64 protein-coding genes (2 of these 64 cut by a window edge) are annotated in these 56,920 nt (G+C 41.6%); 57 read left to right on the top strand and 7 right to left on the bottom strand.

Going from position 1 to position 56,920, the window contains the following annotated elements; genetic code table 11:
• Positions 1-712 carry the 5' portion of a glycosyltransferase family 2 protein gene (locus VSQ61_RS04015; protein WP_334343151.1) on the bottom strand. It extends 248 nt beyond the left edge of the window, so the window shows 712 of its 960 coding nt (coding positions 1-712); its start codon is at positions 710-712; its stop codon lies off the left edge, out of view.
• A 195-nt stretch (positions 713-907) separates the two neighbouring features.
• Between VSQ61_RS04015 and VSQ61_RS04010 the strand changes: the two genes are divergently transcribed.
• The 15 genes from VSQ61_RS04010 (at position 908) to VSQ61_RS03940 (ending at position 17,889) form a co-directional block, all read left to right on the top strand.
• Entirely contained in the window at positions 908-1,309 is a 402-nt protein-coding gene (locus VSQ61_RS04010) for a GtrA family protein (RefSeq protein ID WP_334343150.1), read from the top strand.
• Between the two features lie 62 nt (positions 1,310-1,371).
• A complete protein-coding gene (locus tag VSQ61_RS04005; protein WP_334343149.1) occupies positions 1,372-2,958 on the top strand; it encodes a CotH kinase family protein in 1,587 nt (528 codons plus the stop codon).
• Complete coding sequence (locus VSQ61_RS04000; protein ID WP_334343148.1) at positions 2,955-4,622, top strand: CotH kinase family protein; 1,668 nt, start codon at positions 2,955-2,957, stop codon at positions 4,620-4,622. The genes VSQ61_RS04005 and VSQ61_RS04000 overlap by 4 nt, the downstream gene beginning before the upstream one ends.
• A gap of 83 nt (positions 4,623-4,705) precedes the next feature.
• Complete coding sequence (locus tag VSQ61_RS03995) at positions 4,706-5,398, top strand: polyphosphate polymerase domain-containing protein (RefSeq protein WP_334343147.1); 693 nt, start codon at positions 4,706-4,708, stop codon at positions 5,396-5,398.
• 72 nt (positions 5,399-5,470) lie between these two features.
• A complete protein-coding gene (locus tag VSQ61_RS03990) occupies positions 5,471-6,145 on the top strand; it encodes a DUF4956 domain-containing protein (RefSeq protein ID WP_334343146.1) in 675 nt (224 codons plus the stop codon).
• Between the two features lie 34 nt (positions 6,146-6,179).
• Positions 6,180-7,637, top strand: coding sequence for a glycosyltransferase family 2 protein (locus VSQ61_RS03985; RefSeq protein ID WP_334343145.1), 1,458 nt, complete (start codon positions 6,180-6,182; stop codon positions 7,635-7,637).
• Positions 7,624-8,583 (top strand): glycosyltransferase family 2 protein, encoded by a 960-nt coding sequence (locus tag VSQ61_RS03980; protein ID WP_334343144.1) that lies wholly within the window; start codon positions 7,624-7,626, stop codon positions 8,581-8,583. The genes VSQ61_RS03985 and VSQ61_RS03980 overlap by 14 nt, the downstream gene beginning before the upstream one ends.
• A gap of 6 nt (positions 8,584-8,589) precedes the next feature.
• A complete protein-coding gene (locus VSQ61_RS03975; RefSeq protein ID WP_334343143.1) occupies positions 8,590-9,999 on the top strand; it encodes an undecaprenyl-phosphate glucose phosphotransferase in 1,410 nt (469 codons plus the stop codon).
• A complete protein-coding gene (locus VSQ61_RS03970; protein WP_334343142.1) occupies positions 9,999-11,135 on the top strand; it encodes an LCP family protein in 1,137 nt (378 codons plus the stop codon). The genes VSQ61_RS03975 and VSQ61_RS03970 overlap by 1 nt, the downstream gene beginning before the upstream one ends.
• A 71-nt stretch (positions 11,136-11,206) precedes the next feature.
• The gene (locus VSQ61_RS03965; RefSeq protein ID WP_334343141.1) at positions 11,207-12,121 is read left to right on the top strand and encodes a glycosyltransferase family 2 protein; all 915 of its coding nucleotides are present in this window, start codon (positions 11,207-11,209) and stop codon (positions 12,119-12,121) included.
• A gap of 118 nt (positions 12,122-12,239) precedes the next feature.
• On the top strand, positions 12,240-14,066 hold the full coding sequence (gene glmS, locus VSQ61_RS03960) for a glutamine--fructose-6-phosphate transaminase (isomerizing) (protein ID WP_334343140.1): 1,827 nt from the start codon (positions 12,240-12,242) through the stop codon (positions 14,064-14,066).
• A 40-nt stretch (positions 14,067-14,106) separates the two neighbouring features.
• The gene (gene pyrF / locus VSQ61_RS03955; RefSeq protein ID WP_334343139.1) at positions 14,107-15,033 is read left to right on the top strand and encodes an orotidine-5'-phosphate decarboxylase; all 927 of its coding nucleotides are present in this window, start codon (positions 14,107-14,109) and stop codon (positions 15,031-15,033) included.
• 23 nt (positions 15,034-15,056) lie between these two features.
• On the top strand, positions 15,057-15,827 hold the full coding sequence (locus VSQ61_RS03950) for a dihydroorotate dehydrogenase electron transfer subunit (RefSeq protein WP_334343138.1): 771 nt from the start codon (positions 15,057-15,059) through the stop codon (positions 15,825-15,827).
• 28 nt (positions 15,828-15,855) lie between these two features.
• Positions 15,856-16,764 (top strand): dihydroorotate dehydrogenase, encoded by a 909-nt coding sequence (locus tag VSQ61_RS03945; protein WP_334343137.1) that lies wholly within the window; start codon positions 15,856-15,858, stop codon positions 16,762-16,764.
• Between the two features lie 246 nt (positions 16,765-17,010).
• Positions 17,011-17,889, top strand: a complete 879-nt coding sequence (locus tag VSQ61_RS03940; protein WP_334343136.1) for an N-acetylmuramoyl-L-alanine amidase — start codon at positions 17,011-17,013, stop codon at positions 17,887-17,889.
• A 143-nt stretch (positions 17,890-18,032) separates the two neighbouring features.
• Here VSQ61_RS03940 and VSQ61_RS03935 read toward each other — a convergent pair whose 3' ends face one another.
• The gene (locus VSQ61_RS03935) at positions 18,033-18,857 is read right to left on the bottom strand and encodes a Cof-type HAD-IIB family hydrolase (RefSeq protein ID WP_334343135.1); all 825 of its coding nucleotides are present in this window, start codon (positions 18,855-18,857) and stop codon (positions 18,033-18,035) included.
• Positions 18,858-19,187: 330 nt separating this feature from the next.
• Here VSQ61_RS03935 and VSQ61_RS03930 point away from each other — a divergent pair, with 330 nt between their 5' ends.
• The 4 genes from VSQ61_RS03930 (at position 19,188) to VSQ61_RS03915 (ending at position 23,931) form a co-directional block, all read left to right on the top strand.
• On the top strand, positions 19,188-20,153 hold the full coding sequence (locus VSQ61_RS03930; RefSeq protein WP_334343134.1) for a leucine-rich repeat protein: 966 nt from the start codon (positions 19,188-19,190) through the stop codon (positions 20,151-20,153).
• Between the two features lie 50 nt (positions 20,154-20,203).
• On the top strand, positions 20,204-21,511 hold the full coding sequence (locus tag VSQ61_RS03925; RefSeq protein ID WP_334343133.1) for a vWA domain-containing protein: 1,308 nt from the start codon (positions 20,204-20,206) through the stop codon (positions 21,509-21,511).
• A gap of 89 nt (positions 21,512-21,600) precedes the next feature.
• Positions 21,601-23,118: an ATP-binding protein gene (locus VSQ61_RS03920; protein ID WP_334343132.1), complete on the top strand. Its 1,518-nt coding sequence runs from the start codon at positions 21,601-21,603 to the stop codon at positions 23,116-23,118.
• A gap of 9 nt (positions 23,119-23,127) precedes the next feature.
• The gene (locus VSQ61_RS03915; RefSeq protein WP_334343131.1) at positions 23,128-23,931 is read left to right on the top strand and encodes an MBL fold metallo-hydrolase; all 804 of its coding nucleotides are present in this window, start codon (positions 23,128-23,130) and stop codon (positions 23,929-23,931) included.
• A gap of 82 nt (positions 23,932-24,013) precedes the next feature.
• Here VSQ61_RS03915 and VSQ61_RS03910 read toward each other — a convergent pair whose 3' ends face one another.
• Entirely contained in the window at positions 24,014-24,865 is an 852-nt protein-coding gene (locus VSQ61_RS03910) for a MurR/RpiR family transcriptional regulator (RefSeq protein WP_334343130.1), read from the bottom strand.
• A gap of 172 nt (positions 24,866-25,037) precedes the next feature.
• Between VSQ61_RS03910 and VSQ61_RS03905 the strand changes: the two genes are divergently transcribed.
• The 22 genes from VSQ61_RS03905 (at position 25,038) to VSQ61_RS03800 (ending at position 44,053) form a co-directional block, all read left to right on the top strand.
• Positions 25,038-25,439, top strand: a complete 402-nt coding sequence (locus VSQ61_RS03905) for a PTS sugar transporter subunit IIA (RefSeq protein ID WP_334343129.1) — start codon at positions 25,038-25,040, stop codon at positions 25,437-25,439.
• A gap of 56 nt (positions 25,440-25,495) precedes the next feature.
• Positions 25,496-25,882: a PTS sugar transporter subunit IIB gene (locus VSQ61_RS03900; protein ID WP_334343128.1), complete on the top strand. Its 387-nt coding sequence runs from the start codon at positions 25,496-25,498 to the stop codon at positions 25,880-25,882.
• Between the two features lie 127 nt (positions 25,883-26,009).
• On the top strand, positions 26,010-26,765 hold the full coding sequence (locus VSQ61_RS03895) for a PTS mannose/fructose/sorbose/N-acetylgalactosamine transporter subunit IIC (protein ID WP_334343127.1): 756 nt from the start codon (positions 26,010-26,012) through the stop codon (positions 26,763-26,765).
• Positions 26,765-27,619 (top strand): PTS system mannose/fructose/sorbose family transporter subunit IID, encoded by an 855-nt coding sequence (locus tag VSQ61_RS03890; protein WP_334343126.1) that lies wholly within the window; start codon positions 26,765-26,767, stop codon positions 27,617-27,619. The genes VSQ61_RS03895 and VSQ61_RS03890 overlap by 1 nt, the downstream gene beginning before the upstream one ends.
• A gap of 10 nt (positions 27,620-27,629) precedes the next feature.
• Positions 27,630-28,823 carry a M20 family metallopeptidase gene (locus VSQ61_RS03885; protein WP_334343125.1) on the top strand — a complete coding sequence of 398 codons (1,194 nt, stop codon included), beginning with the start codon at positions 27,630-27,632 and terminating at the stop codon, positions 28,821-28,823.
• A gap of 2 nt (positions 28,824-28,825) precedes the next feature.
• Positions 28,826-29,707, top strand: a complete 882-nt coding sequence (locus VSQ61_RS03880; RefSeq protein ID WP_334343124.1) for a DMT family transporter — start codon at positions 28,826-28,828, stop codon at positions 29,705-29,707.
• Complete coding sequence (locus tag VSQ61_RS03875; protein WP_334343122.1) at positions 29,704-29,943, top strand: HAD-IA family hydrolase; 240 nt, start codon at positions 29,704-29,706, stop codon at positions 29,941-29,943. The genes VSQ61_RS03880 and VSQ61_RS03875 overlap by 4 nt, the downstream gene beginning before the upstream one ends.
• Before the next feature lie 2 nt (positions 29,944-29,945).
• Entirely contained in the window at positions 29,946-31,397 is a 1,452-nt protein-coding gene (gene gnd, locus VSQ61_RS03870; protein WP_334343241.1) for a decarboxylating NADP(+)-dependent phosphogluconate dehydrogenase, read from the top strand.
• A 151-nt stretch (positions 31,398-31,548) separates the two neighbouring features.
• Positions 31,549-32,727: an iron-containing alcohol dehydrogenase gene (locus VSQ61_RS03865; RefSeq protein WP_334343121.1), complete on the top strand. Its 1,179-nt coding sequence runs from the start codon at positions 31,549-31,551 to the stop codon at positions 32,725-32,727.
• 114 nt (positions 32,728-32,841) lie between these two features.
• A complete protein-coding gene (locus VSQ61_RS03860; protein ID WP_334343120.1) occupies positions 32,842-34,209 on the top strand; it encodes an MATE family efflux transporter in 1,368 nt (455 codons plus the stop codon).
• Positions 34,210-34,280: 71 nt separating this feature from the next.
• Positions 34,281-35,330, top strand: coding sequence for an L-threonylcarbamoyladenylate synthase (locus tag VSQ61_RS03855; protein ID WP_334343119.1), 1,050 nt, complete (start codon positions 34,281-34,283; stop codon positions 35,328-35,330).
• Positions 35,331-36,330: 1,000 nt separating this feature from the next.
• Positions 36,331-36,672 (top strand): HU family DNA-binding protein, encoded by a 342-nt coding sequence (locus VSQ61_RS03850; protein WP_334343118.1) that lies wholly within the window; start codon positions 36,331-36,333, stop codon positions 36,670-36,672.
• A complete protein-coding gene (locus tag VSQ61_RS03845) occupies positions 36,665-37,084 on the top strand; it encodes an HU family DNA-binding protein (RefSeq protein ID WP_334343117.1) in 420 nt (139 codons plus the stop codon). Before VSQ61_RS03850 ends, VSQ61_RS03845 begins: the two co-directional genes overlap by 8 nt.
• 4 nt (positions 37,085-37,088) lie before the next feature.
• The gene (locus VSQ61_RS03840; RefSeq protein WP_334343116.1) at positions 37,089-37,331 is read left to right on the top strand and encodes a cold-shock protein; all 243 of its coding nucleotides are present in this window, start codon (positions 37,089-37,091) and stop codon (positions 37,329-37,331) included.
• Positions 37,303-37,740: a YomN family phage-derived protein gene (locus tag VSQ61_RS03835; RefSeq protein ID WP_334343115.1), complete on the top strand. Its 438-nt coding sequence runs from the start codon at positions 37,303-37,305 to the stop codon at positions 37,738-37,740. Before VSQ61_RS03840 ends, VSQ61_RS03835 begins: the two co-directional genes overlap by 29 nt.
• A gap of 15 nt (positions 37,741-37,755) precedes the next feature.
• Positions 37,756-38,097: a hypothetical protein gene (locus VSQ61_RS03830; protein ID WP_334343114.1), complete on the top strand. Its 342-nt coding sequence runs from the start codon at positions 37,756-37,758 to the stop codon at positions 38,095-38,097.
• 15 nt (positions 38,098-38,112) lie between these two features.
• Entirely contained in the window at positions 38,113-38,418 is a 306-nt protein-coding gene (locus VSQ61_RS03825; protein ID WP_334343113.1) for a hypothetical protein, read from the top strand.
• 494 nt (positions 38,419-38,912) lie between these two features.
• Positions 38,913-39,113 (top strand): hypothetical protein, encoded by a 201-nt coding sequence (locus VSQ61_RS03820; RefSeq protein ID WP_334343112.1) that lies wholly within the window; start codon positions 38,913-38,915, stop codon positions 39,111-39,113.
• Between the two features lie 263 nt (positions 39,114-39,376).
• Entirely contained in the window at positions 39,377-40,750 is a 1,374-nt protein-coding gene (locus VSQ61_RS03815) for a hypothetical protein (protein WP_334343111.1), read from the top strand.
• A 121-nt stretch (positions 40,751-40,871) separates the two neighbouring features.
• Positions 40,872-41,114 carry a type II toxin-antitoxin system Phd/YefM family antitoxin gene (locus VSQ61_RS03810; protein ID WP_334343110.1) on the top strand — a complete coding sequence of 81 codons (243 nt, stop codon included), beginning with the start codon at positions 40,872-40,874 and terminating at the stop codon, positions 41,112-41,114.
• Positions 41,111-41,488: a type II toxin-antitoxin system death-on-curing family toxin gene (locus VSQ61_RS03805; protein ID WP_334343109.1), complete on the top strand. Its 378-nt coding sequence runs from the start codon at positions 41,111-41,113 to the stop codon at positions 41,486-41,488. Before VSQ61_RS03810 ends, VSQ61_RS03805 begins: the two co-directional genes overlap by 4 nt.
• A gap of 1,275 nt (positions 41,489-42,763) precedes the next feature.
• Complete coding sequence (locus VSQ61_RS03800; RefSeq protein WP_334343108.1) at positions 42,764-44,053, top strand: hypothetical protein; 1,290 nt, start codon at positions 42,764-42,766, stop codon at positions 44,051-44,053.
• Between the two features lie 72 nt (positions 44,054-44,125).
• On the opposite strand, the gene VSQ61_RS03795 is transcribed toward VSQ61_RS03800, so the two are convergent.
• On the bottom strand, positions 44,126-44,905 hold the full coding sequence (locus VSQ61_RS03795; RefSeq protein ID WP_334343107.1) for a hypothetical protein: 780 nt from the start codon (positions 44,903-44,905) through the stop codon (positions 44,126-44,128).
• A gap of 302 nt (positions 44,906-45,207) precedes the next feature.
• Between VSQ61_RS03795 and VSQ61_RS03790 the strand changes: the two genes are divergently transcribed.
• Positions 45,208-45,948: a hypothetical protein gene (locus VSQ61_RS03790; protein ID WP_334343106.1), complete on the top strand. Its 741-nt coding sequence runs from the start codon at positions 45,208-45,210 to the stop codon at positions 45,946-45,948.
• 374 nt (positions 45,949-46,322) lie between these two features.
• On the opposite strand, the gene VSQ61_RS03785 is transcribed toward VSQ61_RS03790, so the two are convergent.
• On the bottom strand, positions 46,323-46,508 hold the full coding sequence (locus tag VSQ61_RS03785; protein ID WP_334343105.1) for a hypothetical protein: 186 nt from the start codon (positions 46,506-46,508) through the stop codon (positions 46,323-46,325).
• Between the two features lie 74 nt (positions 46,509-46,582).
• Entirely contained in the window at positions 46,583-47,434 is an 852-nt protein-coding gene (locus VSQ61_RS03780; RefSeq protein WP_334343104.1) for an ArdC family protein, read from the bottom strand.
• A 380-nt stretch (positions 47,435-47,814) separates the two neighbouring features.
• On the opposite strand from VSQ61_RS03780, the gene VSQ61_RS03775 reads away from it, so the two are divergent.
• From VSQ61_RS03775 to VSQ61_RS03735, 9 genes are all read left to right on the top strand, one after another.
• The gene (locus VSQ61_RS03775; RefSeq protein ID WP_334343103.1) at positions 47,815-48,144 is read left to right on the top strand and encodes a hypothetical protein; all 330 of its coding nucleotides are present in this window, start codon (positions 47,815-47,817) and stop codon (positions 48,142-48,144) included.
• 96 nt (positions 48,145-48,240) lie between these two features.
• A complete protein-coding gene (locus VSQ61_RS03770) occupies positions 48,241-48,408 on the top strand; it encodes a hypothetical protein (protein WP_334343102.1) in 168 nt (55 codons plus the stop codon).
• Positions 48,409-48,703: 295 nt separating this feature from the next.
• Complete coding sequence (locus VSQ61_RS03765) at positions 48,704-49,291, top strand: RNA polymerase sigma factor (RefSeq protein WP_334343101.1); 588 nt, start codon at positions 48,704-48,706, stop codon at positions 49,289-49,291.
• Positions 49,292-49,303: 12 nt separating this feature from the next.
• Positions 49,304-50,395 carry a DUF262 domain-containing protein gene (locus VSQ61_RS03760; protein WP_334343100.1) on the top strand — a complete coding sequence of 364 codons (1,092 nt, stop codon included), beginning with the start codon at positions 49,304-49,306 and terminating at the stop codon, positions 50,393-50,395.
• A gap of 54 nt (positions 50,396-50,449) precedes the next feature.
• Positions 50,450-50,812: a hypothetical protein gene (locus VSQ61_RS03755; RefSeq protein WP_334343099.1), complete on the top strand. Its 363-nt coding sequence runs from the start codon at positions 50,450-50,452 to the stop codon at positions 50,810-50,812.
• Between the two features lie 168 nt (positions 50,813-50,980).
• Positions 50,981-51,262, top strand: coding sequence for a DUF6471 domain-containing protein (locus tag VSQ61_RS03750; protein ID WP_334343098.1), 282 nt, complete (start codon positions 50,981-50,983; stop codon positions 51,260-51,262).
• A 27-nt stretch (positions 51,263-51,289) separates the two neighbouring features.
• Positions 51,290-51,439 carry a hypothetical protein gene (locus tag VSQ61_RS03745; RefSeq protein WP_334343097.1) on the top strand — a complete coding sequence of 50 codons (150 nt, stop codon included), beginning with the start codon at positions 51,290-51,292 and terminating at the stop codon, positions 51,437-51,439.
• 43 nt (positions 51,440-51,482) lie between these two features.
• Positions 51,483-51,959: a type II toxin-antitoxin system VapC family toxin gene (locus tag VSQ61_RS03740; RefSeq protein ID WP_334343096.1), complete on the top strand. Its 477-nt coding sequence runs from the start codon at positions 51,483-51,485 to the stop codon at positions 51,957-51,959.
• A 2-nt stretch (positions 51,960-51,961) separates the two neighbouring features.
• Positions 51,962-52,153, top strand: a complete 192-nt coding sequence (locus VSQ61_RS03735; protein ID WP_334343095.1) for a hypothetical protein — start codon at positions 51,962-51,964, stop codon at positions 52,151-52,153.
• A gap of 80 nt (positions 52,154-52,233) precedes the next feature.
• Here the strand turns inward: VSQ61_RS03735 and VSQ61_RS03730 are convergent, their stop codons facing one another.
• Positions 52,234-52,521: a hypothetical protein gene (locus tag VSQ61_RS03730; RefSeq protein ID WP_334343094.1), complete on the bottom strand. Its 288-nt coding sequence runs from the start codon at positions 52,519-52,521 to the stop codon at positions 52,234-52,236.
• Between the two features lie 250 nt (positions 52,522-52,771).
• Here VSQ61_RS03730 and VSQ61_RS03725 point away from each other — a divergent pair, with 250 nt between their 5' ends.
• From VSQ61_RS03725 to VSQ61_RS03700, 6 genes are all read left to right on the top strand, one after another.
• Positions 52,772-53,365, top strand: coding sequence for a recombinase family protein (locus tag VSQ61_RS03725; protein ID WP_334343093.1), 594 nt, complete (start codon positions 52,772-52,774; stop codon positions 53,363-53,365).
• Between the two features lie 176 nt (positions 53,366-53,541).
• Complete coding sequence (locus VSQ61_RS03720) at positions 53,542-53,724, top strand: hypothetical protein (protein ID WP_334343092.1); 183 nt, start codon at positions 53,542-53,544, stop codon at positions 53,722-53,724.
• Positions 53,725-53,751: 27 nt separating this feature from the next.
• Positions 53,752-53,961, top strand: a complete 210-nt coding sequence (locus VSQ61_RS03715) for a hypothetical protein (protein WP_334343091.1) — start codon at positions 53,752-53,754, stop codon at positions 53,959-53,961.
• Between the two features lie 25 nt (positions 53,962-53,986).
• A complete protein-coding gene (recA, locus tag VSQ61_RS03710; RefSeq protein ID WP_334343090.1) occupies positions 53,987-54,967 on the top strand; it encodes a recombinase RecA in 981 nt (326 codons plus the stop codon).
• Between the two features lie 39 nt (positions 54,968-55,006).
• The gene (locus VSQ61_RS03705) at positions 55,007-55,348 is read left to right on the top strand and encodes a DUF6809 family protein (RefSeq protein WP_334343089.1); all 342 of its coding nucleotides are present in this window, start codon (positions 55,007-55,009) and stop codon (positions 55,346-55,348) included.
• Positions 55,349-55,523: 175 nt separating this feature from the next.
• Positions 55,524-56,920, top strand: the 5' portion of a protein-coding gene (locus VSQ61_RS03700) for an ATP-dependent DNA helicase (protein WP_334343087.1). Its footprint extends 643 nt past the window's final position; 1,397 of the gene's 2,040 nt are visible here — the first part of the coding sequence; the start codon lies at positions 55,524-55,526; its stop codon lies off the right edge, out of view.

Below are 56,920 nucleotides of genomic sequence, written 5' to 3'. Positions count from 1 at the left end.
CAGAAGCTGTTCCGCAGACAGTGGCTATCCGAAGAGGCTTGACGGAGAAAGCGGTAAAACCATTGAACCACAGAGCTAAAAGCTTTGTGAGAGTATAGCCGGATTCGCCTACCATACGCTCATGGTGAGTTACAGGCACATTGGTGATGCGCATGGTGGCCCGAAAGATTAAGCCTTCAATGTAAGGGTAGGAATTTTGATAGCGTGTAATTTCTTCTGCAATGAAGCGTTGCATGACAAAATAGCTGGTGACCCTAAGGCCCTTTGGCTTATCAAGGAGACTTTCAGTCATTCTTTCATTCATCCAGGTTCCGAAATTGCGGAAGGCGCTGTGCATTTTGTGCTCATAGGAGGCATAAACCACATCCCAGCCTTCCTGAATCTTGTCTACCAGGGTGAATAGTTCTTTGGCCGGGGTCTGGCCGTCATCATCCAAAGAGATAATTAAGTCACCAGTACACATGCGATAACCGGCCATCAGAGCGGAGGGCTGGCCGAAATTTTTTGCCAGATTAATTCCGGTAATGCGATGATTATTAAGGGCAAGCACTCGGATATGCTCCCAGACATTGTCAGGCGAGCAGTCGTTGACAAGTATAATCTCATAATCATACTCTGGGCGCTGCTTAAGGGTTTCTATAATTTCAGCCACAACGATTTCTATGGTGGCTTCTGAACCGTAACAGGGAATCACAAAGGACAGCTTATTCATAAAAATGCAGTTCCTTTCCTGAAAAATATATTGAATGATAGGGCGAAGGTTACTCATCCCAGGGATGTACATTTGTCATTCAGTATACAAGTTTTTTCAAGATTGATCAATCATAGTTTTACAATTTTGGGAAAAGCGTGTATAATAATAAAATTAGCTGCAGAGAGTAATTTTGGAAAGTATGGAGAAACGTATATGAAAAAACTAATGACTCAGATTATGAGGTTTGGAATAGTAGGCTTCCTGTGTTTTTTTATTGATTACGGCATTATGGTAGCCCTGGTAGAGCTGGCAGGCTTTCAGGATCTCTGGGCCAGCGCCTGTTCTTTTACGGTATCAGTGGTTGTGAACTATATTTTAAGCATTACAGTGGTATTTGACACAGACAAGAATGCAAATAAAGGAAAGCAGTTTGCAGTATTTGTGATTTTAAGCTTGATTGGTCTGGGAATTAACCAGTTGATTATGTGGGCAGGGGTGGCTTGGCTTGGACAGTATATGGATCGGGCTTATATGGTAGTGAAGATCTTTGCTACAGGCGTGGTTATGGTATACAATTTTATCAGCCGCAAGATATTTATTGAGAAGAAAGCCTAGAAGGAGAGAATAGCAGAAATCGGAAAGGTTGATTGATCCAACAGACTTTTTGGAGGAAAGCTATGAAAGAAAAAAGAAAGACACTTGGTATCAGTCTGCTGCTGCTTGCTTTGACATGTATTTCGGCTTTGTTTTTTCCTGTGAGAGAGCCGGCTCTGGATGCAGGGTTTTTGACAGACGAGAAGCAGGAGGAATGGTTGGAAACCCTGGAAGCTGCGGATGAGGATTTTCTTACGGAGTTGATATTTGCTGGAGAGTCCTTACCCTGTGACCGTGAAAGCGGAACTTTTTACCTTCCGGTAAATATGGATACAACAGAATGGGAGAGGGGACGTTTTTCCTCCGGACAGAGGGATATTAAGGTTTACCTGCTGGACAATCCCCTGGAGGATGAGAAACAAAAGTCGGTTCGGGAAGGAAAGCGTTATCGGCTTCTGGCAGTTCAGGATGAGGTCTGCCGGGAATATGGAGTGATTTTTACCGGTCTTCCGATCATCAGCATAGAGACAGAGGAAGAGATTCGTTATGATGAAGTTTATGGAAGGATGTCCCTTCTGATGGCAGATACGAAGGAGGATTGGGGCTTTGAAAGTCTTATGAGCGGACATATCCGGGGCGGAAGCAGCCGGCTTAATCCCAAAAAATCTTACAAAATGACCCTTTACAGGCAGAATCAGGTGGGAAGCGGAAGCTATAGGGATAATCAGGTATCCCTTTTGAATATGCGCAGGGATGATGAGTGGATTCTGTATTCCATTTACAGTGAGGATACAAAGCTGCGGGATAAGCTGTCATTGGATATTTGGAACGATTCAGGAGCTTTGACCATTGAATCAAACGGTCATTTTGGGTATCATATGGAATATATAGAGCTGTTTCAAAACGGGAAATATTGGGGATTGTACGGCCTGATGGAACCAGTAGATTATAAGCAGCTGGATCTGACAAAAGAAGGAGAGCCGCAGCCGGAAGATTTTTTATACAAGCAAAAGGATGCAGATGTATTTGAACTGAAAGGAAATCATGCCGTTCAGGATGAGGCTCACATGGAGGTGTTGAATCGGTATCTGGAGCTTCTGAATGCAGATGATGAGGTTTTTGCAAAAGAGATTCCAAAGCTGATTGATGTGGACAGCGCACTGGAAGTGTGGCTTTACCTGCAGGCAGTTTTGGGAATGGATAACATAGAAAGGAACATTTTCTACCCGGCACGCTATGAGAATGGGCAGTATCGCTTATATTTCATGCCATGGGACATGGATTACAGCTGGGGAAATGTTCATGATTTCGATGCATTAAACAGAAGCCGGTTTTCAGAAGAAATCTGGACTATGCGCATCGCCTGGCGTCTGGGAGATCGCCTTATCCGACTGGATGTTGAGGGTGCCAGGGAGAAGGTACGTGAACGTTGGAAACGCTTAAGGGAGCATGTATATTCCGATGCCTATTTAAGAGAGCATATTCAGTCAAATGTTCATTGTATCATTGATTCCGGAGCATTTTGGAGGGATGAAGCCCTCTGGTATGACAGCCGGCACAGTGAGGATTTTGAAGAACTTGAGAGGCGTGCCTGTGAGCGGATGAAGTTCTTGGATACATGGCTTTCGGATCCCCTGCTGTATCTTGAGCTTAAGGAGTATAGAGAGTGAAAAAGCAAATAACTCTTGTGACAAACTGCATACTGCTGGGGGCTGTTTTGGCCTTTCTTTTTCTTAAACCGTTTTTTTTTGGACCAGTTCGATATGAGCGGCTTAGCAGCAGTGAAGCGGTTCAGATAAAAGAGAATTATACAAAAGCAGCGGAACCTTTTTTCACAGAACTGCTTTTTTCCGGAGAGAAGCTTCCATTTGACAGGCTTACCTCGACCTTTTATCTTCCCCTTGATATAGAGACGGAGCAGTGGGAGACGGGAGAGCTTTCCAGCGGTTCTGGGGATATTCGCCTGCTTTTTGAGGAGGATTTTACAAAGGAATCCAAGCAGAAGGCGATTCGGGAGGGAAAAGCATTCCGTTTTTATGCCCTTTGCGGGATGGAGTATCAGGAATGTTATCTGGTTGCAACAGGACTCCCAGTACTTTCTATAGAGACGGCAGAGACGGCGGATACAGGCGTTTTTGGAGGCATGCTCTATTACTGGGATGCGAAAAGCAAGCAGAATTGGACAGGAAAAAATATTCTGGAAGCACAGATACGCGGCAATACCAGCCGTACCTATCCAAAAAAGGGCTATAAGCTGACGCTGAAATATCAAAATAAAAAGGGTGAAGTAGTTCCGGATAAAAAATCTCTTTTTGGCCTGCGCACAGATGATGAGTGGATTTTAAATGCTATGTACAGTGACTCTTCCAAAATCCGTGACAAGCTTTCTGTAGATTTGTGGAATAGCTTTGGTGCCAGAACAGCTGAATTCCCAGAGGCGAAGTTTGGATCGGATCTGGTGTATGTAGAGGTTTTCTTTAATCAGGAATACTGGGGCCTGTATGGGCTTATGGAGCCAGTGGATTCCAAGCAGCTTGATCTGACAAAGGATGAAGAGCCAGGTATGACGGAATATTCTTATAAAGCTGTGGGGTTTCAGGGAGGCGATGATGGATGGCTTAAGGATGCAACGCCCTTTGAGAGAAGCCTTAAAGCTTTTGAACTGAAAGGAAATCACGACAGCGAAGATACATCTGCCTGGGAACCGCTTTTTTCATACCTTATTTTTCGGGATCAGGAGGATGATGGGGCTTTTTCCCGAGAGGCGCCCCTTTTGATGGATATGGATGGAGCATTAAACGTCTGGATTTATTTTCAGGCAGTCCTTGGAATTGACAATCGGGCAAAAAACATGTATTATGTCGCAAAGAGCAGTAATCAGTCATATCGTATCTATTTTGCGCCCTGGGATATGGATCTTACCTGGGGAGATGCTTTGAGTGTGAGAGATGAGGCAGGGCTAAAGGGAGAGACTGGGGGGCCTGTCTGGAATGTGGGATTGAATACAAATCTTTATTCCGAACGCATCAACTGGGAACCAGGTGATCGCCTGGTTGTACTGGATGTGGAAGACGCAAGGGAACAGATAAGGGAAAAATGGCTGATGCTGCGGGAGGGATTGTTTTCTGATGAGAATCTCACGGAGCATGTGGATAATCTGGTTCATGATCTGCAGGATTCCGGAGCCCTTGCCCGTGATGCCGCACGCTGGCCGGAAAGCAACTTTGGAGAGGACTATGAGCAGTTTAAGCGTATGGCTCTTTACCGTATGAAGTTTCTCGACTATTACTTTGACGGGAGGCTGGAGAGCTATATGGGACTGGGATATGAATAGAGAGAACTGGAATAAACAGTAGAATCCGGACAGCGTACAGAAGGATACTACGGAACTGGATATAGAAAGGAATTGGGCAGGCAATGGATTACAGGCATGAATTAAAGTATATGGTGACAGCTGAAGATATGGCGCTTTTGGAAGGCCGTATCCGCAGACTGGTACCCTTGGATGCTCATGCAGGGGAAGCAGGCATGTACCAAATCCGGAGTCTATACTTTGATGATTATCATAACAGCTATTACTTGGAAAATGAGATAGGAACGGATCCCAGAGAAAAGTTCCGAATCCGCATTTACAATGGCGACAGCGGGCGGATCAGCCTGGAACTAAAGCGAAAGGAACATGGAATGACCCAGAAGCTGTCTTGTCTTCTTGAGGAAGAACAATGCAGAACACTGATGGAAGGGAGGCTGCTCCCTGTGAATGGGAATGATCCCCCAGTGCTTAAGAAGCTGAATCTTCTCATGCGGACAAGGCTTTTGAGGCCAAAGGTGATTGTGGAATATGACAGGGTTCCCTTTGCAGATAAATTGGGTAATACCCGGATTACTCTGGATCGGAATATGGCATCATCCGATGAAATCGGGCGCTTTTTGGAGCCAAAGCTTCGAAGGCGTCCCATTATGGCAGCAGGCCGGCATATTCTGGAGGTGAAATATGATGAGTTTCTTCCGGACTATATCTATCGGAACCTGCAGCTTTCAAAATTAAGGCAGACAGCATTTTCCAAATATTATTTATGCAGGAGATATGCATTGAAGGAAAATCTGTAATAATACAAAATTAATAAATGCAGAAGGCATTGTATAAAATACTGCAGAACTAAAATTAGGAGGAAGTAAACAATGGGATTTCAAGATGTATTTAAAAAATCATTTCTTGAAGGATTTACAAGTATGGATATTTCGGCCGGGCGGATAATGGCTACCTTTTTGGTAACCTGTATACTTGCCTGCTATATATTTGTGATTTATCGGCTGATGACACGGAAGTCTTTTTATTCAAAAGGCTTTAATGTGTCTCTTGCGGCTCTTTCCGTAATTACGGCAGCAATAATTCTGGCTATGCAGTCCAATTTGGTAATTTCGCTAGGTATGGTGGGTGCATTGTCTATTGTGCGTTTCCGTACAGCTATTAAAGATCCTATGGATCTGGTATTTCTGTTCTGGTCCATCAGTGTGGGAATTATCTGTGGGGCCGGTCTTTTTGAGGTAGCCCTTTTGACCTGTCTGGTTGTAACCGTATTAGTACTTGTTTTGGAGAATCTTCCTGTTTCCAGAGCGCCTATGATGCTGGTAGTAAACTTGACTGACACGGATAGTGAAGACCAGGTTCTGGACGTAGTGAAGAAGTTCAGCCGATTCCATAAGGTGAAGTCCAGAAATATCTCCCAGGGAAATATGGATATGGTCATAGAGGTCCGGGTGAAAGAGGAAGGGGCTTTTGTAAAAGAGGTATCAGGCCTTGCCAAAGTTCGGTCGGTGTCACTTATTTCTCATGATGGTGAAGTCACTTTTTAATGCTGTGGAATTTTATCCCCTGCAGGAGCTTTATATGAATCAGTTATTTAAGCTGTGCGGGCGCGGACTGCGTTATGTCAGGCAGTACGGGCCCGCACAATTATATTATAAAATAAAAGAACGTAGGGAGCGGAATCAGGCAGAAGCAGGCTACGAGGCATGGCTTAAGGAACGTCTGGAGGAGGAAAAGGCAACTGTGAAGGAGGCAGAAGAACTGTCGAAAAAAGGCCCCCTTATCAGTGTGCTGGTGCCAGCCTATGAGACACCGCCCCTTTTTCTGCGTCAGATGATTGAATCCGTGCTGGAGCAGAGCTATGGAAATCTGGAGCTTTGTATTGCTGACGGCAGTCCGTCTGACCAGGTGAGGCAGATTGCAGAGGAATATGCAGGGAAGGATTCACGGCTGCACTATGAAAAACTGAATCAGAACCTTGGGATTTCCGAGAATACCAATGTAGCTCTTTCTATGGCAAAGGGGGACTATATAGGCCTCCTTGATCATGATGATCTGCTCCTGCCCGGAGCTCTTTATGAAGTGGCAGGGATCCTTTATAAAGCAGGGGGCGCTGATGCAGTTTATACAGACGAGGATAAGGTAAATATGGATCTTACCCATCATTTCCAACCTCATTTTAAGCCTGATTTTAACTCGGAATATTTGCTTAGCAACAATTATATCTGCCATTTTTTCGTGGTGAAACGAGAACTGGCCCAAAGGGTCGGAGGGTTTAGGGAAGCGTTTGACGGGGCTCAGGATTATGATTTTATCCTGCGCTGTACAGAACGGGCAGAGAGAGTTCTGCATATTCCCAAGGTGCTCTATTCATGGCGCTGCCATGAGGCTTCCACAGCGGCCAATCCGGAGAGCAAGCTCTATGCCTATGAAGCAGGAAAACAGGCGGTTGCGGCCCATCTGAAACGTATGGGAATTCGGGGAGAAGTACTGAGTACATCCAATTATGGATTCCATCGGATCCGCTTTCACTGGGAAGATCCGAAAATCTTAATAAAATCTTTTGCAAATTTAAATGGACAAATGGGTGTAAAAGTTGTATATTATGATAAAGCATGTAACAATTCTGTAACAATTCCTCAGAATAGTGATTATGTGCTTTTTGCGCATGTCCGGAATGCAGGACTGTCGGAAGGGTTTCTGGAAGAGCTTTGCGCCTGCTGTGAACGCCCGAAGGTCGGCATTGCCTGTGCAAGGGTGTATGACAAAAAGAAACGGCTTACTTCGGATATTTGTATGGAGGGTGTTAAGGATTCCTTTGGAGGAAGTATGCAGGGGCTTAAAGAGGGCTGTACCGGATATTTTCATCGGGCAGTGCTGCATCAGGAGCTGGTATCTCCCACAGACTGTTTTCTGGTGAAAGGGAAGCTTTTGAGGGGAGTGGATCACCTTACTGTGGAGGAGCTCTGTACACACATTACAAAACAAGGGTATCGGATTGTCTACAATCCGTGGGCGGTAGTTTATGAAAGCAGATAGCAGGGTATCTGTGGTGGTGCCTAATTATAATGGAATAGCATTTGTGGAAAACTGTTTGAAGGCGCTTATTCAGGATGCGCCGAAGGCAGAGATTCTGGTGGTTGACAATGGCTCCACCGATGGAAGCCGGGAGCTGGTCATAGAGAAGTTTCCCCAGGTACGAGTGATTGCGTTAGGGGAAAATTTTGGCTTTTGCAAGGCATCCAATGTAGGAATGCAGAAAGCTTCATCTCCCTATGTGATTCTTTTGAACAATGATACAGAGGTGCTGCCGGGCTTTACTGAGGCCATGGTGTCAGCTTTACAGTTGGAATCCCGGGCTTTTTCTGCCGGAGCAAAAATGATTCAGCTTCACCATCCGGAAAAAATTGACGATGCTGGTAATTTTTACTGTGCTCTTGGCTGGGCTTTTGCGAGAGGAAAAGACAAGCCTGTGGAATACTATGAAAAGCCGGATGAGATCTTTGCAGCCTGCGGCGGTGCAGCGATCTACCGCAAGGCTTTGCTGGAACGGATAGGATATCTGGACGAGTCTCACTTTGCTTACCTGGAGGATATCGATCTGGGATGGAGAGCTAAAATTGCAGGATGGAAGAATATCTATGAGCCGAGGGCAAAGGTTCTCCATGTGGGAAGCGGAACCAGCGGTTCCAGATATAATGAGTTCAAGGTACATTTAAGCTCCAGAAACAGCATTTATCTGGTCTATAAGAACATGCCGGCTCTTCAGCTTTTTTTGAATTTTCCTTTTATGCTGGCTGGCTTTGGGGTAAAATATCTGTTTTTTGTAAAAAAAGGTCTTGGAAAAACTTATCGAAAAGGCTTGAAAGAAGGGCTTTCCATGTGCCACAGGGAGAAGAAAGTAAAGTTTTGTTGGAAAAATCTTCCCCACTATGGTAAAATCCAGATAGAACTATGGATAAATATTGGGAAGAGATTTAGGTGAGAGAGATTGATAAAGGATAACCAGCAGCACTTTAACCGGCTGCATGTGCTGATAGATGCCCTTGTGATTATAGCATCTTATTTTCTGGCATGGGTGATACAGTTTCCGATTTTGCATAACACCACAGGACTTTTGTTCGGCCAGTATATGATTGTACTGTTCTTTCTGGTTCCTGTTTATCTGCTGCTGTATATGGCATTCAGCCTGTATACCACCAAGAGTGTCCGCAGAAAAAGGGTAGAGCTGGGCAAGATCGTAGAGGCCAATACCATAGGCCTGGTTCTGTTTTTAGCATTGATGTATCTCCTGCGAAGCGCTTCGGATGTTACGGATTACTATTCCAGAATGATGCTACTTTATTTTTATGTAATCAACATTCTTCTGGAGGGGCTGGTTCGCACTCTTATCCGACTTGTCCTTCAGCGGCTGCGCCGAAAAGGTTTCAATCAGAAGCATATGGTGCTGGTAGGTTACAGCCGGGCAACAGAAGAATATATTGATCGAATCAAGGCTAATCCGGAATGGGGCTATGAGATTATGGGTATTCTGGATGACAATGTAGAATGCGGCATGCGCTATCGAGGGGTTCAGGTATTTGGAAGGACGGAGGAGATAGAAGAACTGCTTTCCCGGACATCCCCTGATGAGATTGCGATCACTCTGGGACTAAGTGAGTATTCTAAGCTGGAGCATATTGTGGCGGTTTGTGAGAAATCCGGTGTGCATACAAAATTTGTTCCGGATTATAATAATATTATACCTACACGGCCTTACACAGAGGATTTGATGGGGCTGCCCGTGATTAATATCCGGCATGTTCCTTTAACCAACACCTTTAATGCAGTGGTGAAACGGACCATGGATATTGTGGGAGGTTTAGGGGCGATTATACTTTTTTCGCCTGTGATGCTGATAACAGCAATTGCAATTAAGGCTACTTCTCCAGGGCCGCTTATTTATGCCCAGGAAAGAGTCGGGCTTCATAATAAGACTTTTCGTATGTATAAGTTCCGCTCCATGGATGTCCAATCTCCAAAGAAGGAAAGGGGAGCATGGACAGTGCCGGATGATCCAAGAGTTACCGCAGTTGGAAAGGTGATTCGAAAGACAAGTATTGACGAGCTTCCGCAGCTTTTCAATATTTTGAAAGGTGATATGAGTCTGGTAGGGCCTCGGCCGGAACGCCCCTTTTTTGTGGAAAAGTTCCGGGAAGAGATTCCTAGATATATGATTAAACACCAGGTACGCCCGGGAATGACCGGGTGGGCTCAGGTCAATGGCTATCGGGGAAATACCTCGATTCGGAAGCGCATTGAGTTCGATTTATATTATATCGAAAACTGGACGCCTGGGTTTGATATAAAAATTTTGTTTCTGACAATCTTTAAGGGCTTTGTGAATGAAAATGCCTATTAATGTCAGAAAGCAGAAAGGGTTATGATATGGCAGCCGATACAAAAGCAAGAAATAGGAGAGGGAGACAGGGGCATAAGCTGAGTAAAAAGCAGAAGAAGATTAGGAGAAGAAGAAAACTGATCGGAATACTGGCGGCGGAGTTGGTGCTTCTTTTGCTTTTGGGCGTGGGCGTCTGGGGACTTGGAAAGCTGGATAAGTTTCAGGACTTGGGCGTGGATGCGGACAAAGTAGAGATGAATGATATGGAGGACGCTACAGAAGAGGTATTGAAGGGTTATACCAATATTGCACTTTTTGGAATTGATACCCGAACTATGGGCGATCTGGGTGCCGGGAACCGGAGCGATACCATCATTATTGCCAGTATCAATAATGAGACCAAGGAGGTAAGACTGGCCTCTATATTCCGGGATACTTATCTGAACCGGGCCGATGATACTTATGGAAAATGCAATGCTGCTTATAAAGCAGGAGGCCCTAATCAGGCTATGGCTATGCTGAATACCAATCTGGATCTGAATATTAAATATTTTGTCAGTGTGGATTTCCTGGCTTTGATCAAGACCATTGATTTACTGGGCGGCGTTGATATAGACGTGCAGGATAATGAGTGGGAATGGATCAACAACTATATGTATGAGACTACAGCAGTGACAGGAGAATTTGGTGTCTTTGTAGAAGGGCCGGGGCTTCAGACCCTGAGCGGCCTTCAGGCTACTTCTTATTGCCGAATCCGTGCGGTGGGAAATGACTTTGGCCGGACGGAACGCCAGCGGACGGTTATTACAGAGATTGCACGGAAGGCTAAGTCCGCAAGTCTTGGAACCATCAACCAGATTATTGACGAGGTATTTCCGCTGATTGCCACCAACATTCCCAAGGCGGAGATGATAAAGATGGCAGCCAGCATGATGTCTTATGAAATTGGAGAGACAGGAGGCTTCCCCACTCTGCGAGAGAATGTGAAGATCAACGGTGCTGACATTGTGGCGCCTGCGGATTTGGAAGCGAATGTCAGAGAACTGCATAAGTTTCTCTTTAACGAGGAGGACTATTATCCCTCCCCGACAGTAATCCAGTTTAATGATGAGATATCCAGTCAAACAGGCGTGTACGCCAAGGAAAGCGGCACGTAAAGCAGAAACCGAATGGACGGGGAAGTCAAAGCCTCGTCCATTTTTCAGGAATGCTTTGGAGAGAACAGTACATGAGGATAGATGTGATTATACCAACCTTTCATCCGGGGAAGGAGTTTTTAGAGCTTTTGAAAAGGCTGGAATCCCAGACACAGAACATTCATAAAATAGTGGTTATGAATACCAGAACAGGAGCCTTCCCGGAGGGGCTGACAGAGTATTATGACAATGTGGAGGTTTATCATCTGGACCGGTCGGAGTTTGATCATGGAGGCACGCGAAATGCCGGTGTGGGGCATACAGATGCGGAATATCTTCTGTTTATGACCCAGGATGCTATGCCGGCAGATGAATATTTGGTAGAACGGCTGGCAGAGATGTTTGCAAATCCACAAGTAAAGGCCGCCTATGCCAGACAGCTTCCAAGGAAGGAATGCAGGGAGCTGGAACGGTATACGCGCAGCTTTAATTATCCGGAGGAAAGCCGGATTCAGACAAAGTCAGATCTGAAAACACTTGGAATCAAGACCTTTTTCTGCTCCAATGTATGTGCGATGTATGAACGGGAGACTTTTTTAAAGCAAGGAGGCTTTATAAATCATACGATCTTTAATGAGGATATGATTTATGCAGGGGGACTTATAAAAAACGATTATGGGATTGCGTACGTTGCGGAGGCAAGGGTGATTCATTCTCATAATTACAGCGGGATCAAGCAATTTAAGCGGAACTTTGATCTGGCTGTCTCTCAAACGGAGCATCCGGAGGTGTTTGGGGGGGTTGTTTCGGAACAAGAAGGGATTCGGCTGGTGAAGCAGACAGCAGTCCATTGCTTGAAGATTAGAAAGCCCTGGCTGATATTTAGTCTTGTGTTTTTCAGCGGATGCAAGTATATTGGTTATAAGCTGGGAAGAAATTATCAAAGGCTTCCCGGATGGCTGGTACAGCGGTGTACGATGAACAGGGAGTATTGGAACTTGAAATAGCAGTACTTTGACAGTGCACAGAAGAATTTCCAGGCACATGTTTTTGTGACAGGAAGTTCTTCTAATAGAGGGTGTGCTGTAAAAGTACTGCGGAACTTGAAATAGGAGGATTTTATCTATGTGTGGAATTGTTGGTTACATTGGAAGTGAACAGGCGGCACCTATTTTGCTGGATGGATTGTCCAAGCTGGAATATCGCGGCTATGATTCGGCAGGGGTTGCCATCTATAATGGAGATGAGATCAAGGTAGTTAAGGCCAAGGGACGTCTGAAAGTTTTAAGCGAAATGACTCATGATGGTACTGCTTTGCCCGGAATTGCCGGAATCGGTCATACCCGGTGGGCAACTCATGGCGCTCCCTCGGATACCAACGCCCATCCTCATTACAATCAGGATGAATCCATAGTGGTGGTACATAATGGAATTATAGAGAATTATTTAAAGCTGAAAAAAAAGCTGGAAAGCCGGGGGTATACGTTCCGCTCCGATACAGACACAGAGGTAGTTGCCCATCTTCTGGATTACTATTACAATGGAGATCCTCTGGAAGCAATCGGAAAGCTGATGCATCGGGTGGAAGGCTCCTATGCTTTTGGCATTCTTTTTGCAGATCATCCGGGAGAAATCTATGCAGCCCGTAAGGACAGTCCGCTGATTGTAGGCTCTTCCGAAAGCGGAAATCTCATTGCTTCGGATGTTCCGGCGGTTCTGCGCTACACAAGAAGCGTTTATTATATTCAAAATCAGGAGATTGCTAAGCTGACTGCGGATTCCATGACCTTTTATAATATTGACGAGGAAGAGATAGAGAAGGAGCCTGTGACCATTGAATGGGATATCAATGCGGCAGAAAAGGGCGGCTATGAGCATTTCATGCTGAAGGAGATCTACGAACAGCCGGGGGCTGTGCGTGATACCTTCAGTCCCCGTCTAAAGGATGGAAAGATTGTGATCGAAGAATTGGGTATGACGGACGAAGAGCTTCAGGCAGTAAAAAAACTCTGTATTGTAGCCTGCGGCTCTGCCTACCATACAGGCATGACCTGTAAATATGTCTTTGAAGGTCTGGCCCGGATTCCTGTAGAAGTAGATTTGGCCAGTGAGTTTCGTTACCGCAACCCTATTTTGGAGGAAGGAACGCTGGTAGTGATTATCAGCCAATCAGGAGAAACAGCAGACTCTCTGGCAGCGCTTCGGGAGGCAAAGGCCAAAGGAAGACCGGTGCTTGCCATTGTAAATGTGGTGGGAAGTTCTATTGCAAGGGAAGCAGACAATGTAATGTACACCTGGGCAGGTCCGGAGATTGCCGTTGCCACTACAAAGGCTTACAGCACGCAGCTCATTGCACAGTACCTTTTGGCCATGAAGCTGGCTCAGGTGCGCGGTACAGTGGATGAGAAGACACTTGGGGAGATGCTGGCGGATTTGGAGCGTCTTCCGGCGCAGATAGAGCTGCTTTTGGGAAATAAGGAGCGGATTCAGAGGTTTGCCAATCGGTATCTGGCAGCAAAGGATGTGTTCTTTATTGGCCGGGGACTTGATTATGCTATTTCTATGGAGGGCTCTTTAAAGCTAAAAGAGACTTCCTATATCCATTCTGAGGCTTATGCAGCAGGGGAGTTAAAGCATGGAACCATTTCTCTTATTGAAGAGGGAACGCTTGTGGCGGCTGTAGCAACGCAGGATCAGCTTTTGGCGAAAATGATCAGTAATATTGTAGAGGTACGTACCCGCGGCGCATTCGTTATGGCAGTTACCAATGTGGGGAATGTGGAGATAGAGAAAAATGCAGATTATGTGATTTATATCCCAAGGACGAATCCTTACTTTGCCAATTCTCTGGCAATTATTCCGCTGCAGCTTTTTGCTTATTATATTTCCATTGGCCGGGGCTGTGATGTTGATAAGCCGCGGAATCTGGCAAAATCAGTGACTGTTGAGTAATACAAAAATATATATCAATATAAGATAAGGGAGAGATACCATGATTAACAAACTTATTGCAAAGATTCAAAAAACAAAAGCTCCTATTGTAATCGGTTTGGATCCGATGCTGAACTATGTTCCGGAGCATATACAGAAAAAAGCGTTTGCGGAATATGGGGAAACCCTTGCAGGAGCGGCGGAGGCTATCTGGCAGTTTAACAAGGAAATTGTGGATAAGACCTGGGATTTGGTTCCGGCAGTAAAGCCGCAGATTGCCATGTATGAGCAGTTTGGCATCGAGGGTCTGAAGGCATATCAGAAGACGGTGGATTACTGCCATGCAAAGGATCTGGTGGTTATCGGTGACATTAAGCGAGGGGACATTGGCTCAACCTCCGCTGCCTACGCAGCAGGACACCTGGGAAAAATTCAGGTAGGAAGCAAATGCTATACGGCCTTTCATGAAGACTTTGCGACGGTGAATCCCTATCTGGGCAGCGATGGCATAAAGCCCTTTATAGAGGTGTGTCAGGAGGAAAATAAGGGAATCTTTGTTTTGGTGAAGACCTCTAATCCGTCCAGCGGAGAGTTTCAGGATCGCCTGATTGACGGCCGCCCCCTTTATGAGCATGTAGGAGAAAAGGTAGCCCAGTGGGGGGAAGAGCACATGGGAGACAGCTATAGCTATATTGGAGCTGTTGTGGGAGCTACTTATCCGGAAATGGGAAAGATTTTGAGAAAGCTAATGCCAAAGACCTTTATTCTGGTGCCGGGTTACGGTGCCCAGGGAGGAACGGCAAAGGATCTGGTTCATTTCTTTAATCCGGACGGACTGGGAGCTATTGTAAATTCTTCACGGGGAATTATTGCAGCATATAAGCAGGAGAAATATGCTTCCTTTGGCCCGGAGCATTTTGCAGATGCTTCCAGAGCGGCAGTGGAGGATATGACGGCAGATATTCGTCAGGCGTTGGAGACGAGGTAGAAAGTGGAATAGAGGGACTTAGTATGAAGTACAGGGAAACGGCTGTAATTACGGAACAGCAGAAGATTGCCACGGATATCTACAGTATGTGGCTTCAGACAGAACGGATTGCAGGGGAGGCAGTTCCGGGACAGTTTCTTTCTGTCTATAGCAGGGATGAAAGCAGGATGCTTCCAAGACCCATCAGCATTTGCCAGGTAGATCAGAGGAGGGGAAGAATTCGTCTGGTATACCGGATAGCCGGAAAAGGAACGAAGGAATTTTCCGGTTATGGCACAGGGGATACCTTGGAGATTGTAGGTCCTTTGGGTAATGGTTTCCCTTTGGACAAGGGATATGAAAAGGTTCTTCTTATTGGCGGAGGAATCGGGATACCGCCCATGGTGGAGCTTTCTGAGAGATTGTCTGGGGAGAAGCTGATTGTAGTCGGCTATCGGAACAGCGAACTCTTTTTGAAGGAAGAACTGGAGAGAAATGGGGAACTATATCTGGCTTCTGAGGACGGGAGTGTGGGAACAAAAGGAAATGTGCTGGATGCTATTCATGGGAAGAAGCTAAGCGGCCAGGCTATATTTGCCTGCGGTCCTACACCCATGCTGCGCGCGCTGAAGACTTATGCGGCAGAGCAGGGAATAGACTGCTATCTTTCCCTGGAGGAGCGCATGGCCTGCGGCGTGGGGGCATGTCTGGCTTGTGTATGTCATTCTATGGATATAGATGCTCATACCCATGTAAAGAATAAACGTATCTGTAAGGATGGTCCTGTATTTGCAGCAGGAGAGATCGAACTTTAAACATGGGGCATGGAGGAAGGAAAAAGGTATGGAATACAAGACAATTGTAAATCTGGCAGGAGTGGAATTAAAAAATCCTGTTATGACAGCTTCCGGAACCTTTGGTTCTGGCGCAGAATACAGTGAATTTTATGATTTGGGGGCCTTGGGAGCTGTAGTTACAAAGGGGGTGGCAAATGTTCCATGGCCGGGAAATCCAACCCCCAGGATTGCTGAGACTGCCAGCGGCATGCTCAATGCCATTGGACTTCAGAACCCAGGAATTGATGTCTTTATTCAGAGAGATATTCCGTTTTTGCGTCAGTTTGACACTAGGATTATTGTAAATGTCTGTGGAAAAACTATTTCCGATTACTGCGAAGTAGTGGAAAAACTCTCAGATCAGCCAGTGGATCTTTTAGAAATCAATGTATCCTGTCCTAATGTAAAGGAAGGAGGCATTGCTTTTGGCCAGAAGCCGGAAGCACTGGAGAAAGTGACCCGTGAGGTAAAGAAGTATGCAAAGCAGCCGGTGATTATGAAGCTCAGTCCCAATGTGACAGATATTGGGGAGATGGCACGGGCGGCAGAGTCGGGGGGCGCAGATGTGCTTTCTCTTATTAATACTTTAACTGGGATGAAGATTGATATTCATAGAAGAACCTTTGCCATAGCAAACCAGACAGGCGGTTTGTCAGGGCCCGCTGTAAAGCCGGTAGCCGTGCGTATGGTATATCAGGCAGCTCAGGCTGTATCCCTGCCAATTATTGGCATGGGAGGTATTTGCAATGAGGAGGATGCCCTGGAGTTTATTCTGGCCGGTGCTGCGGCTGTATCTGTGGGAACAGCGAATTTTGCCAATCCCTATGCAGCCAAGGAGACAGCGGAAGGCATTCGGGCTTATATGGAACAGTATCATGTGGAAGATATAAATGATTTGATTGGTGCAGTACATTAAATATTTATAGAGCTTCATACGGTGTTGATTAAAAAGCACCAGCCGCCGCGTGTTCCTCCGGGATAATCAATATGTGTGAACCGAGACACCGGCGATACGGGCAAAACCGCACTCATCCCGGAACTGATGCCAGAATTATTATAATGCGGAAATAGAAATAAAGCAAGATACACCTCCCTTTCTGTAACCCTTTCCGTGCCTTTTACATATTCTAGATCGTAAAGAAAAAATGCAAAAGGAGAGCTTATGGCAACAAAGATCGTAGTGGATGCAGGACACGGAGGAAGCAATCCGGGCGCAGTATATGAGGGCCGCCGGGAAAGTGACGACGCCCTGCGGCTTGCAATGGCAGTGGGACGGATTCTGGAATCAAACGGATATGATGTAAGCTACACAAGAACCAGTGATGTTACCCAGTCCGTAGGACAGAAAGCAGCAATTGCCAATGAGGAGGGAGCGGATCTCTTTGTATCCATTCATAGGAACGCAGGAGAATATCCGGGACAGTATACAGGGGTTCAGACCCTGATTTATGACGATTCCGGAATCAAAAAGCAGATGGCGGAGAGAATTAATGCGAATCTGGCGGCATTAGGCTTTCGCAATGCCGGTGTGAGTATCCGCCCCAATCTGGTAGTACTTAACAGCACGCAGATGCCTGCTCTGCTGGTAGAGGCAGGGTTTATAGACAGCGACGTGGATAACCGTCTCTTTGACAGCCGTTTTCAGGCTATGGCTCAGGCCATTGCGGATGGGATTATGGATACCTTAGAAGGAACCCAAGTGTCATCCAGCAATGTATCGGAGGATGACCGGGGTGAGGAAGAGCGCCGCAGGCCGCCTGTGCCCCGCCCGCCTATGATGCGTCCCCCTATGCCTCCGGCGCAGCCTATGCCGCCTGAGGAACCGGAGGAGCTGTACCGGGTACAGGCAGGAGCTTTCCGGGAGCGCCAGAATGCGGATAATCTTCTGCAGCTTCTGGAAAATGACGGGTTCCCGGCATTCATTGTCTTTCAGGATGGCCTGTACAAGGTACAGGTGGGAGCTTTCACACGTTTGAGCAATGCCATTGCCATGGAGCGGGAGGTTCGGGAAAAAGGATATAATACGTATATTACTACCTGACTTAGATAAACGGGAACCGGGATTTTGCCATTGAGACGAAAATTATTATAAAATGCGTAGAATGTAAAAAAATCAATGTCTAAAAGAGATGAAAACAGAGCTGCTGTTTTGGGAGTGATTGCCTAAACAGCAGCTCAAATTACTTAGGAGTTTAAAATATATGTTTCCACAGCCCAGGCCACGCCGCATTCATCGTTGGTGAAAGGAGAAACGCAGTCCGCTTTGCTTAAGGTTTCCGGGTAAGCGTTTTTCATGGCAACGCCCAAACCGGCATATTCAAGCATGGAAATATCGTTCAGCCCATCACCGCAGGCCATGAGCTCCTTGCGGGAAATATTTAAATAGTCACAAATCTTGGAAAGGGCCTTATCCTTTGCAACTCCCTTTGGGGCTAACTCCAAAAAGAAGGATTCTGCAAAAAAACTGTCGCAGATATGGGAATATTTTGCAAGAAATTCATCACGAGCCTTCAGAAGCCGTTCATGTTTCCCTGCTCCCAGAATCTTTGGAATCGGATAATCTAAAAATTCCGGAAGATTGGAAACCTTTTCCACTGTTGTGTAATTGCATTTACATTCTCTTAAGACATACTCGTCCGTATCCGTTTCCGCAACGATGTGTGTATCCGTATAAGATAAGGGCTGCGCACCATGCTTTTTAACGATGGCACAGGTGTCGGCAATTGCTTCTTTGGGGAACATTAATTCCTGTATGATGTCTCCGGTTTGATAATCAAAGATTTTTCCGCCATTGAAAGCAGCGATAATACCGCCGCGCTTTTCAAATTCCAGCTCTTTTGCAAGGCCTCTTATGCCCATAACGGATCGCCCGGATATTAAGATTATCTTTACGCCTAAGTCCATTGCTTTCCACAGGGCCTCTTTATTTTCGGGCGGAAGATTTTTATTGCTGTCTGTTAAAGTTCCATCCAAATCCAGTGCTAATGCTTTGTATTTTAAGCTTTCCATACAAGCCTCCCTTAATTGTCTTTTATAAAAATCATATATCATTGTTAAATGTTACACCATTACCGGTTAAAGTGTCAAGAAAAGGTGTTTGTGCTATGGGGTCAGAGGGACTGCCCCCCGCTGAAAACGACTTAAAATGGGCAGTCCCTGTTACAATTCGCACCTTTGTGAAATAAAAATTTTATAAAATCTGGTATAGTGTGAATTGTAACAAAACCCTTGAAAAAAGCTTTTATATCGTATAACATTAGAAAGCGGAAGAACAGCCAGCGTCCAGGCGGTCGGTAAAAGGGAAGACAGGAGATAGTTGCTTGGGAGAAAATAAAAGTTATGAACTTTGCATATGAGATTCAGGATAAATCAGTTAAAATCTGGCGCTGCTTCAGCTATGGGACAAAGATTGAGGTTCCGGACAGGCTGGCAGGGTATCCGGTAGCGGAACTGGCGCCTTATGCATTTTCGGCCCATATGGAGGAAGAGAAGCTGGAGGAGAAAATACGGTCAGGACAGCTTCTTCTATCCGGGGAGAATGAGGAACCGGCCCTCTGCGGTTTCCGTTTGAAAGGGATATATCTGCCGGCAGCGCTTCAAAAAATAGGAGCTTATGCATTTTACAATTGCAGCGGCCTGGAACATTTCTCTTTTCATGGAAGCCTTAAGGATCTGGGAGCCGGATTATTTACCGGCTGCCATCATATAAGACAGCTGGAGCTTACCTTGGATGATACAGGAACATCCTGCCTGCAGGAGATTTTGATGGAACTGAATGAGGAACTCAGGCTTACTATTTACAGAGGCAATGAAGAAGCAAGGCTGGTATTTCCGGAATTTTATGAGGAAGGCGTGGAGAATACGCCGGCACGGATTCTTATGACTCAGATGCACGGCAGCGGAATGCATTTTCGAAATTGCTTTTATCGGAAAAGATTTGATTTTCATGCCTATGACGGATGCTTTTTTCGGGCAAAGGCTCAGGAGGACAGGGATTCGGTGCTGGAACTGGCTCTGGGACGCTTGCGGTTTTCCATGGAACTGGGAGCAGAGGGAAGAACGGATTATGAAAAATATCTTAGGGAGCATTTGCCGGAAGCCGGACTGTGGGCCATAGAACAGAGAGATATGGAACTTTTGAACTGGCTGGTTAAAGAGCATCTTCCCGGAAGCCCGGAGGAGGAAATAATTTTACGCCGGCTTCTGGGACAGGCAGCAGAGCGGGGGTTTACGGAGGGGAATGGGTTTCTCCTAAGTGTGCTGCATGGACGTTTTTCATCCAGGGAGGAACTATTTGAGTTTTGAAACTGCTGATTATAGAGTGGATACAATTTTGAAAGGAGCCGTCACAGGCTATGGTGATGCATAAGGAACAAGAACGGTATCTGCAAAAGGAGGTGCTGGGGACAAGAATTTTAAACCAGGCACGAAATGAGCTTTATCTTCATATGCGCTTTCTGGATCTGGCTTTGGGAAGCTTTCCTGTCCGGCCGGGGGCGGAAGTGCATCCGGCGGGAACCGATGGGGGAACGCTCTTTTTTGCACCGGATGATTTGCTAAAGCTTTACCAGACAGGCAGAGTCTATGTGATGCGTCTGTATCTTCACGGCCTGATGCACTGCCTGTTCTGCCATCCCTTTTATAGAAAAGAACGGGATATGGAATATTGGAATCTGGCCTGTGATATTGCGGCGGAATCCGTTCTTGACGGCCTCCATTTGAAATGCGTGCATCTTCCGGGCGTTTTTCGTCAGGCTGTCTATGCAAGGCTTAAGGAAAAGCTGACCGTGCTCACAGCGGGAGGTATTTACAGAGAACTTTGCCGCATGCAGATAAGCGGTTCGGAGCTTATGGGCTGGAAGCAGGCGTTTTCTGTGGACGATCATAGTCTTTGGGAACAGGAGAAGCCCCCATCCCAAGTAGAACAGAACCGGAAACAGTGGGAGAATCTTCGGGAACGGATGGAAATGGATATGGAGACATTTTCTAAGGAGGCGGCAGAGGGCAGCAAGGGACTTGTGGAGCAGCTTCGGATTGAAAATCACCGCCGTTATGATTACCGGGAATTTTTACGAAGGTTCTCTGTTCGGAAAGAAGAAATGCAGGTAGATATGGATACCTTTGACTATGTCTTTTATCACTATGGCCTTTCTCTTTACGGAAATATGCCCCTCATTGAGCCCCAGGAGACCAAGGAGGTTCAGAAGATTGAGGAGTTTGTCATTGTGATTGATACCTCCATGTCCTGCAAGGATGAGCTGGTCCGGCGTTTCCTGGAGGAGACTTACAATGTCTTGCAGGAGTCGGAAAGCTTTTTTCGTGAGATTCATATTCGGATTCTCCAGTGTGACGACCGTGTCCAGTCGGATGCGGAGATCACCGGCCAGGAGGAACTGAAAAGTTATATGGAGCATCTGACTATAAAGGGGCAGGGAGGAACGGATTTTCGTCCGGCCTTTGCCTATGTGGAGGAACTGCTGACAAGGAAAGCGTTTTACCGTCTCAGGGGACTTTTGTATTTTACGGATGGATATGGAACCTTTCCTGCAAAGATGCCCCCATATGAGACAGCCTTTATATTTATCAAGGACAATTACCGGGATGTGGATGTGCCGCCCTGGGCGATTAAGCTGATATTGGGACCAGATGAATTAAGTGAGTAGAATAAAGTATTTTAGAAACAGGCATTTGGCTTTGAGATGTTTATGGACACATTTTGTCTGACTTAAGTGAAAAAGAGGAGAAAAGGGATATGAATATTAAACGGGCAAAGCAGGAGATTAAGGATGCGGTAAAAGCCTATCTTTTAAAGGATGCCTACGGCGTATATGAGATACCGGCTATCCGTCAGAGGCCCTTATTGCTTCTGGGAGCGCCGGGGATCGGAAAGACACAGATTATGGAGCAGATTGCCCGGGAATGCGGCATTGCCCTGGTATCCTACACCATTACTCATCACACCAGACAGAGCGCTATGGGTCTTCCATTTATTCTGGAAAAGGATTTCGGAGGGGAGAAAAAGGCAGTCACCGAGTACACTATGAGCGAGATCATTGCTTCGGTGTATGAGAAGATGGAGAAGACGGGGTTAAAGGAGGGTATCCTTTTTATAGATGAGATTAACTGTGTTTCCGAAACGCTGGCCCCGGCCATGCTTCAATTTCTCCAGTGCAAGACTTTTGGAACCCATCAGGTGCCGGAGGGCTGGATCATTGTGGCAGCAGGAAATCCGCCGGAATACAACAAGTCTGTCCGGGAGTTTGATGTGGTGACTATGGACCGGGTTCGGAATATAGAGGTAGAGCCGGATTTTGAGGTCTGGAGGGAATATGCGGTTTCCGTGGGAATGCATCCGGCGATTCTTTCTTATCTGAATATACGGCCCGCACATTTCTACCAGATGGAAAATACGGTGGATGGCCGGAGGTTTGCAACGCCCAGAGGCTGGGAGGATTTGTCCCGGATGCTGGAGGTCTGTGAACGGATTGGAAAGACTGCGGATAAAGAGGTGGTTGTCCAGTATCTCCAGCATGAAAGGATTGCAGGAGGTTTCGCTAATTATCTGGAGCTTTACGGAAAGTATCAGAGAGACTATCAGATAGAGGAGATTTTGAAAGGGAATATGCAGGTGGGAATGGTGAAAAAGCTGTCCCATGCTTCCTTTGATGAACGTCTCAGTGTGGTAAGCCTTTTGCTTTCCGGCTGCAAGGGAAGCTTCCGGGAAGAGCAGCTTCAAAAACGGTTTGTGGAGAAGCTGTTTGGGAAAATGAAAGAGGCAAGAGGGATGCTTACAGGGGAAAACGAAAAGAACCTGTTTTCCTGGGAAATTTTGGAGCTGTTGCGGAAAGAAAACGAGGATCTCCGAAAACGGCAGAAAGAGGCGGAGCTTCTCACCAGAGAGCAGGAACGGGAAATGCTGCGCCTTTCGGATACGTTAGCTTTTTATGGAATGGAACTGAAAAAGCAGGCTCCCGCTGCGGGGGAAGCGGCCTTGGAGCTTTTGCGGAAGCTTTTTGCAAAGGAGCGCTCTGCTTATGATGAGGGGAAAGCAAAGAGTGCCTGTTATCTGGAACATGCCTTTGATTTTATGGAATTGGCCTTTGGAGCTAGTCAGGAAATGGCGATCTTTGTTACCGAGCTGAACAGCGATCCGGCGGCGGTGGCGTTTCTGGAGGATTATGCCTGTGAGAGGTATGATCGTTATAATCAAAGCTTGCTTTTTGAGCAGGAGGATCGGGAGATTCTGGGGCAGATTGAGGAACTGGATTAGGAGGAAAAGATGGAAGAATTAATTATACTTGGCACAGGAAATGCCAATGTAACCAAATGCTACAATACCTGCTCGGCTTTACACAATGAACGGGGCTATTTTCTGGTAGATGCAGGGGGAGGCAACGGGATTCTGGTGCAATTGGAAAAGGCAGGAATTCCTCTGGATGAGATTCATGAGATTTTTTTAAGCCATGAGCATACGGATCATATACTGGGAATGGTATGGGTGATTCGGATGATTGCGGCCCGGATGAAGCAGGGGAAGTATGAGGGAAATCTTGATCTCTATTGTCACAGGGAGCTGGTGGAAACTCTGCTGACGATTGTGCGGCTGACGGTTCAGGGAAAGTTTGTAAAGCTCATAGGGGAACGCATCTTCCTGCATCCTTTGGAGGACGGAGATGTGAAAGAGATTCTGGGATACTCTGTCAGGTTTTTTGATATTCAGTCCGTGAAAGCAAAGCAGTATGGCTTTACCCTGACCTTACATAATGGAAAGAAATTTACCTTTGCAGGAGATGAGCCCTATCGGGAGTGCGAGTATGAATACGTAAAGGGTGCGGACTGGCTGCTTCAAGAGGCTTTCTGCCTTTACAGTCAGGCAGAGCAGTTTAAGCCCTATGAGAAATGCCATACCACTGTGAAAGACGCCTGTGAGATGGCGGAGAAACTGGAGATTAAGAATCTGATTCTGTATCATACGGAGGATAAGAATATAGAGAGGCGAAAGGAGCTTTATCTGGCGGAGGGGAAGCCCTGCTTTTCCGGGGAGCTGTATGTGCCGGAGGATTTGGAAGTGTTCGAACTCTAAGATAAACCTTATGGGTTACATAAAAAGCGTAAAGGCAAGGTGGAAACCACCCGGCTTTTACGCTTTTTATTATGAACTGGTATCATTGCGTATGTGTGTAAGAAATTGCATGCCGGATCTTTTGAAGAGAAGAATTGGCCAGCTTCTCATCCCGGAACATTACCATGACGAACAGTGTATCTATGATGCAGAGCTGGCATAGTCTGCTGGACAGAGATTCGGAACGCCAGGCAATTTCTTCCGATGTGGAGGTCAGCACAATATCCGCAAGCTTTGCAAGGGGAGATAAGGGGTAACTGGTCAATACAATGAGCCTGGCCTCGTTCTCCTTTGCGACCTTTGCGATCTCAATGCTTTCTTTCTTTAATCCGGTATGCGATATGACAAAGGCGCAGTCATCTTTGGTTAAAAGACCTGCATTCATTAATTGCATATGATAGTCAGAGGCATAGCCACACTTGACCGGCGAACGCAAAAATTTGTGAAAGCTGTCGAGGGCTACGGCATTGGAACCGCCAAGACCAAAGAACCATACCTTTTTCGCTTCCAGCATAATATCAGCCGCTTTTTGGAAATGATCGCCACGGCTAATCTGCCTGGTTGCCTCCAGTGCCTTGATGCTGGATTCAAATACCTGTGCAATCATTACATCTGCGCTGTCATCCTTTGATATTTTCTCATGAATTGAAATTTCAGAATCAAATTCCTCGGTTAAAAGGTGTACCTTAAAATCCTTAAATCCGTCATAACCTAATTTTTTTGTAAATTGGTAGACGGTGGAATCCGCAATTTTTAAAGTACGTGATATATCGTTGATAGTGCCTCTGGATACAAGCTTGAGATTTTGCAAAATATAATCTGCAATACGCTTTTCCTTTGGATTCATATCTCGATACATGGTCTTGATTCGCATTTTTACAGTCAAATTATCCATAGTATATATTCCTAAAAATTTTTTTCCATGTTCAGAGTAACACAAAAAAAATTTTTTGTAAATAGCTAGACTGTAAAAAAAGACGAATATAAAATATTTTTTTTAAAAAGATATTTACAAAAAAATATTTTTCGATTATAATAAAGCAAGAAAAGCATAGGAGGAAGTTCAAATGGAAAAAATGATACTGTTGGGAACCCATGGCAGATTTGGGGAAGAGTTAATCAAATCGGCAGAGCTGATTCTGGGAGAGATGAAAAATGTGCGCAGCTTTTCACTTTTACCAGGCATGGCTTTGGAGGATTACATTCCGTCTGTGGCGGAGACTCTTGGGAAACTGCCAAAGGGAACCTTATGTCTGGTGGATCTGTTTGGAGGAACACCTTGCAATGCTTTTTGCGCATTGAGCCGTGAATATGGAAATGCGGTAGTGACCGGATTGAATCTGGCCATGCTGATGGAGGTTTACATGAATAAGGATCAATTATCCAATCAGGAGCTGGCAGACCTTGCGGTTTTCACATTGAAAGAAAGCGGAAAAAATGCAACAAGGATTCTGGGTGAAACACCTTAAAGGTATCCCCTGATGCACAAAATCAAGTACGAATCAAAAAAAGAAAGGAGATAGGTATGGCAGACATTGTGTTAATCAGAGCTGATTTTCGGCTGATTCATGGACAGGTAATTACGAAATGGGCTAAGCAGACTATTGCAAATAAGATTCTTATTGTGGATGACATGCTGGCAAAAGACAGCTTTATGTCCTCCATCTATACAATGTCAGCGCCTCCGGGAATGGAGGTTGTTATTGATACGGCAGAGGATGCGGTTTCCAAGTGGAACAGCGGCGGATATGGAAATTGCCGCCTGTTTGTATTGATTAAGGATGTCCCCACGATTTACGCCCTTTTTAAAGGAGGATTCCCGGTAAAAGAGCTGCAGATCGGAGGCCTGGGGGCGGCGCCGGGAAGAAAGGTTGTGTTTGGGCCGATCACCCTGGATCTGCCGGATGCATGAAGCTTAAGGAGATGCAGGATTCGGGGGTTCGGGTATATCTGCATCAGGTACCGGACGATCCGAGCATGGAGTTTACAAAGATACTGGAGAAAAAGCTTTTTGATATTTAGAGAGGAGTACTGAGGATATGAATGTTGTATTAGTTGCCGCAATTTGTGGCCTGATGTATTTTGGCGGTACATCAAAAATTGGATATCATTTAACGACAGCTTTGGGCTCTCCCATTGTTGTGGGCTTTGTATTGGGACTGATTTATGGACAGGTTTCTCAGGGGCTTTTGATTGGAGCTTCCATTCAGTTGATTTATCTGGGTGTAATTGCGACGGGAGGAAATGTTCCGGCTGACCAAGCTCTGGCGGCGACCATCGCAATTCCCATTGCCCTTCAGACAGGTATGACTGCGGAGGTAGCGGTAGGGCTTGCAGTTCCTTTTGGCGTATTGGGTGTATTTATGGATCAGATTCGCCGTACTTCCAATTCCATTTGGGTAAGATGGGCGGATGGCTATGCGGAGAAAGGGGATCGAAAGGGTATTTTCAAATGTGCGGTGATTTATCCGGCAATTTTCGCTTTTTGCCTGCGGTTTATTCCCGTATTCTGTATTAACCTGGTAGGCTCGGATGCGGTTTCCTGGCTGATGGATGTTTTGCCTGCATGGATTATTACGGGCTTCAGCGTAGCAGGCGGAATGCTTCCGGCTCTTGGCTTTGCGATTATTATTATAACCATTGGAAGAAAGGAACTGCTTCCTTATTTCCTCCTTGGATTTTTTGCAGTGGCATACCTTGGGATCGGTACTATGGCGGCAGCGGTATTCGGAACTCTGATTGCCGTACTGATTACCATTAACGCAAGAAAAAATAAGAAAGGAGCTGAAGCATAATGTCTGGAACAGAAGCTTACAATGCTGCCATTATGGAGCAGGAACAGAAACTTACAAAAAAAGATCTCCGAGGGGTTTATAACACATGGTATTTTTCCACGGAGTTGAGTAATTCTTATGAGCGTCTGCAGGCACTGGCATTTTGTAATGCCATTTCAAAGCCCCTGCGTAAGCTGTACAGGGATGATGAAAAATATAAGGATGCGCTAAGGCGTCATCTTCAGTTTTACAATTCGGAGGGAACCTTTGGCTGCATGATTCATGGCATTGTACTTTCCATGGAGGAACAAAAGGCCGGAGGAGCAGAGATTCCGGGCGAAATAATCACAGGAATCAAAACAGGACTTATGGGACCCATGGCAGGAATCGGCGATACGATCATTTGGGGAACCTTAAAGGCGATTATTTTGGCTCTTGCCTGTACTTTCGCCATGCAGGGACAGTCTCTGGGGGCGTTGATTCCTTTCCTGTTCCCGCTGTCAGGTTACTTTATCGGCTGGTATTGTCTGACGCTTGGCTATAAGGTTGGTAAGGACTCTATTATGAAAGTAATGCAGTCCGGTTTGATTAATGACATTATCACAGGATCCAGCATTTTAGGCTTGTTTATGATGGGAGCATTGTCCAGCTCTTATGTAAAGGTAAAAACCGTACTGCAATTTAGTATGGAGAACACAACGGAACCCATTGTTCTGCAGAATATTCTGGATCAGATTTTACCGGGCATGCTGCCGCTGGCAGTCATCTTTGGAATCTACTATTATTTTACTCACAAGGGAGCCAATTACAACAAGGTTATTTTTGGCCTTTTGGGAATCTCACTGTTGTGTGCATTACTTGGAATTTTAGGATAGGTGAAGAAAAATGGAATTGTCAGAGAAGAAAAAAGCAGCATGTGATCAATATTTGGATGAGCAGATGGAAGCTATTTGGAATGTGTCAAAGTATATTCATGCAAATCCGGAATTGAATTTTGAAGAGGTAAAGGCCTGTAAGGTACAATGTGAATTTCTGGAGCAGTATGGCTTTCAGGTAGAAAAGGGCGTTGGCACCCTGGACACCGCTTTTTGCGCTACATATTCCAAGAACTCTCAAGGACCGGTGATAGCAATTATTTCTGAGTATGATGCCCTCCCCATTGGACATGCATGCGGTCATAATCTGATCGCATGCTCTGCCCTGGGGGCGGCCATTGAAGCTAAGAAATACATGGAAGAGTCGGAAACGGCCGGAACTTTGAAAGTAATCGGCACCCCTGCGGAGGAGGGCGGAGGCGGAAAGATTATCCTTTTGGAACAGGGAGTATTTAAAGGGGTGGACGCAGTTCTTATGATGCATCCTACCAGTGATACCACTCGTTTGGCAGGGGCTTGCCTCTCATCCAAACGCTATAAGGTGACATATCATGGGGCATCCGCACATGCAGGCTCTCATCCGGATAACGGAACCAATGCTTTAAGTGCCGCCGCACTGTTTTTGTCCGGCAGCGGATTGCTTCGCCAGCATTTCAAAGGGGACTGGCGGCTGTCAGGCATTATTACAAAGGGCGGTTATTCTACGGGACTGATTCCTGAGCTTAGCGAGATAGAGGGCTCTATGAGCTGTTTTAGCCTGAAAGAATTGAATCTCTTAGCCCAACGGGTAGAGCAGTGCGCCCGTGGCTGCGGCCAGGCCATGGGATGTGAGGTTAAAGTGGAGATTGAAGACGGATATCAGGGGCGTATTCCCAATCAGATTCTTTCGGATCTGTGTAAGGAGGAATTTCGGAAGCTTGGAGAGCCTTTGATGGATGGAATGCCGGTGGATTTTGGCGGAGAGGATTTGGGAAATGTGTCCAGAAAGATTCCTATCTGTAATCCCTATATGACAATTTTTCCGGAAAATAAGATCTCCAACCATACGGAGCAATTCCGGGAGCTGGCCATCTCGGAGGCGGGAGCTCATTGCATCAGACAGTCCTCCAAGGCGATGGCGAGAACTGTGATGGAACTTTTGAACAGGCCGGAAGTGATTGTCCGGGCAAAAGAAGAACTGAGAGAAAGACTTGAGAAAGAATAAAAATGCGTAAGGAAATGAAAAGCGGTATTGTAAAAACAATGTTCTCTGCTCTGCTGTATGGCTTTACGCCAAGTATTTGCGCACTTACCTACGCAATGGGCAACAATCATACCTCCATGACATTTTTTCGGAATTTTTTTGCGGTGCCGGTCCTGTTGGGACTTGTTGCATGGAAGAAAATAAGTCTGCGGATAGACTTTGGTACATTTTTGAAAATTTTTCTGGTAGCAAATCTGGGAGCTTTTATCACAACGCTGCTTTTGTATTCCAGCTATAGCTATATCTCAGTGGGAATGGCTACAACCATACATTTTCTCTATCCGCTGCTGGTGGTGATTTTTAGCTTTTGCTTTTACGGAGATAAAATTACCAAGCGGAAATGGCGATCTATCGGGCTGGCTGGCATAGGCATTATCTGTTTCCTGCTGAACAGCCGGATGGGCGAGACAAAGGGAGTGATGCTGGCTTTTGGAAGCAGTATTACATTTGCGCTGTATATGATGCTGTTAGACAAATTGAAGCTGTCGGAACTGGACGGTAGCAAGCTTATGTTCTATGCATCCCTTATTACGGCGGCTGAAATGTATCTTTTGAACTTTAAGACTCATGCTTTGATTTTTAAACAGTCCTGGGAAGCGCTTGGATTGATGCTGCTGGTGTCGTTTCTGGCATCAGTTGTGGCAAATCTGTTTTTGAAAGAGGGGGTTCATATCCTGGGAAGCACTATGGCCAGCTTTGTTTCCCTTTTGGAGCCCATTTCTTCTATCCTTTTCGGAGTGCTGCTTTTAAATGAAACCGTATCAGGAATACAGATTGCGGGATGCATAGCAATTATTATGTCGATTATGAATCTGATTGGTTTTTCCAAGAGGGTAAGCGCATGAAACATATTATGTTTGAACCGGAAATTTATCAATATACCATGAAAAAAATGAAAGCAGAGCCTAAGAAATGTCTGGTAGTGGAGGACTCTACTTACGGAATTACAGCGGCAAAGGCGGCGGGTGCTATTGTAATCGGGAGGGAAGATGAGCGTTTTGGGTACGATCAGTCAGGAGCAGATTATTTGATAAAACGTCTGACCGAGATAGTTAAGATTATCGAAGGAGGAGTAAGTTGAAGATGAAAAAAGCAGAGATAGGCTTAATTGGCCTGGCCGTTATGGGCGAAAATCTGGTTATGAATATGGAATCCAAGGGCTGCACGGTAGCGGTTTATAATCGCAGTATGGATAAAGTGCTTCGGTTTGTGAACGGCCGTGGAAAAGGAAAGCGGATTATCGGGTGCAAAAGCCTTTCGGAGCTGGTGGAGGCTCTTAAACGTCCCCGAAGGGTCATGCTTATGATTCGGGCAGGGGAAGCGGTAGACGGTATGCTTGAACAGCTCATTCCCCTGCTTGAGCCGGGAGATATTTTGATTGACGGAGGAAATTCTTATTTTAAGGATACCATACGGAGAGAGAAAGAGCTGAGAGAAAAGGGGCTTTTTTATATCGGAACAGGAGTTTCCGGCGGAGAAGAGGGGGCCTTGAACGGCCCGTGCCTGATGCCTGGAGGAAACAGGGAGGCATGGGAAGCAGTAGAGCCTATTTTCACGGCAATCAGCGCAAAGGTAGATGGAGAGACGCCCTGCTGCAGTTGGATTGGAGAAAGCGGCGCAGGCCATTTTGTCAAAATGGTTCACAATGGGATTGAGTATGGAGATATGGAGCTGATTTGTGAAGCCTATCAGCTTATGCGGGATGGGCTGGGCATGGACAATGAAGCTATTTATGAGACATTTGCCAGGTGGAATAAAACGGAACTTAATAGCTATCTTATGGAGATTACCCAGGACATTATGAATTATCGGGATGAGAATGGAGAGGTAGTTGTAGAAAAGATTCTGGATGTGGCAGGACAGAAAGGAACGGGAAAATGGACGATAGAGGCTTCCCTGGAGGAAAGCGTGCCCGTAACCTTAATCAGTGAGGCGGTTTTCGCACGCTGCCTTGCGGCCATGAAGCAGGAGCGTATAAAGGCGTCATCCGTTTACCAAAAGAAATATGGCAGAATTCAGGAAAATGCAGAGGAATTTGTGGAGGCAATCCGCAAAGGGCTGTATGCTTCCAAGATCGTATCTTATGCACAAGGCTACGCTTTAATGCGTGGGGCGGCTGAACACTATGGCTGGAAACTGGACTATGGTAATATTGCGCTGATTTGGCGGGGCGGCTGTATTATTCGGAGTAAGTTTCTTGGAAAGATTAAAGAAGCTTATGATCGGGATGCGGATCTTCCAAACCTGATTCTGGATCCCTATTTTAAATCAGCTATTTCGGATTGCCTTAAATCCTGGCGAAAGGTTGTGGCGGCATCTGTGATGTGCGGAATTCCTCTTCCGGCTATGAGTGCGGCACTTTCCTGGTTTGACAGCTATACCTGTGAAATGCTTCCGGCCAATCTTCTGCAGGCACAGAGAGATTATTTTGGTGCACATACCTATGAGCGTGTGGATCGTCCCAGGGGAGAAGTGTTTCATACCAACTGGACCGGACGCTCCGGAACTACGGCGGCAGGGACTTACAGTATTTAAAAATTTTGACAGTAAGCGAAACATAAAATACTTTTATTTATTTTATTTACAGCAGTAAAATAGTACTCGACTTGTCCCTGGTTTCGGGTTAGAATAAAAGGCAGAAATGTAGCTTTGCAAAAAAGCCGGGAAAAGGAGCGAGGAAAGATTTATGAATAATTTTCAGTATTATACCCCTACAAAAGTGGTCTTCGGAAAGGATACGGAGAAGCAGGCAGGTGAGCTTATAAAGGAGCAGAAAGGCAGCAAAGTTCTGGTTCATTACGGAACGGGAAGTGTAAAGAAAAGCGGACTTCTTGACAGAGTCTATGCAGCTTTGGATGGGGCAGGAATTTCTTATGTAAGCCTGGGCGGCGCAGTGCCCAATCCCCGGCTGTCTCTTGTGTATGAGGGGATTGAACTCTGTAAAAAAGAAGGTGTGGATTTTATTCTTGCCGTGGGAGGCGGAAGTGCTATTGATTCCGCCAAGGCCATTGCTCTTGGAACAAAATATCAGGGAGATGTGTGGGATCTGTATTTAAAAAAGGCTTCGGCCAGGGATGCAATTCCACTGGGCGTGATTTTGACGATTGCGGCTACGGGAAGTGAAATGAGTGATTCCACCGTGATTACCAATGAGGAGGGCTGGCTGAAGCGTGGACTTCACAGCGACTTGATTCGGCCTCATTTTGCGATTATGAATCCGGAGCTTACTTATACCCTGCCGGAGTATCAGACCATGAGTGGCTGTACTGATATTTTGATGCATACCATGGAGCGGTATTTTTCTCATGAGATGGATACGGATCTGGTGGATGGAATGGCGGAGAGTCTCTTAAAGTCCGTTATGCGTGCGGCTAAGGTTCTGCTGAAAGACCCAAAGAACTATAATGCCAGAGCCGAGGTTCTCTGGGCAGGAAGCCTGTCTCATAACGGCCTTACCGGCTGTGGCCGGGCAGGTGACTGGGCCTGCCATCAGTTGGAGCATGAGCTGGGCGGCATGTTTGACGTGGCTCACGGCGCAGGCCTTGCGGCCGTATGGGGCAGTTGGGCACGTTATGTATACAAGGATGATATGGCTCGTTTTGCCAAATTTGCAGTGAATGTAATGGGAGCTGCCTATGACTATGCGGATCCGGAGAAGACGGTCTTGGAGGGCATTGAGGCTATGGAGAATTTCTTCCGGACGATTCACATGCCGGTGAGCATCCGTGAGCTTGGCGTGGAGCTTACGGATGAGCAGATAAAGGAACTGGCTTATAAGTGTACTTATATGGATCAGCGGACGATTGGCGGTATTCGGAAGCTTGGGAAAGTAGATATTGCCAGGATTTATGAGATGGCAAGGTAGCTGTAGAAAGTAATTATTGTCTTGCAAGTAAGGATGGAACGTGCTAAAGTATTTTATATCAAGTAATAACAGGGACTTTGATAAGTCCCTGATTTTTTTGAGGAAGTGAATAAAATGGCAGACACAAGAACGGATCTGGGAACGGAGAAGATCAGCCGTCTATTGGTGCGGCTGGCTATCCCTACGATTACCGCACAGATCGTAAATATGCTTTATAATATCGTGGATCGTATCTACATCGGACATATACCGGGGGAGGGAGCGCTGGCGCTTACGGGACTGGGCTTATGTTTTCCGGTATTGATGCTGGTTACGGCATTTTCCAGTCTGGTAGGGATGGGAGGAGCGCCTTTAGGCTCCATCAAAATGGGGCAGCAGGATTCGGAGGGCGCCGAGAAAATCTTGGGGAACTGCTTTACCATGCTGGCTATCCTGGCAATTGTTTTGACAGTGACATTCCGACTTAATGGGCAAAGGCTTTTGTTCCTGTTCGGTGCCAGCGGGGATACCATTGGCTATGCTTTGGATTATTTGAATATCTATGTCCTGGGAACTGTCTCTGTTATGTTTTCTCTGGGGCTCAATGCCTTTATTACTACTCAGGGCTTTACAAAAATCAGTATGCTTACGGTAGTTATCGGAGCGGCGGTGAACATTGTACTGGATCCAATACTTATTTTTGGGTTTGGCATGGGTGTTCAGGGGGCGGCTTTTGCAACGATTATTGCTCAGACGGTTTCGGCTGTGTGGGTGCTTAAGTTCCTTTTGGGAAATAAGACTATTCTGAAGATTAAAAAGGAAAACCTGAAAGTTCATGGGAAAGTGATTTTTCCGGTTTTGGCTTTGGGATTGTCTCCGTTCATTATGACCAGCACGGAAAGCCTTTTGAATATCTGTTTTAATACATCTCTGCAGAAATACGGCGGGGACCTGGCGGTGGGTACGATGACCATCCTTTCCAGCTGCATGCAGGTGTGCAGCCTGCCGCTACAGGGACTTGCTCAGGGGGCGCAGCCAATTGTCAGCTATAATTTCGGCGCAAAGAATCTGTCCAGAGTGAAAGAGGCTTTTCGCCTGCTCTTCATCAGCGCTATTTGCGCTTCCTCGGTCATCTGGCTGATTGCCGTTTTTGCTCCCGGCTTTTTCCCGTCCCTGTTTTCCGGAGATGAGGAATTGATTGCTTATGCTTCCTGGGCAATTCGGATTTATCTGGGGATGGCTTTTGTGATGGGAGCGCAGATGTCCTGCCAACAGACCTTTGTTGCCATTGGGGAGGCAAAGATTTCCCTGTTTCTGGCCCTGTTTCGGAAGATTATTGTGCTGATTCCGCTGATTTACCTGCTGCCGAACTTTTTTACGGATAAGGTGTTTGCGGTATTTCTGGCAGAGCCGGTGGCGGATACTATGGCGGCGATTACCACAACCACGCTGTTCTTTTGGAGATTTCGGAAGCTGTCCCGGAGGACAGACTGGACAGGGTAAAGATATGTGGTTTGAAAGCCATGTTCGAGTGTTGGAAGAGGAAGGGAAAATTAAAATTAAGTAGGTGCATAATGGAGACACAAATCAAAAAGCTTAATTATGAGACGATAAATATGAATATTATTGAAGAAGCGGGAAAGATACTGAAAGAGGGCGGCCTGGTTGCTTTTCCCACGGAGACTGTCTATGGTCTGGGAGGAGATGCGCTGAATCCGGTTTCTTCGGAGAAAATCTATGCGGCAAAAGGACGGCCCTCGGACAATCCTCTGATTGTGCATATTGCGGACAAGTCCCATGTCTATCAAATTGCAAAGAAGATTTCGAAGGAAGCAGAGAAGCTGATGGAGGCGTTCTGGCCAGGTCCCCTGACCCTGATCTTTCCCAAAACGGATTTGGTGCCGCCGAAAACTACCGGAGGTCTTGACACGGTGGCAGTGCGGATGCCCAGGGATCCGATTGCGGCAGCATTTATCCGGGCTGCGGGCGGCTTTGTGTCGGCGCCAAGCGCCAATGCTTCCGGACGGCCAAGCACTACAACGGCAGAACATGTGGCGGAGGATCTGGATGGCAGGATCGAGATGATTCTGGACGGCGGACAGGCTGTAATTGGCCTTGAGTCTACCATTGTAGATGTGAGCCAGGAGAAGCCGGTGATTCTGCGCCCCGGAGTGATTACAAAAGCTATGATGGAGGCTGTGATTGGGCCGTTGGAAACGGATCAGGCTGTGATTGCGCCGGATTCCGGTATAAAGCCCAAGGCGCCGGGTATGAAATATCGCCATTATGCGCCTAAGGCGGAACTGACTATCGTGGAGGGGGAAACGGAAGCTGTAATTGCCGCAGTGAATCGTCTGACGGAAGAAGCGGAGACAAAGGGAAAGAAAGTTGGAATCATTGCTACGGATGAGACGGTAAACCGGTATGAAAAGGGACTGGTGCAAAGCCTTGGCGCCCGCAGCCATGAGGATGAGATTTCCATGCATCTTTTTGAGGCGCTTAGAAGCTTCGATGAGACGGATGTGGACTGTATTTATTCGGAGTCTTTTGAGAATGCGGCCATTGGGCAGGCGATTATGAACCGTCTTTTGAAGGCGGCGGGGTATCGGGTGATAGAAGTGTAGTGCAAAGTATTTTGAAAAGATGTTTGGAATAGAGGGGCTTCCGGGAAATAAGGAATCAGAAAAGTCTGCTGTCTTATTTTTCGGAAGCCCCTGTTTTGCATAGGGTATGAAATCAATTGCATTAATGAAATCATTAATAAATCAACACAAAACAGGAAGCTGTTGTGTTTAGAAGAAAAAGAAAGCTTGAAGAAGTGTAATTGAATAAGTTGCCTTGCAGTGATAGGCGAGGATGTGCAAGTAATATTATGAATATATTTGATAAATATTTATCCCGAAAGTAACTGCTGTTAAATCTTTTAGAAATACTTGACAAGTTTAAATTGAAAAAGTCATAGAAAATATAATAAATCTATCAAACCTGATATTGGACAAAAAGCTTTTGCCTATAGTGGATGACATTAATGTGCAAAAAGTGAAAGTCGATAAGTCTTCAATCCACCATTGACGTTGGCCTTTATTAACCTTGTGAAATCTAACGTACAAGACTATATTTAAAAAGAAGTGCCAAAACCGACAATCCTTAAAAACAAAAATAACGATAAATCTTGATTCTACAAGACTTATCGTTATTCCACTGCGGAAGATGGGACTTGAACCCTGAACAGAGAGCAAAAAATGTAGTAAAATCAAGGGTTTTTAAGACTATCAAAGAAAAAGTGACCAAAAAAGTGACCATTTAGGAAAAACACGCAAGAAAGGAGAATCTTGCACATATGTTAGGACATTTAAATAAGTCCTTTATCAGTTGTAGAAATATGATTGATAGAGGGCTTATTTATGTGGCTTAACAGTCACATAAGAAGAATAATCACAAATGGTATTAAAACCCCTGTATGAGCCTCACAGAGCCTTACAGGGGTGTTTTGTAACCACAATCCACAGTAACTTGAAAGTATAGTTTCATTGCAGGAAAGGAGGATGAATCACATTAGTTGATTTAAATTAAAAAGGGAAAAAATTGATTACTACATGGGAAAATATGGAGGTAAAAGAAAAAATGAATGAGAAGATTATCAAACCCGGAGTAGTGAAGCGGATTGCTGATTCACTAAGACACAAAGATAAGAATTATACGCAGGAAGATATTGAAACGATTCTGTCTGCATTCTGGGATGTCGTTATTGATGCGATTTCGAATGGCGATTCCGTAAAGCTCAATGGTTATGTCACAATAGGAACAAAACATATGGCTGAACGTAAATCAAGGAATGTGGTTGAAAATCGGACTATGATTCTGCCAGAACATTACAGGGTACATTTCAAGCCAGGTTCAAAGCTGAATCAAGCAGCAAAAGATTTTACAGCAAAAGAATTAGGAGGACAAGAAAAGAATGGATAATGAATTACATAAAAAGGATATTATTAACAAAATATCAGAGAAATTGATTGACGAAAAGATAGTCATAGGCGGCAATAAGAGTTTCTATAAAAGGAAGTACCATCTGAAATACACACAAAAAATTATTGGAAATGTATTGGATGCTTTCTGGGATGTAATAGCTGAAGTCATAGAGGATGGCGATTCTATTAAGCTGTATAACTACATCAAGATAGAACCTAGATATTACAAGGCAGTCAAATTAAATGCGAAAGGTTTTCCAGGGATAAAAGAAAATGTTGTTGCAGCACGATATAGAATGAAGTTTATTATGGGTGAACGTTTGAAAGAAGCATGTAGGAGGCTGTCACAAAAGAAATGTTCTGATGATACGTCAGAAAATACGGAAGCATCAGAATGTGAGGGAGAATGATTCTATGTGCGGTAAAGTGACAAGATATTTTCGGGACAAAGGATATGGATTTATTCAAGGAGAAGATGGCAATACATATTTTATTCATCATTCAAAGTTGAATGGGGAGCATATTGAAAAGGGATATTATATCTTTTTTAAGCCATTCCAGAATGACAGAAGTGATTATAATGCAAAAAATGTTATGGTGATTGAAGCACCGGAAAGGAAAAGAAAATATGGCAGTACACGTAAAAAACATGGATGAGCTGGCAAAGGCGATGCAGCCAGTATTATTGAAAATGGTTGACCAGTTGGCAGACAGAGTATATGAGACTTTGAATTATTTCTTACAAGATTATTATTCGGGGTATGAACCTTCGAGTTATCAAAGATCAAAGGATTTCCTGTTTTCGGCTGTGAAGGTTGATGCACACCCATATAATGGCGGTGTAAAAGCAAGCGTATATATTGATTACGATTCTATGAATAATTATGTAAATGCTAGCGGATACCAAGTGGCAAAGTGGTCGAATGAAGGCAAACATGGAGGCATAGAAGTAAATCATAAGCCCCATGTGTGGGATGATACTTTGGATGAAACTGTCAATAATGGGGTACTTTTAAAGATGGCAATTGAATATTTAAAGAGTAAGGGATTTTCAGTAAGGAATTAAGAAAGGAATAAATATATGAAATTTAAAGCAGCGGATAGAATGGCACTGGTAAACAAGAAGACCATGAAAAAGTTAGTCAAATATTTTGCAAGAGAAGATTGTACCAATTTTGATTTATCACAGGTGGTTAATTATCTTGTTGATATTGCGATTGGTGAATTAGAGGCAATAGATGAAATGGAGCATGTAAAAGATGAAGAAATGAATTGTGGTGAATGCGAATTTTTAAAATCGTATAACCATACATATAAGAATTATTATTGTGATCATGAAGACAGAATTGACGATATGGGGAAATTGAGCGTTGATGAGTTGCTGAATGGAAGTCCCGAATGGTGTCCATTAAGAAAAAATTAGTATAGGAGACATTAAATGCAATTCAAAGATTTAGAATGGAAAGACGTTGTATCAGATGGCGTGATTGTCTGTAGTCATTGTGAGATCAATTTATGTGGTGTAATTAGGATGGAATTCCGTATCAACCATGAGCCAGAAGAAAATAAATATCTTCTATGCTGTTTTGGTAAAGGCAGTCTCAGAAGATTAAAGCCTGAAAAGTATGATTCTATGGAATTAGCAAAGAATGCAGCATATAGGATATATTCAAATGAGATGGCAAGGATAAAGAAAGCGGTTGATTATCTGGTTTATACTGAAAATAGTAATAATAATGATTGACAACCATTTGGTGGCGAGTGAAATTTAACGACAACTATTTGGTGGTGGTTGAAAATAGCAAAGGAAAATTCCCGTGGCTAAATATAAATTATTAACATCATAGAGCAATCAAAAAATAAATTGTAATACTGAAATTTAAGTGATTCTGATAACTATCAACCTTTTCGATTGTGTGATTCTACACAATAATTCCATTAAATGATGATGAAAACTGAATATTTGAATGAGATAAATCAACAAGGGACATAAAAGTTTTAAGTCCCATTAGTGAACGTGAACAAAGGGCTGAATGAAATGTTTAGTCCTTATTACAATGTAAAAATTTAACATTTCTGGTCAGAGAGTGTAACAGATGCAAAAGTCAAATAATGAATTTTTGTTAAGTTTTTGTAGAAGAGTAATTATGTGATGTCCCGAAATGGGATGTCACATAGAAAAAGAGAAATAAAAAATAGAAGTATTATTTTGATGATTATTTAGAGGAGGCTTTATCTATGAATAAGAAAAAAGTAATTTACAACTATAACATTGATCAGAGTAATCAGTTGATTAAGAAGGGGATGTTTCCTATTGGTTGTGGCATAAATCCAAAGTCAGGAGGATTCTTTCTGGTATTCTCTGGAACACCTGGATATTTCAATACATTGGATTTGATAGCATTGGAGAACAAACAAAATGAACAGATACAGGAGTAGATTTTATATGCTGAATGTCATGAAATATTTGTGGAATTTCACCGTGGTATCAAATCGTACAGTTTAACGTACATTCTACTCCACTGGAAAGGGAAAAAGTGTACATGAAAACGTACAACTTGATACTGTTATTATATATGATGAATCCTATTATAAAAGATTAATAAATGCGTACTCAATTACTACCGTAATTAAGTACTCCTTAAATATTTTAATGATTGTTCAATATTCTATTTTGATTTTTGAAAGGAACGAAAGTTATTATGAAGAAATTGTTTTTAAATAATGCAGTCATAAGAGATACAAATTTAAGCGACTATGAGGTAGCTGTTTATGTAGCGTTGAGAAGTTTATATGATTCTCAAAAAGAACTACAGTATGTTACTTATAATTCAGTTGTCTTTGAATTGTATAAGAATTTGCAGATTTCAAGAAGATATTTGAATCATATTAAATTTGCTTTAAATTCACTTGTAAAAAATGGACTGATCAAAAAGATAGATTCCATTTCTGCTACTGAATTTATTGTAGATATGAGTGGTCTGCATTTTGAACAGAATTCAGAAAAGGGTGTATTCTATACAGCAATTACGCTTGAAGAAGTACATAGGATAATGAATATTGATACAAAGAAAGATAACTTTGCCATACTACGATATTTTATTGTCCTGATTAGTTCCATCTGCCATGATAAAGGTACATATGACCATTCTGATTGTTATGGTGCTCATACCGATTTTGTTGGATTTATGACACTGGATACATTGGCTGATTGGTGTGGAACAACAAAAGCGCGTATCATTGAGTATAATTCCATCCTTGAAACTGAGAAGATGATTTATACTTATCGTCATAACCAGAACAAAAAAGATAAGAAAACAGGACAGATTATGAGTTTTTCTAATCATTATGGCAGATATGAGGATAAGCAATGGATTATCCAGTTTGCAAATGAATATGTAGCTACTTATAATCTGAAGGAGACAGAAACACTTGTAAAAGCAGAAAAATTCAAAATAAATAAAAGATTTGCTGCTATTTTCAATTTACTGGTTAAGGATTTTGATAAGTACATAGATAATTTTTCGGATGCAGAATTGATTGGAACATATAAATATATTCATAATAAGAACCTTTGCAATGAGAAAAAGTTGAGGGAAATAGAAGAAGGTACTGTTGTCTATGATGATATTATTGGTAAGATTAAGAATGAAGATCTGTTTGATGATATTCCATGTGTGGTAGATTATGTCAATAGAATAGCTGATAAGAAAAGAAGTATGGAGAAGCGAAAACAAAATCTGGTCAATATTGATGCTGCTAATGACAACTGGGGAGAACCTGTTTCTATGGAACATGATTTTTGCATAGAAGAAATATTGGATTTGCCGACAGAAGGTGAGGTTCAGAATGAACCTACCCTGACAAATATAGATCGTATAGGACATAATGACCTATGCAAAGTGGTGTTCACTCCATTTGGTGTGGAGTCCAAAGCAGGTGATTATAAAGAACCTGATTATAAAGAACCTGATTATATGGAAACAAATACTGATACTCATGGTGAATGCAATCATGGGATATTTTGCGTTACTGGAAAAGATTCAGATTATATTGATATAGATGATTTGTTTTGATTGAGATAATAGGGATATTCAGAATCGAAGCGTCTTCCCTGTGATTAAAAAATAGGTTGAATATATCCTATAAATTGCATATAATATAAACAAAATATTGTGCTTAAGGAGATATTTGATTATGAAGATTGATACAAATACAATGGTTTCCATTACAGAAGCAAACCAGAATTTTTCTAAAGTAGCAAGATTGGTTGATGAGCATGGAACAGCTGTGATTTTGAAAAATAATGTGCCAAGATATCTTGTTATAGATTTTAGCAAAGCTGAAAAGGATTCCATAGCATCAGATGAAGATATAATGAGTATCTCAAAAAGGCTGATTGAACAGAATAAAGAAGCGTATGAGGTATTAGCAAAATGATTCGGCTGACAAAGAAACAGGTCTTGATGCTCCATACCCAACTGATAGAATTTACCGGAGGCTGTGATGGAATACGGGATGAGGGATTGTTGGATTCTGCATTAGAAAGCCCATTTCAGTCTTTTGATAATGAAGAACTATACCCAAGTATACAGGCGAAAGCAGCCAGATTATGTTATGGGTTGGTAAAAAATCATGCAATGCTGGACGGCAATAAACGGATAGGTGCGCATACCATGCTGGTTTTTCTGGCGGTGAATGGATATGAGCTTGAATATACACAGAAAAAATTATCTGATTTAATTCTTGATGTAGCAGATGGCAAAAAAGAATATGAAGATATACTGGCATGGATTTTAGAACATCAGATTTAATGTGTGATGTATTACTGTTTTGGAAAACCATTAGAAGGTGCGTCAAATTTGACACTACATATAATAGTGGTTAGCGTCCAAATGGACGGAGAGCATAAATATTACACTGGTATTCAATAGGCACTGTAATTCTCAATACTCAAAAATAAGTACTGAAAAGTACAGCTTCGTCAGAATTGGTGGAGCAGATTATTTGGGCTATAGCATTTCACGATATTCCTTTGAAGGGAAGATGTATTGTGTCCATTGTGGACACTCATTATAGGGGCTATCCTATTTCAGGGTATTGGTATCAATCATTTAGAGGGTAGGCATTATAAGCGTATCTTTTGAAATATACGGTTATTTGCCGATTAGTCCGATTGGAAGGAGTAAGCGGAGGTCACTGACAGTTACCTTCAATATAAAAGTGGCAAATTAAAAACTTTTTCATTTGGGATTGTTAATATAATTAGCGATTTCGGTTCAAACAAAATCCGTAAAAGTGGAAAGTGCTGTCCACTGTGGACAACGTTGTGACGCTATGACACAATGCCTGCTGCCAGCATGAATTATTAGGTATACTGTATTTCAACGTAGACCCGTGGGACGGTGGTTCCCCGTGAGGAACTGGTGTGTACTTACAGGTACGGTTGTTATACAAGTGTACCTGAAGTACAGTTGTTATTATAGTTGGACAAATTTGTCCATAAGCAGATCAATGGGATAATTTTGTTATGATTCTCCCATAAGTGGTCAAAAGACCCCAAGAAAAATTTCCTACGGCTAATTTTTATAAGTGTTTTAAATCCCATTTCCGTTTATAGTAGTAGAACCGAAAATTCGGCTGTACTGGCTGATGGTTACAATATTACTGCCAGATGACAGCTTAAAATCGGCTGTCCCGATTTTAGACATCCGAAAGTGCAGAGTATGTATATCTGAAATTTGATAAGTAAACATTTTAAAATGTTTGTTCATTAAATCTTACGATAGGTTTAAACTCATCCCCTATAAAGAGAAGAGTTTTTCACAGGATTGTGTAAAAGGTTGTCCCACAGTGACAACTGCAATCATTATCATACTCCCCGCAAGTTGGGGAAAATCAGTGTTTCCCAATTTGGAAACGTCACATTATGATTACGCAGAATTGAAAAATCGCAACTTTTTGCGAAAACATACAACTAAATATATGGATTATATCAAGGAGCCTGTTCTGGCTCTTTTTTAGCGTTCGCTCATAAACGAATGCTGTCTAAAATCATATCGAAATTGAAAGGAATTATTATAGGAATAATGAGCAGTAAAAGAGTAGTAGAACATGTAGAAACAAAAATATGTAAAAAATGTGGCAGAATATTGCCAGTAGATAGATTCAGATTGGTTAAGGGGCAGTTCCATAATCCTTATTATTTAGGACAATGCAAGGAATGTGAATACAAATATCAGCGTGAATATTTAGACGAAAAGAATAAGATTGAGTTTTCTCATAATCTGGAAATATTGATTCAAAGGCATTATAAAGATATCAAGCCTGAAAGGATACTTGATATTTCTAATTTTAAGTTTATTTCATTAGGTACAGATGAAGTATTTGTGAAATTAATGGATTATAAGAATACATGGCTTTCAAATTATGGGAGAGTAATTCGGTTTTTAGATGGTAAATATAATCTTTTACAGGGAAGCTATGATAAATATGGAGCATTATTCTATTCGCTAAGAAAGAATGTATTCTTTGATGGAAAATGGATATATAAAAGTGTACATTTATATGCAGCAAAAGCAGTAGTAGAAGAGTTTATTGTGAATCCAGATATAGCAAACAATGTTTACATATGGCACAGCGGATTTGACAAACAGGATCATTATTACAGAAACTTATATCCATTAAACCAGGAGCAATATAGGATAGTAAAGAATCATTTTAATAAAACAGGTGATGATTCGGAAGAATTTATTATAAAAGTAATGAATGATATCAGATATAAGCCGGATGATTGGAGCAGAAGATGTATGGAGCCTGTAATGTGTGGGATTGGATATCGTGGGAGTGAAAATGTAGACTGCAAATCAGAGTCTTATTTAAAATGGCATGATATGATTAACCGCTGTTATAACGCAAAATTCCACGAGAGACAGCCGCAATACAAAGGATGTACAGTATGCGAAGAATGGCTGAATTACAGTAATTTTAAGGTGTGGTATGACAAGAATAAAATTGCTGGTACGTTATTAGATTTAGATAAGGATATTCTGTTTAAAGGGAATAAAATGTATAGTCCTGAAACAGTGGCATTTGTCCCTCATGCAATCAATACATTGTTTCTGAACTGTAAAAAGAATAGAGGGGCTCTGCCTATTGGTGTATCCTTTAGTGAAAGGGATAAGAAATACAGTGCTGAAATGTCATTTATGGGAAGGCAGATAAAACTTGGTACATTTGATACTGCGGAGTCTGCTTTTGCCAGATATAAGGAGTATAAAGAAGACTTTATTCAGGATTTGGCAGAACAATATAAGAATATTTTACCGTATAAAGTATATGAAGCTATGATGAATTGGAAGATTGAAATTGATGATTAGGTAAGAGTATAAGGCATATCGGATGTGGGAATCTGGTATGCCTTATTTTTTTGTAAGTAAAAGATATTGCTGTTAAGAGATGGGTTGAGGATTAAGCTTGCTATTTATTATTTCCATAATTCGGGATACGGTTTCGTTATCATTAAACACGGATGCGGCTAATAATGTATTAATTATTCCCCAACAAATATTTATATATCTAATATAAAAATTCATATCTATACCTGATTGTGAAAGAGAGTATAGAATTTCATCAAGAGTAAAAGATGTATGATTTGTATATTTTTGGATTATTATTTGTGCCATTTTACAAAAAATAAATTCTTGTAAAGCATTGTTACATGTTATCCATGAATATATGCTATTGAATAAAGCATATTTTTGGTCTGCATCCATAGAATTATGATTCATAGTATTTGAATTAGTGGCATTATTTGGATACATATAAGAAACTTGCTTTTCTACATTATTTATAGACTGAATTATTTGTGTTAATTGTTCTTGCACATTTTTTAATTCATCTAATTGTCTGCCTATGGTTTTTTTATGCCTTTTATTAAGTACTTTTATTTCTTTAGAAGTACTAGATAACCTTTCGGTGGATTCGGCAATGCTTATTCTTATATCATTAGTAGAACGCTCACCAGAAATACTCATCCAAATTGCTATTACAGATAAAATTATTGATGTTATTGTACTAGCAAAAGAAACTTGGTTAACAAATTCATTTTGATTAGAAGTTGCTAAGACTATACCCCCAAAAAGAAGTATGAGAGCTATGGCAGCAATATATTTAATATGTAATTTGAGCTTTTCATGTTGTATAGGATCTATATTTTTATTATTTTCCATGTATTTTCTCCTTTTGATTTTTTGATATTGTAACATAAAAGATTATGCAAATAAATACTAAGTATTATTAAATTTACGATATTTTTAAAAGGGCGTATCCTTATATAATAGGTACTTAAAATTTTCAGATGTAAAGCATAGCCCCTATCCTTAAACATTCAGAGCATATCAGGTAGTAATACTTGGTATGCTTTATTTTTTTGTGTGGCAGAAAAGGAATTAGGATATTTACATATTTTTCAAATAGGCTATAATTAAATTGTAATGGAAAAAATACAAAATATATAAAGGGGGTCTAAGATATGAATAAAGAAAAAATAATTAGTACGAGTAACTTTAAAATTGAAAATAATATAATTTCTTTTAATGATGTGTTGCTACAAATTAGCAATATTTCATCTGTTAGTGTTGAGCCAGTTCCTAAAAAGAAATTTAATATGTGGTTTATAATAATATTTGCTTTGGGATTATTGGGAACAGTACAAAGTGATAAAGATATCAAGGGTGTTGGCATAATTCTTCTTATTATAGTAGTTTCATATGTGTGTTGGCTATTAATAGTAAATTATGGTAGTGATACAAAGTATTTATATATCTTTTTAAATTCGGGTTTTTTATATTACATAATATGTGAGGATGAAAAATTTCTACAATCAGTGATGGAAGTAATTGAGTATTGTATCAATCATCATTATATTAAAAATATTCAAATAGATTTTAATGAGTGCAAGCTATATAATTCTCCAATAACTGTCGGAAATGACAAGGAGGTAATTAATACTGTAATAACCGGCGATAATAATTCAGTAAATATTAATAATTGGGAACAACTTCAAGATGAATTAATAAAAGTATATGAGAAATTGCCAAAAACATCTGAGGAATATGTCGCATCTGGAGAAGCCCTTAAGTATGCTTTGAGTAGAGATGAGAGTGGTTTGCTCAAAGTTTTTAACAAATATTCCAAGTGCTTTTTGTCAGATGTTTTTAAAGGTGTTGCTAGTGGGGTATTGGTAGATATTATTAAATCTATGCTTTTATGAAATCATACGCCCTCTTGTATGTTCGGTTCGGGGATGAAAAATCGGGGTGACATGAATGTTGATTAGATAGGCACTTTCCCACATTAAAGTATCCAAAAAAGTATGTAAACCTACCCGGGTACACCCTTGCACCCACCGCCCCCTATATCGTCAAATAAGCCACGAATAACCACGCTATAAGCTGATTCTAGCCACTTTTCACCCATACCCTAACAGGGCTACACCCAAGCCATTTAAAGTCGAATTTGCCCCTAAAATCATAACGTAGCTATACAATTATGAACCAATAAATAACCAAAGTAAAAGGCTGTGAGCGTCAATACTCATAGCCTTTATAAATCCTATATGCAATTACTGATAAAACCAATATAGTACTAATAGGTAAACAACTCATGATATAATTTATCAAACTTTTTCTTTGCGTTTTTTTCTGTATCTGATACAATTCTATCTAAAATAAAAGCCGCTCTCATTTCAACTCTATCACTATCTAATTCAGATAAGGCTACCATCATAGGCACATATTTATCAATCATTTTGCGCATTTCCTTACTCTTCATATCCCTATACCTTCCTTTTCTTTATGTCAGGGTGTAGCCGTTTCTACTGGTTACACCCATTTTTTTACTTGTTTCTATACTTCCCCAAGTATATACTTGACAGCCTTTTCTGCCTTGCTTGACGCTGATACAATGAACTTGATATCATTCTGTAAAACGGAGATCCAACTTTGAATATAAGCGGCTGAGTTGCGAAAACTTTTTGTTGTTTCAATGCCTAAGATATTCAAAATATTAGCACTTCCGATCTCTGCCACGAGTTCTTCCTTGCTGTATTCATTACTACCAAAAGCAACAAGTTTCCCTTTCCTATCCTCGGCACGATTGCAACGGCTTTCTTTCATGGTGCTATGTACACTCTCATGATAAGCTGTGCTGTAATATTCACTTGAATCTGTAAATTGCTCAAACAGTGGTAAACATATCATGTCATGGGTAGGTGAGTAATAAGCCCTGTCTCCAGCTTTATGTTCAACCTTTATATTTTCCCTTGTCCAATAATCATGCAATACATTTTCAGCCTTTTCTATTGGTTCTATCTGGTCTAGTTCATCCTCTGTTAAAGGTTCCACGCCTTCCACTTGTGAGATATGAAATACGTTGTAATATCTTAATAAAGGTATCTGCTTTACTTCTTTTGTTCCGTCTTCCTTAGCTTCTTCTACAGGTGTGATTTTCCAGAATACAACTATTTCTGATTTTTCACCTTTGCGAACATGACCGCCAAGGCTTTCCCACTGCTTGAAGGTGGCATACTCTCCATCATGTTTTAACATCAATTGATTAATAAGAGAATAACTTTTCTTGCTGATTCGGTTATATGCTCCGCTTCTAATGCCTGTCCAAGGCTTCTGCCAGGGGATGATTCCTTGCTCTAATTGATTGATAATTCTTTCCGTTACCATTTCATATACTGATTTACTCATAAGTGATTTCCTCCTTAAAAGTGTTTACAAGGTTTGTTTCTAATAATATAGTACACTAATAAGTGTATTATTTCAATGGTAATAATACACTAAAAAGTTTATTTAAATTTGTGAAAATCAACTAATAGGTGTACTTTATGTGCAAGAATAAGTAAACTATTAAATGTATATTTGTGAATTGTGCGAATTGAAATAGTACACCAATAGGTGTATAATACAATTACAAGGTCAAGCAAGAGACCAAAATACAAGCAACCGAGCAAGCCGAAAGCACTCATAAACTTAAAGCAATATACTTGTGAACGGTATCGAGACGTGAGAGGTAATAGTCAAGAAGATTCTTTAAGGGCTACTTAATAAAAAAGAAAAGGGGATCGCCTATGTGTGCAAATATGCAGGATTTACAAACTATTTCAGAAAAGATTTTCGAATTGGAGCAAAAGAAAGCCAAAAAGAAAAAAGAGATGGATGCTTTAGAAAAGGAAATCAAGCAGCTTAAAGCTGAGGCATCTTCTTATATGAAGAAACGGCAGAAAAAAATACTTACAGTTGCAGGATTAGAAGTTCTATTTACATCATTTACCAAACCTATATTTGACAAAGACGCTTTTATTACAGGTGAAGAAGATGGGGAAGAAACCTATAGTAAATATTTAAGGATCGTACCTATGGAGCGAGTTACTGTAAGACTTGCGAAAACACAGTTATAACAAAGTCGTCACGGCGACTATAAACAGGGCTTTAAGCCGTGAGCGTTCCTGTTCCACAAGGGGCAGGAGGTAGTCAACAAAGAAGGAGGTATACCCATGACAAGAGAAGAATTTGAAAATGATACCAATTACAAAATGACCTATGAACAATACCAGAAATGTTATTGCCCCGATTGTGACAAAGCAAACTGTCCGCACAAAGGAGCTTTTAGACGGCTTCCCAAAATTGACGGTGGTTTAGGTCTTTGTCCTAACTTGGAATAATCATAGAAAGCAGAAAGGCAGGTAAAACAAAAATGAAAACACAAACAGTTAATTTTGCAGTAACGAAGAAAGGTAATGTCATTGACCGAGTAGGCAGGTCAAGCATCTCTCAGCCGAAGACAAATTTCTCTGGCGGTTCTATCAAATGGTATCAAGACAAGCCCAGGAAAGAAAGCAAATAATCAAAGAATGGGCGAATGGTTTTTGTAGGGTTCGATTCCCTACACGCTCAATTTCAATGGCCAATTGAATGAGTAACTAGCAGACATTTTATTTAAGGAAAGGGGCTGAGGCTATGGCAAATGAAACATTAGCAGTATTGCAACCATATATATTGGATACATATTACGCTGATAATGCTAAAAAGCTTCGTAACGTAGTAGACAAGATATTGTTTAAGTTTGGCGGTTTGTCAAATAAAGACAGAGATGATTTTTATTCGCTTGCTAATGAGGTTTTTGTAGATGTTATAAAGCGGTATGACCGTACAAAGTCATTTGATGGCTTTCTATATGCCTGTTTGTCAAACAAAATCATGACGGAAATAACGAGAAGGAACAGAGAGAAGCGTAAAGCGGATAGATTTTCAATTTCGCTGGATGGAATTAATGAAAATGATGAAGAATGTAATTTGTTGGAATTTTTACCATCTGATTTTGACACTTTTGAGGAAGCAACTAAAAGACAAGGAAATGAGCAGTATCAAGATAAGGTACAGCAGTATATTTCCAAGTTATCCAATCGGCAGGTGAATATATTAAACCTTTTGGTAGATGGATATAAGGCTAATGAGATATGTCAAGTATTGGAAATTTCTTCAAAGGAATATGCAAACGAATTAAAAACTATGAGAAGTTATGAGAACGTAAAAATATTATTTTAGGAGGGAATCACCATGAAGATTAGAAAACAAACATACAGCTTGGATCAGTATCTAAAGTTAATGAAAGCGGAAAATATTCGGACGGATCAGGAATGCCAGAGATTATCGGGTCAGTGGAACCCTAATATGGTCAATGAATTGATTGCTACGGTTTTAACGGACAATTATATTCCGCCCATCATTCTTGGGGAGGAAACCATAAACGGAATTACAAGGCAGTGGATAATTGACGGGCTTCAGCGTTCTAGCAGTCTTTCAATGTTCAGGTATGCCAATACCAAAATCACAAAAAACCTGGATGAATATTTAGTATCCTATCAGCGGAAAATTTTAGACGAGAGCGGGAACCCAAAGAGAGATGAACAAGGTGAGGTGGTATGGGAATCTGTAAAATACGATATCCGCAACAAGACCTATAATCAGCTTCCGGAGGAATTAAAGGATCGATTCAATGGATACCAGATTGAGGTTGCCATACACCAGAATTGCGACACGATGGAAATATCAAAATTAGTCCGCAAGTATAACAATCATAAAGCCATGAATCAGGCACAGAGGGCTTTCACCTATGTAGATGCTTTTGCAAAGGAAATAAGGGAGATTACAGGAAACAGATTCTTCCTGGATGTGTATTCGGGCAGCCGCCAAGCCAAGATAAATGGAACGGTTGAAAGAACGGTTGGTGACATGGTGCTTTTGTGCAGCTATCCCAACAAATATCGGAAGGATACCAAGCAGGGCTTTAAATGGCTGAATGAGAATGGAACTATGGATGATTTTAGAAAGCTTAATGACCTGCTTACAAGATTGACAGCTTCAATAGAAGCCACAGCGGAAACAAGGGCATTATTCAATAGCAAAAATGCATATATCTTTGTGGCAGCATTCAAAGCATTTACGGAGCTTGGAAGGAATGATACAGAATTTGATGGATTTCTTAAATGGTTTATGGGTGGTGGAAAAAATACAGAGATTGATGGAAAAGTATGGGATTCATTGGATATCATCCGTTCAACCAAGGATTCAAGCGTTGTGCACGGAAAGGTTGATTTTCTGGTGGCATTGATGGATAGATATTTCACGGAAAATAAAAAGGCGGCATAGCGGAGAGGGGGAGGTTATACTTCCCCTTCCATTATAAGAAACGGAGAAAATGACATGTATACAGTATCAGACATTATTACGGATATAAACAGGGGATGTACAGCCAATAATATGGTTGAAGACAGGTTTTCATATAGAATAGTCTTTTTTATAAATGAAGGAAATAAAGGCTCCAAGCATTATATAGATACTGCCTATAGCGGTTTGCGGAAATCCTTAGAAAGCATTATCAGGAATTATTTATCTTTGAACAATAATGTTGTGATAGCGGAAACAACGGCCTTGAAAAATGGAAAATGTGTTTGTTTACAGAGCAGATCATACTCATTCAGCTTGGATGGGTATTTTAAGCAGATAAGTGGAGAATATGGAGACAGTAACAGAAGTGGAAAAAATAGCAGGTATGCGGTAGGATAGTCGGGCTAATAGCGGATAGCGGAAAGGGTGGAGATTATGTATTTTGATTTTGGGATTCTATAAGTAGACATAATTATTTGGAAAATTTGGAAATGCTTGTAAATTTGATAAATTCATAAGTGTACTTGAAAAAAAGTAAAATATAAAATATAATGGAGGTATAAATTTATGGGAGATATTGATATGTCAGCAAAAGGTGTAATTAAGGATATTATAAAGACTAAAAATATTACTCAAATAGAATTGGCGGAAAAGATTCATGTTACAAAACAAAATTTAAGCAATAAAATGAATAGGGATAATTTTTCAACATTAGAGTTAGTCGAGATAGCGGATGCATTGGATATGCAACTATTACTAAAGGATAAGTCTGATGGAAAAGAATATGTAATTGATTATCCGGAAGAAGAAAAGGGAAAGCCCAAAAGGACGAAGAAAGTTATAGAATAAGGCCAGGGCTATATAAATAAGGGTACTATGATGGGAAACTTGGATAAACTTAGCAAGCAAAAAATTGAAACAAGGGCAGAGAAAAGAAGGCGGTTGATTGATACGGATGCCTTTGTCATCCCTACTGGAAGAACTGCGGAGGAAATAGATGAATACATAAGGAAATTAAGAGGATAGTACCAATAATTTTTTACGGAAAAAAGAACAGGAGTGATGCTCTATGCGGAAACTAAAGGTATACTTAGATACATCGGTTATTAGTTATCTTTCACAGGAAGATGCGCCGGAACGCATGAAGGATACATTGGAACTATGGAAAGATTTTGTCAGTGGAAAATATGACGTATATCTTTCTCAGGTAACATTGGATGAAATAGAGAAGTGTTCTGAAAGCAAAAGGAATAAGCTGTATGACTATTTGAGTGATATTGAATACACTAAATTGGAAATTAATGCGGAAATCGTAGAACTTGCACAGAAGATTATTGATATGGGGATATTAAGACCAAAGAGCTTTGATGACTGTCAGCACATTGCCGCTGCTGTTGTCAATGCTTGTGACTGCATCATATCATGGAATTTTAAGCATATCGTAAATATCAAGACGATTAGGGGTGTGAGAGCGATTACTAATCTGGAAGGTTACAAGGGAATAGATATTATCAATCCATCTGTATTATTGGAAAGTGAGGGATGATTATGGAAGCATTAGTTATTAGTCCTGATTTTACCATTGAGGATATTCACAAGATCAGGGAACAGAATTATGAACGGACAAAAGATATGACAGTAGCGGAAAAAGTTGCATATTACAATAATTCCGGCAAAGAAGCGGAAAGAGAGATTGAGCGGAGAAGGGCATTAAAGCGGAAAGTTGTAGCGAGTATGTAAAAACTTAACATTTTGAAATCAGTCAAACTTGTTTAGCCGGAAAATCAAAATGTTAAAAAAATGTGGGAAGCACCAACGGATTAATTGTCTGAAGGTGCTTCTTTTGCGTCCTGCTGCTTATTATGGATTTCTGTAACAGCTTTTTGGAGATAGATGTTTTTCCAATTTTGTTTAATTGTTTCTTGTTGTAGTTGGAAAATGCGTTTGTTTAAATATTGCTCCATCCACTCTATGAGACAGTGAGGAATAAGGCGTTCTGGGAGCCTTTGGATGATGGAAAATAATGTGTCTTCTAATCTGTCGTGGAAATTATGTAAAAGTTCTTTTATTCGGTTTGGTTTTCTGATTTCTATATTTATGGTGTCCAATCCCCCTTTCTTCCTTATTATAATGAAAATTTTGAGATAATACAATGACTATAATTCAGATTGAAAATCTTGTTCAAGAAATCACCTGATTTTGTGAACTGTGAATTTGATGGGGAATTTACCCCTAAAAGCATGAAAATTTGTTTGCAAAAAGGAATCACCTTTTCTTTAACAATTTGATGTCGAAATGGAGAAATTATGATCACTAATATTGTTTAGTGGTAAATCAGATAGGAAAAGGAGTGATTGTATGGAATATGGTTATGCTAGGGCATCCACTAATTCAGATAAGCAGGATATAGGAAGGCAAAAAAGAGAATTGGTGGCTATTGGAATCAAGGAACATAATATTTTCTGGGAATATGAATCCGGTTCCCATGAGGACAGGGAAAAGCTGATGCAACTTCTTGAAACAGTGAAACAAGGAGATACCATTGCTTGTACGGAAGTTAGCAGACTATCACGCTCTACAAAACAGTTATGTGAGATTTTGGAGTTTGTGGAGAAAAATAAAATAAAGCTGATTGTTGGAACTTTTATTGTAGATTGCAGAAATGATGAAATTGATCCTATGACTATGGGGATGCTGCGAATGATGGCTGTATTTGCACAGATGGAAAGAGACATTACTATACAGCGTATTAAGTCTGGAATGGAAAATGCGAGGGCAAAAGGAAAGCATATCGGAAGGAAGAAAACTACGGAGGATGATATACCGCAATCCTTTTTTCGGTATTATCCTCAGTTTGTAAAGGGCAGTATAAATCTTTCTGAATTTGCTAGACTTTCTGCTCTTAGCAGGAATTCCATATATAAATATTTAAAAATTGTGGAGAAACAATAACTTTATACGGAAATGGAGAAATGCATAGTGTTGAGTAGCTTTAATATTGTGGAAAATTTGCGGAACTTTGGAGAATTACTAACTGAGAGATGGAAAGGAGGTGGAAAGTTGAAATCAAAATAAGTAAATATGGAATTAATATAGAAAGAAAATTTTAAATCATGGAGGAATGAGTATTGAACGAATTATTGGAAAATGAAGCATTTTGTACAGGTGTAGCTGTTGGAGTAAGCCTTTATGAACAAAAAGTTGTTATGGCACATGAGAAAAAGCAATATTTGAAGATTGGAGAGAATTTATATTATGTTCAGGATGGAAAGGAACGGTTGGCACAAGTATTAGAGAAAATATGTAAGTAGGGCAATTAAAAGGAAAGGACATGCATAATGGGAAGAGGTAAGCCGCCAATAGGAGCACAGAAGAAATTGACTATAAAAGCTGTAAGTAATCAGGATAAAAAAGAATTGAGAAAGTTAGCGGATGATTTTGGACTTCTCTATAGGAAAGAGGTACAGGAAATTATTGAGACCTGTAAAAACTATTCAGAAGGACAGCAAAAGATTATGAGAGTGTACACGGCGGTATACTTAAAATAAAAAAATATATGGAGATAAAATTATTATGAGTACATTAATGACAGTAGAGGATACATTTTCATATTTAAATAAGCATTTTGGAGGGATAAGCATAAAGCAGTTAAGTGAATTACCTCCAACAAAAGACGATATTGTATCTACTGGTATTATGGGGCTAGACATTGCTCTTGGTGTAGGCGGAATCAAGAAAGGAAGCATTATTGAAATCTATGGTCCTGAAAGCGGAGGTAAAACAACACTTGCATTGCAGATGTGTAAACAGTATCAGAAGGACAAGCCTGTACTTTACATAGATACAGAGAGGACATTGACAAAAGAAACGATTGAGAGCATGGGAATCAAGGAAAAGAATTTCTATCTTATGCATGTGTGCAACCTGGAACAGGCACTTGAAACATGCAAAACCGTTGGACAGGCAGGTACTTTTAGTGCCATTGTTATTGATTCATTAGCCGGACTTGCACCAAAAGCACAGATAGATGGTGATATAGGAGATTCGCATGTTGGTTTGTTTTCACGAATTATGTCTGATGCATTGTCAGTATTAACCCCGATGCTTGATAATAGCGGATGCACACTTATTGTTATTAATCAGATTCGTGAAAAGGTTGGCGTTATGTTTGGAAACCCAGAGAAAACAACTGGCGGACGGGCATTAAAGTATTATGCTTCTGTACGGATGGATGTGCGCAGGAGTGAATCTATAAAAAATATGGGAGATACGGTTGGCTTTCGTACTAATGTGCTGGTTTCCAAGAATAAATTAGCTACACCGCTTAAAAAAGTTGAGTTTGATATTATGTTTGGTCATGGTATATCTGAAGAAGGGGACATTCTGGATCAGGCAATGGAAAAAGATGTTATTAGTAAAAGCTCATCATGGTATTTGTATGATGGAAATAAAATAGGACAGGGGAGGGAGAATGCTAAAAAGTATTTGAAAGATAATCCGGCAGAATGTAAAAAGATTGTGACTGAATTGAGGAAGGTCAGCAAAATTGCATGATTAATAAAAGTAATATATTAGGAAGAGAGGTATTAACTTATGGGAGTACAAACAAAACGGGCAGAGAAAGCGGTAAGGAGTAGCCGTGATAGTTGGAAGAATTTAATTACTTCAAGGATTGATACTGCTTTAGAGCGTGTCAATAGAGATAATTCAGAGTACATAGAACTATGTCAACAGCAAGAAAAGGATGAAAGGATAGTTGACATGCTGCTTAAAAAGTTGGATAAAGAAGAGCAGGATATTGTACGCCAATATTATGATAAGGAGATTGAAAAGGAGAATTATGAATTGGAGGAAACTTATATGCAAGGTGTAAAGGATGGGATTTGGTTTTTGCTTGGGTTGGGAGTGCTTCGGGTTAAAGATTGGTCGTTGTAATATTATTTTATTAGAGAGAAAGCTGTGTCAGTGATGGCATGGCTTTTCTGTTGTTTTTAGATATATACAATATATTGTGATTCGCAAAAATAAAATACAATATATAGTTGAATGTCAAACTAATTAGTGATAGAATAATAAACCATAAATGTTGAGAAGAATATACGGAGGTTTTATGCATAGTTTTTGGGATTCTGAAAGAGATAAAAAAGAAGAAGAAAAACTGCGAAAGAAAAATTTAAGATTGATTTCAACAGAGGTAGACTCTTTTTTTATTGATAAAATGAAAGAACTGAAGCTTGAAGAAAGAGCTGGACAATGGGAAATGGCACTTGAGATTGTGCAAGGTATGATTGATGACCAACATGTATTAGTGGAAGCAGGCGTAGGAATTGGGAAAACATATGCTTATGTGGTTCCATTATTATTTTATCATAAAAAATATGGAAAACCTATTATCATTGCTACATCGACAATAGCGTTACAAGAACAATTAGCAAATGATATAAAAACCGTGGAGAAGATTCTTAATTATTACCCAGAAGTTCTTATTGCAAAAGGTCAAAGTCATTTTTTGTGTAAAAATCGGTTGGAAGAATATTTTTTTGGTAAAAAGAATACTGAGGAATATGTGTATTATGAGGAAATAGATAAAGGTGGATACGAAAGATCAGATTGGAATTTAGAGATACCTGATAAAATATGGAATAGGATAAATGTATTAACGTTTAATCCGGTTACATGCAGGCAGACATGTCCATATAAAGATAGTTGTTTCTACTATCAGCTACGAATAGAATTGAAAGATACAAATGGATTTATTTTATGCAATCAAGATTTATTAGCTATGAATATGAAAAAACGCAACAGAGGGAGTACGGAAATTTTTGTGTCAGATTATGAGTACATAGTTATAGATGAAGTACATAATTTGGAAAGCAAAATTAGAAATGCATATACCATAGCAGTATCTTACTTAGAATGCAAAAGGGCGATGTGGGATTTAGGTAGAACTAGTAAAAGAATGGGTGGATTATTAGATGATAGGATACAGAATTGTCTTACATTGCTTGATCAAGTTTTTAGTAACTTATTGTTGCAAGTAAAAAAACAGGATAAAAATGCTATAAAAGAAGATAAAGAAATTGAAAAATATTATGTTGATAAAAACATAAGGAAATTGTGTGATTTAGTTGAAATATTAAATGATATTATTGAAACAGCATCATTGGATTTTGGTATGGAGGATACATATAGAAACAGAGGGGAAGATGAAACATTAGAAAAATTGGAAGAACAGTATGAATTTTTTTATTCATTAAGTAAAAATATTAGCAATGATATTTTTTGGATGATGACTAATTCAAAAAACAAAAACGGTATCATTGTCTATAAATGTCCTAAAAATGTTAATGAAATTGCAGAAGAGTTATTATTTTCTAGCAAATGTTTTAAAACTATTATGACATCTGCAACTGTATCAAGTGGAGAAAATAATTATGATTACTTTATAGCGAATACAAACTTGCCACGTAATAAGACAATGGTATGTGATTCAAAAGAGTCGCCATT

This window comes from Candidatus Merdisoma sp. JLR.KK006, from assembly GCF_036941035.1.
Classification (GTDB): Bacteria; Bacillota; Clostridia; order Lachnospirales; family Lachnospiraceae; genus Laedolimicola.
Note: the sequence above shows the minus strand (reverse complement) of the source record. Positions and strands in the feature narration are given on the sequence as shown.

Coding starts and splice junctions, on each gene's coding strand:
- VSQ61_RS04010 (WP_334343150.1), top strand. CDS start 908: ATGAAAAAACTAATGACTCAGATTATGAGGTTTGGAATAGTAGGCTTC.
- VSQ61_RS04005 (WP_334343149.1), top strand. CDS start 1,372: ATGAAAGAAAAAAGAAAGACACTTGGTATCAGTCTGCTGCTGCTTGCT.
- VSQ61_RS03995 (WP_334343147.1), top strand. CDS start 4,706: ATGGATTACAGGCATGAATTAAAGTATATGGTGACAGCTGAAGATATG.
- VSQ61_RS03990 (WP_334343146.1), top strand. CDS start 5,471: ATGGGATTTCAAGATGTATTTAAAAAATCATTTCTTGAAGGATTTACA.
- VSQ61_RS03985 (WP_334343145.1), top strand. CDS start 6,180: ATGAATCAGTTATTTAAGCTGTGCGGGCGCGGACTGCGTTATGTCAGG.
- VSQ61_RS03980 (WP_334343144.1), top strand. CDS start 7,624: ATGAAAGCAGATAGCAGGGTATCTGTGGTGGTGCCTAATTATAATGGA.
- VSQ61_RS03970 (WP_334343142.1), top strand. CDS start 9,999: ATGTCAGAAAGCAGAAAGGGTTATGATATGGCAGCCGATACAAAAGCA.
- VSQ61_RS03965 (WP_334343141.1), top strand. CDS start 11,207: ATGAGGATAGATGTGATTATACCAACCTTTCATCCGGGGAAGGAGTTT.
- glmS (WP_334343140.1), top strand. CDS start 12,240: ATGTGTGGAATTGTTGGTTACATTGGAAGTGAACAGGCGGCACCTATT.
- pyrF (WP_334343139.1), top strand. CDS start 14,107: ATGATTAACAAACTTATTGCAAAGATTCAAAAAACAAAAGCTCCTATT.
- VSQ61_RS03950 (WP_334343138.1), top strand. CDS start 15,057: ATGAAGTACAGGGAAACGGCTGTAATTACGGAACAGCAGAAGATTGCC.
- VSQ61_RS03945 (WP_334343137.1), top strand. CDS start 15,856: ATGGAATACAAGACAATTGTAAATCTGGCAGGAGTGGAATTAAAAAAT.
- VSQ61_RS03940 (WP_334343136.1), top strand. CDS start 17,011: ATGGCAACAAAGATCGTAGTGGATGCAGGACACGGAGGAAGCAATCCG.
- VSQ61_RS03935 (WP_334343135.1), bottom strand. CDS start 18,857: ATGGAAAGCTTAAAATACAAAGCATTAGCACTGGATTTGGATGGAACT.
- VSQ61_RS03930 (WP_334343134.1), top strand. CDS start 19,188: ATGAACTTTGCATATGAGATTCAGGATAAATCAGTTAAAATCTGGCGC.
- VSQ61_RS03925 (WP_334343133.1), top strand. CDS start 20,204: ATGGTGATGCATAAGGAACAAGAACGGTATCTGCAAAAGGAGGTGCTG.
- VSQ61_RS03920 (WP_334343132.1), top strand. CDS start 21,601: ATGAATATTAAACGGGCAAAGCAGGAGATTAAGGATGCGGTAAAAGCC.
- VSQ61_RS03915 (WP_334343131.1), top strand. CDS start 23,128: ATGGAAGAATTAATTATACTTGGCACAGGAAATGCCAATGTAACCAAA.
- VSQ61_RS03910 (WP_334343130.1), bottom strand. CDS start 24,865: ATGGATAATTTGACTGTAAAAATGCGAATCAAGACCATGTATCGAGAT.
- VSQ61_RS03905 (WP_334343129.1), top strand. CDS start 25,038: ATGGAAAAAATGATACTGTTGGGAACCCATGGCAGATTTGGGGAAGAG.
- VSQ61_RS03900 (WP_334343128.1), top strand. CDS start 25,496: ATGGCAGACATTGTGTTAATCAGAGCTGATTTTCGGCTGATTCATGGA.
- VSQ61_RS03895 (WP_334343127.1), top strand. CDS start 26,010: ATGAATGTTGTATTAGTTGCCGCAATTTGTGGCCTGATGTATTTTGGC.
- VSQ61_RS03890 (WP_334343126.1), top strand. CDS start 26,765: ATGTCTGGAACAGAAGCTTACAATGCTGCCATTATGGAGCAGGAACAG.
- VSQ61_RS03885 (WP_334343125.1), top strand. CDS start 27,630: ATGGAATTGTCAGAGAAGAAAAAAGCAGCATGTGATCAATATTTGGAT.
- VSQ61_RS03880 (WP_334343124.1), top strand. CDS start 28,826: ATGCGTAAGGAAATGAAAAGCGGTATTGTAAAAACAATGTTCTCTGCT.
- VSQ61_RS03875 (WP_334343122.1), top strand. CDS start 29,704: ATGAAACATATTATGTTTGAACCGGAAATTTATCAATATACCATGAAA.
- gnd (WP_334343241.1), top strand. CDS start 29,946: ATGAAAAAAGCAGAGATAGGCTTAATTGGCCTGGCCGTTATGGGCGAA.
- VSQ61_RS03865 (WP_334343121.1), top strand. CDS start 31,549: ATGAATAATTTTCAGTATTATACCCCTACAAAAGTGGTCTTCGGAAAG.
- VSQ61_RS03860 (WP_334343120.1), top strand. CDS start 32,842: ATGGCAGACACAAGAACGGATCTGGGAACGGAGAAGATCAGCCGTCTA.
- VSQ61_RS03855 (WP_334343119.1), top strand. CDS start 34,281: ATGGAGACACAAATCAAAAAGCTTAATTATGAGACGATAAATATGAAT.
- VSQ61_RS03850 (WP_334343118.1), top strand. CDS start 36,331: ATGAATGAGAAGATTATCAAACCCGGAGTAGTGAAGCGGATTGCTGAT.
- VSQ61_RS03845 (WP_334343117.1), top strand. CDS start 36,665: ATGGATAATGAATTACATAAAAAGGATATTATTAACAAAATATCAGAG.
- VSQ61_RS03840 (WP_334343116.1), top strand. CDS start 37,089: ATGTGCGGTAAAGTGACAAGATATTTTCGGGACAAAGGATATGGATTT.
- VSQ61_RS03835 (WP_334343115.1), top strand. CDS start 37,303: ATGGCAGTACACGTAAAAAACATGGATGAGCTGGCAAAGGCGATGCAG.
- VSQ61_RS03830 (WP_334343114.1), top strand. CDS start 37,756: ATGAAATTTAAAGCAGCGGATAGAATGGCACTGGTAAACAAGAAGACC.
- VSQ61_RS03825 (WP_334343113.1), top strand. CDS start 38,113: ATGCAATTCAAAGATTTAGAATGGAAAGACGTTGTATCAGATGGCGTG.
- VSQ61_RS03820 (WP_334343112.1), top strand. CDS start 38,913: ATGAATAAGAAAAAAGTAATTTACAACTATAACATTGATCAGAGTAAT.
- VSQ61_RS03815 (WP_334343111.1), top strand. CDS start 39,377: ATGAAGAAATTGTTTTTAAATAATGCAGTCATAAGAGATACAAATTTA.
- VSQ61_RS03810 (WP_334343110.1), top strand. CDS start 40,872: ATGAAGATTGATACAAATACAATGGTTTCCATTACAGAAGCAAACCAG.
- VSQ61_RS03805 (WP_334343109.1), top strand. CDS start 41,111: ATGATTCGGCTGACAAAGAAACAGGTCTTGATGCTCCATACCCAACTG.
- VSQ61_RS03800 (WP_334343108.1), top strand. CDS start 42,764: ATGAGCAGTAAAAGAGTAGTAGAACATGTAGAAACAAAAATATGTAAA.
- VSQ61_RS03795 (WP_334343107.1), bottom strand. CDS start 44,905: ATGGAAAATAATAAAAATATAGATCCTATACAACATGAAAAGCTCAAA.
- VSQ61_RS03790 (WP_334343106.1), top strand. CDS start 45,208: ATGAATAAAGAAAAAATAATTAGTACGAGTAACTTTAAAATTGAAAAT.
- VSQ61_RS03785 (WP_334343105.1), bottom strand. CDS start 46,508: ATGAAGAGTAAGGAAATGCGCAAAATGATTGATAAATATGTGCCTATG.
- VSQ61_RS03780 (WP_334343104.1), bottom strand. CDS start 47,434: ATGAGTAAATCAGTATATGAAATGGTAACGGAAAGAATTATCAATCAA.
- VSQ61_RS03775 (WP_334343103.1), top strand. CDS start 47,815: ATGTGTGCAAATATGCAGGATTTACAAACTATTTCAGAAAAGATTTTC.
- VSQ61_RS03770 (WP_334343102.1), top strand. CDS start 48,241: ATGACAAGAGAAGAATTTGAAAATGATACCAATTACAAAATGACCTAT.
- VSQ61_RS03765 (WP_334343101.1), top strand. CDS start 48,704: ATGGCAAATGAAACATTAGCAGTATTGCAACCATATATATTGGATACA.
- VSQ61_RS03760 (WP_334343100.1), top strand. CDS start 49,304: ATGAAGATTAGAAAACAAACATACAGCTTGGATCAGTATCTAAAGTTA.
- VSQ61_RS03755 (WP_334343099.1), top strand. CDS start 50,450: ATGTATACAGTATCAGACATTATTACGGATATAAACAGGGGATGTACA.
- VSQ61_RS03750 (WP_334343098.1), top strand. CDS start 50,981: ATGGGAGATATTGATATGTCAGCAAAAGGTGTAATTAAGGATATTATA.
- VSQ61_RS03745 (WP_334343097.1), top strand. CDS start 51,290: ATGATGGGAAACTTGGATAAACTTAGCAAGCAAAAAATTGAAACAAGG.
- VSQ61_RS03740 (WP_334343096.1), top strand. CDS start 51,483: ATGCGGAAACTAAAGGTATACTTAGATACATCGGTTATTAGTTATCTT.
- VSQ61_RS03735 (WP_334343095.1), top strand. CDS start 51,962: ATGGAAGCATTAGTTATTAGTCCTGATTTTACCATTGAGGATATTCAC.
- VSQ61_RS03725 (WP_334343093.1), top strand. CDS start 52,772: ATGGAATATGGTTATGCTAGGGCATCCACTAATTCAGATAAGCAGGAT.
- VSQ61_RS03715 (WP_334343091.1), top strand. CDS start 53,752: ATGGGAAGAGGTAAGCCGCCAATAGGAGCACAGAAGAAATTGACTATA.
- recA (WP_334343090.1), top strand. CDS start 53,987: ATGAGTACATTAATGACAGTAGAGGATACATTTTCATATTTAAATAAG.
- VSQ61_RS03705 (WP_334343089.1), top strand. CDS start 55,007: ATGGGAGTACAAACAAAACGGGCAGAGAAAGCGGTAAGGAGTAGCCGT.